Origin of the sequence: Phyllobacterium chamaecytisi, assembly GCF_020164455.1 — a bacterium.
GTDB classification, from domain to species: domain Bacteria; phylum Pseudomonadota; class Alphaproteobacteria; order Rhizobiales; family Rhizobiaceae; genus Phyllobacterium; species Phyllobacterium chamaecytisi.
In genome coordinates, this window is sequence record NZ_JAIQWW010000021.1 from 57,531 (window position 1) to 114,173 (window position 56,643).

55 protein-coding genes and 1 pseudogene (2 of these 56 running past the window's edge) are annotated in these 56,643 nt (G+C 57.2%); 27 read left to right on the forward strand and 29 right to left on the reverse strand.

The genetic code is table 11. The features are described from left to right. Nucleotides 1-231, reverse strand: partial view of a GntR family transcriptional regulator gene (locus tag LB462_RS25410; RefSeq protein WP_224513798.1) — the 5' end (the start) only. The gene continues 486 nt to the left of window position 1, outside the view; only the first 231 of its 717 coding nucleotides appear in the window; its start codon is at nt 229-231; the stop codon falls past the left edge of the window. A 323-nt stretch (nt 232-554) separates the two neighbouring features. Here LB462_RS25410 and LB462_RS25415 point away from each other — a divergent pair, with 323 nt between their 5' ends. Together LB462_RS25415 and LB462_RS25420 are read left to right on the forward strand one after the other, a co-directional pair. Next, a complete protein-coding gene (locus LB462_RS25415; RefSeq protein WP_224513800.1) occupies nt 555-1,400 on the forward strand; it encodes a sugar phosphate isomerase/epimerase family protein in 846 nt (281 codons plus the stop codon). 43 nt (nt 1,401-1,443) lie between these two features. Further along, nucleotides 1,444-2,625, forward strand: coding sequence for a M24 family metallopeptidase (locus tag LB462_RS25420; RefSeq protein WP_224513803.1), 1,182 nt, complete (start codon nt 1,444-1,446; stop codon nt 2,623-2,625). A 14-nt stretch (nt 2,626-2,639) separates the two neighbouring features. Here the strand turns inward: LB462_RS25420 and LB462_RS25425 are convergent, their stop codons facing one another. From LB462_RS25425 to LB462_RS25435, 3 genes are all read right to left on the reverse strand, one after another. After that, the gene (locus LB462_RS25425) at nt 2,640-3,353 is read right to left on the reverse strand and encodes a GntR family transcriptional regulator (RefSeq protein ID WP_224513805.1); all 714 of its coding nucleotides are present in this window, start codon (nt 3,351-3,353) and stop codon (nt 2,640-2,642) included. A 111-nt stretch (nt 3,354-3,464) separates the two neighbouring features. After that, nucleotides 3,465-4,283, reverse strand: a complete 819-nt coding sequence (locus tag LB462_RS25430; RefSeq protein WP_224513807.1) for a sugar phosphate isomerase/epimerase family protein — start codon at nt 4,281-4,283, stop codon at nt 3,465-3,467. 8 nt (nt 4,284-4,291) lie between these two features. Continuing rightward, on the reverse strand, nt 4,292-5,032 hold the full coding sequence (locus tag LB462_RS25435; protein ID WP_112531671.1) for an SDR family NAD(P)-dependent oxidoreductase: 741 nt from the start codon (nt 5,030-5,032) through the stop codon (nt 4,292-4,294). Nucleotides 5,033-5,187: 155 nt separating this feature from the next. On the opposite strand from LB462_RS25435, the gene LB462_RS25440 reads away from it, so the two are divergent. After that, complete coding sequence (locus LB462_RS25440) at nt 5,188-5,886, forward strand: hypothetical protein (RefSeq protein ID WP_224513808.1); 699 nt, start codon at nt 5,188-5,190, stop codon at nt 5,884-5,886. Next, on the forward strand, nt 5,883-6,788 hold the full coding sequence (locus LB462_RS25445; protein ID WP_224513811.1) for an NAD-dependent epimerase/dehydratase family protein: 906 nt from the start codon (nt 5,883-5,885) through the stop codon (nt 6,786-6,788). Before LB462_RS25440 ends, LB462_RS25445 begins: the two co-directional genes overlap by 4 nt. Here LB462_RS25445 and LB462_RS31610 read toward each other — a convergent pair. Beyond that, nucleotides 6,761-6,916 (reverse strand): annotated as a pseudogene (locus LB462_RS31610) (hypothetical protein); the annotation flags it as partial. The gene LB462_RS25445 and the pseudogene LB462_RS31610 overlap by 28 nt on opposite strands. A gap of 79 nt (nt 6,917-6,995) precedes the next feature. Between LB462_RS31610 and LB462_RS25455 the strand changes: the two are divergent. The 10 genes from LB462_RS25455 (at nt 6,996) to aroQ (ending at nt 16,672) form a co-directional block, all read left to right on the forward strand. Next, nucleotides 6,996-7,826, forward strand: a complete 831-nt coding sequence (locus tag LB462_RS25455) for a transporter substrate-binding domain-containing protein (protein ID WP_224513813.1) — start codon at nt 6,996-6,998, stop codon at nt 7,824-7,826. A 93-nt stretch (nt 7,827-7,919) separates the two neighbouring features. Further along, complete coding sequence (locus LB462_RS25460; protein ID WP_224513815.1) at nt 7,920-8,354, forward strand: type II 3-dehydroquinate dehydratase; 435 nt, start codon at nt 7,920-7,922, stop codon at nt 8,352-8,354. Further along, a complete protein-coding gene (locus LB462_RS25465) occupies nt 8,351-9,412 on the forward strand; it encodes a Gfo/Idh/MocA family protein (protein ID WP_224513817.1) in 1,062 nt (353 codons plus the stop codon). Before LB462_RS25460 ends, LB462_RS25465 begins: the two co-directional genes overlap by 4 nt. A gap of 106 nt (nt 9,413-9,518) precedes the next feature. Next, the gene (locus LB462_RS25470; protein WP_224513819.1) at nt 9,519-10,346 is read left to right on the forward strand and encodes an aldo/keto reductase; all 828 of its coding nucleotides are present in this window, start codon (nt 9,519-9,521) and stop codon (nt 10,344-10,346) included. A 25-nt stretch (nt 10,347-10,371) separates the two neighbouring features. After that, the gene (locus tag LB462_RS25475; RefSeq protein ID WP_112531664.1) at nt 10,372-11,034 is read left to right on the forward strand and encodes an amino acid ABC transporter permease; all 663 of its coding nucleotides are present in this window, start codon (nt 10,372-10,374) and stop codon (nt 11,032-11,034) included. Between the two features lie 12 nt (nt 11,035-11,046). Then, nucleotides 11,047-11,691 carry an amino acid ABC transporter permease gene (locus tag LB462_RS25480; RefSeq protein WP_224513821.1) on the forward strand — a complete coding sequence of 215 codons (645 nt, stop codon included), beginning with the start codon at nt 11,047-11,049 and terminating at the stop codon, nt 11,689-11,691. Nucleotides 11,692-11,768: 77 nt separating this feature from the next. Further along, nucleotides 11,769-12,491, forward strand: coding sequence for an amino acid ABC transporter ATP-binding protein (locus LB462_RS25485; RefSeq protein WP_271898304.1), 723 nt, complete (start codon nt 11,769-11,771; stop codon nt 12,489-12,491). Nucleotides 12,492-12,525: 34 nt separating this feature from the next. Further along, nucleotides 12,526-14,295, forward strand: coding sequence for an FAD-dependent oxidoreductase (locus tag LB462_RS25490; protein WP_224513823.1), 1,770 nt, complete (start codon nt 12,526-12,528; stop codon nt 14,293-14,295). 11 nt (nt 14,296-14,306) lie between these two features. After that, nucleotides 14,307-16,193 carry a bifunctional sugar phosphate isomerase/epimerase/4-hydroxyphenylpyruvate dioxygenase family protein gene (locus tag LB462_RS25495; protein ID WP_224513825.1) on the forward strand — a complete coding sequence of 629 codons (1,887 nt, stop codon included), beginning with the start codon at nt 14,307-14,309 and terminating at the stop codon, nt 16,191-16,193. A 29-nt stretch (nt 16,194-16,222) separates the two neighbouring features. Further along, entirely contained in the window at nt 16,223-16,672 is a 450-nt protein-coding gene (gene aroQ, locus LB462_RS25500) for a type II 3-dehydroquinate dehydratase (protein WP_224513827.1), read from the forward strand. Between the two features lie 37 nt (nt 16,673-16,709). Here aroQ and LB462_RS25505 read toward each other — a convergent pair whose 3' ends face one another. The 3 genes from LB462_RS25505 to LB462_RS25515 all read right to left on the reverse strand — a co-directional run bounded on the left by LB462_RS25505 (nt 16,710) and on the right by LB462_RS25515 (nt 19,899). Then, complete coding sequence (locus tag LB462_RS25505; RefSeq protein WP_224513829.1) at nt 16,710-18,173, reverse strand: MDR family MFS transporter; 1,464 nt, start codon at nt 18,171-18,173, stop codon at nt 16,710-16,712. A 122-nt stretch (nt 18,174-18,295) separates the two neighbouring features. Then, entirely contained in the window at nt 18,296-18,649 is a 354-nt protein-coding gene (locus tag LB462_RS25510) for a DUF2200 domain-containing protein (RefSeq protein WP_224513831.1), read from the reverse strand. A gap of 80 nt (nt 18,650-18,729) precedes the next feature. After that, the gene (locus tag LB462_RS25515; RefSeq protein WP_224513833.1) at nt 18,730-19,899 is read right to left on the reverse strand and encodes a pyridoxal phosphate-dependent aminotransferase; all 1,170 of its coding nucleotides are present in this window, start codon (nt 19,897-19,899) and stop codon (nt 18,730-18,732) included. Between the two features lie 93 nt (nt 19,900-19,992). Here LB462_RS25515 and LB462_RS25520 point away from each other — a divergent pair, with 93 nt between their 5' ends. Together LB462_RS25520 and LB462_RS25525 are read left to right on the forward strand one after the other, a co-directional pair. After that, entirely contained in the window at nt 19,993-20,664 is a 672-nt protein-coding gene (locus LB462_RS25520) for a GNAT family N-acetyltransferase (RefSeq protein ID WP_224513835.1), read from the forward strand. Between the two features lie 273 nt (nt 20,665-20,937). Then, nucleotides 20,938-21,144 carry a hypothetical protein gene (locus LB462_RS25525; protein WP_224513837.1) on the forward strand — a complete coding sequence of 69 codons (207 nt, stop codon included), beginning with the start codon at nt 20,938-20,940 and terminating at the stop codon, nt 21,142-21,144. A 1-nt stretch (nt 21,145) separates the two neighbouring features. Here LB462_RS25525 and LB462_RS25530 read toward each other — a convergent pair whose 3' ends face one another. The 4 genes from LB462_RS25530 to LB462_RS25545 all read right to left on the reverse strand — a co-directional run bounded on the left by LB462_RS25530 (nt 21,146) and on the right by LB462_RS25545 (nt 25,045). Then, nucleotides 21,146-22,201 carry a nickel/cobalt transporter gene (locus tag LB462_RS25530; RefSeq protein WP_224513839.1) on the reverse strand — a complete coding sequence of 352 codons (1,056 nt, stop codon included), beginning with the start codon at nt 22,199-22,201 and terminating at the stop codon, nt 21,146-21,148. Nucleotides 22,202-22,213: 12 nt separating this feature from the next. After that, the gene (locus tag LB462_RS25535; protein ID WP_224513841.1) at nt 22,214-22,873 is read right to left on the reverse strand and encodes a DUF1007 family protein; all 660 of its coding nucleotides are present in this window, start codon (nt 22,871-22,873) and stop codon (nt 22,214-22,216) included. Nucleotides 22,874-22,955: 82 nt separating this feature from the next. After that, the gene (locus tag LB462_RS25540; protein WP_224513843.1) at nt 22,956-23,855 is read right to left on the reverse strand and encodes a LysR family transcriptional regulator; all 900 of its coding nucleotides are present in this window, start codon (nt 23,853-23,855) and stop codon (nt 22,956-22,958) included. Next, complete coding sequence (locus LB462_RS25545; protein WP_224513845.1) at nt 23,855-25,045, reverse strand: amidase; 1,191 nt, start codon at nt 25,043-25,045, stop codon at nt 23,855-23,857. The genes LB462_RS25540 and LB462_RS25545 overlap by 1 nt, the downstream gene beginning before the upstream one ends. Before the next feature lie 537 nt (nt 25,046-25,582). Here LB462_RS25545 and odc2 point away from each other — a divergent pair. Together odc2 and LB462_RS25555 are read left to right on the forward strand one after the other, a co-directional pair. Further along, on the forward strand, nt 25,583-26,716 hold the full coding sequence (gene odc2, locus LB462_RS25550) for an ornithine/lysine decarboxylase (RefSeq protein ID WP_224513847.1): 1,134 nt from the start codon (nt 25,583-25,585) through the stop codon (nt 26,714-26,716). Between the two features lie 80 nt (nt 26,717-26,796). Continuing rightward, nucleotides 26,797-27,411, forward strand: coding sequence for a GNAT family N-acetyltransferase (locus tag LB462_RS25555; RefSeq protein ID WP_224513849.1), 615 nt, complete (start codon nt 26,797-26,799; stop codon nt 27,409-27,411). Nucleotides 27,412-27,614: 203 nt separating this feature from the next. Here LB462_RS25555 and LB462_RS25560 read toward each other — a convergent pair whose 3' ends face one another. The 3 genes from LB462_RS25560 to LB462_RS25570 form a co-directional block, all read right to left on the reverse strand. Then, nucleotides 27,615-28,229 carry an alpha/beta hydrolase gene (locus tag LB462_RS25560; protein ID WP_224513851.1) on the reverse strand — a complete coding sequence of 205 codons (615 nt, stop codon included), beginning with the start codon at nt 28,227-28,229 and terminating at the stop codon, nt 27,615-27,617. A 143-nt stretch (nt 28,230-28,372) separates the two neighbouring features. Next, nucleotides 28,373-29,791 (reverse strand): NADP-dependent phosphogluconate dehydrogenase, encoded by a 1,419-nt coding sequence (gene gnd / locus LB462_RS25565; RefSeq protein WP_224513852.1) that lies wholly within the window; start codon nt 29,789-29,791, stop codon nt 28,373-28,375. Between the two features lie 383 nt (nt 29,792-30,174). Beyond that, nucleotides 30,175-31,008 (reverse strand): MurR/RpiR family transcriptional regulator, encoded by an 834-nt coding sequence (locus LB462_RS25570; protein ID WP_224513854.1) that lies wholly within the window; start codon nt 31,006-31,008, stop codon nt 30,175-30,177. Nucleotides 31,009-31,132: 124 nt separating this feature from the next. On the opposite strand from LB462_RS25570, the gene LB462_RS25575 reads away from it, so the two are divergent. The 5 genes from LB462_RS25575 (at nt 31,133) to LB462_RS25595 (ending at nt 37,802) form a co-directional block, all read left to right on the forward strand. Then, nucleotides 31,133-31,957: an N-formylglutamate amidohydrolase gene (locus LB462_RS25575; protein WP_224513856.1), complete on the forward strand. Its 825-nt coding sequence runs from the start codon at nt 31,133-31,135 to the stop codon at nt 31,955-31,957. A 69-nt stretch (nt 31,958-32,026) separates the two neighbouring features. Continuing rightward, on the forward strand, nt 32,027-33,580 hold the full coding sequence (locus LB462_RS25580) for an amino acid permease (RefSeq protein ID WP_224513857.1): 1,554 nt from the start codon (nt 32,027-32,029) through the stop codon (nt 33,578-33,580). A gap of 79 nt (nt 33,581-33,659) precedes the next feature. After that, on the forward strand, nt 33,660-35,030 hold the full coding sequence (locus tag LB462_RS25585) for a glutamine synthetase family protein (RefSeq protein ID WP_224513860.1): 1,371 nt from the start codon (nt 33,660-33,662) through the stop codon (nt 35,028-35,030). Between the two features lie 34 nt (nt 35,031-35,064). Further along, nucleotides 35,065-36,450: an aldehyde dehydrogenase family protein gene (locus LB462_RS25590; RefSeq protein ID WP_224513870.1), complete on the forward strand. Its 1,386-nt coding sequence runs from the start codon at nt 35,065-35,067 to the stop codon at nt 36,448-36,450. Between the two features lie 185 nt (nt 36,451-36,635). Further along, nucleotides 36,636-37,802, forward strand: coding sequence for an iron-containing alcohol dehydrogenase (locus LB462_RS25595; RefSeq protein WP_224513872.1), 1,167 nt, complete (start codon nt 36,636-36,638; stop codon nt 37,800-37,802). A 73-nt stretch (nt 37,803-37,875) separates the two neighbouring features. Here the strand turns inward: LB462_RS25595 and LB462_RS25600 are convergent, their stop codons facing one another. From LB462_RS25600 to LB462_RS25625, 6 genes are all read right to left on the reverse strand, one after another. Beyond that, complete coding sequence (locus tag LB462_RS25600; RefSeq protein WP_224513874.1) at nt 37,876-38,943, reverse strand: ABC transporter ATP-binding protein; 1,068 nt, start codon at nt 38,941-38,943, stop codon at nt 37,876-37,878. Between the two features lie 15 nt (nt 38,944-38,958). Then, nucleotides 38,959-39,750 carry an ABC transporter permease gene (locus LB462_RS25605; protein ID WP_224513884.1) on the reverse strand — a complete coding sequence of 264 codons (792 nt, stop codon included), beginning with the start codon at nt 39,748-39,750 and terminating at the stop codon, nt 38,959-38,961. Beyond that, complete coding sequence (locus LB462_RS25610; protein WP_224513886.1) at nt 39,747-40,652, reverse strand: ABC transporter permease; 906 nt, start codon at nt 40,650-40,652, stop codon at nt 39,747-39,749. Before LB462_RS25610 ends, LB462_RS25605 begins: the two co-directional genes overlap by 4 nt. Before the next feature lie 171 nt (nt 40,653-40,823). Beyond that, the gene (locus LB462_RS25615; protein ID WP_224513887.1) at nt 40,824-41,927 is read right to left on the reverse strand and encodes an ABC transporter substrate-binding protein; all 1,104 of its coding nucleotides are present in this window, start codon (nt 41,925-41,927) and stop codon (nt 40,824-40,826) included. A 391-nt stretch (nt 41,928-42,318) separates the two neighbouring features. Then, on the reverse strand, nt 42,319-43,908 hold the full coding sequence (locus tag LB462_RS25620; RefSeq protein WP_224513889.1) for a DHA2 family efflux MFS transporter permease subunit: 1,590 nt from the start codon (nt 43,906-43,908) through the stop codon (nt 42,319-42,321). A gap of 26 nt (nt 43,909-43,934) precedes the next feature. Then, complete coding sequence (locus tag LB462_RS25625) at nt 43,935-45,128, reverse strand: HlyD family secretion protein (protein ID WP_224513929.1); 1,194 nt, start codon at nt 45,126-45,128, stop codon at nt 43,935-43,937. A gap of 145 nt (nt 45,129-45,273) precedes the next feature. On the opposite strand from LB462_RS25625, the gene LB462_RS25630 reads away from it, so the two are divergent. Further along, nucleotides 45,274-45,972 (forward strand): TetR/AcrR family transcriptional regulator, encoded by a 699-nt coding sequence (locus tag LB462_RS25630; protein ID WP_224513931.1) that lies wholly within the window; start codon nt 45,274-45,276, stop codon nt 45,970-45,972. Between the two features lie 5 nt (nt 45,973-45,977). Here LB462_RS25630 and LB462_RS25635 read toward each other — a convergent pair whose 3' ends face one another. Then, complete coding sequence (locus LB462_RS25635; protein ID WP_224513933.1) at nt 45,978-46,382, reverse strand: Fur family transcriptional regulator; 405 nt, start codon at nt 46,380-46,382, stop codon at nt 45,978-45,980. 156 nt (nt 46,383-46,538) lie between these two features. Between LB462_RS25635 and aztA the strand changes: the two genes are divergently transcribed. Genes aztA through aztC form a run of 3 tightly spaced genes read left to right on the forward strand, consistent with a single transcriptional unit; the run spans nt 46,539 to nt 49,195 of the window. Further along, nucleotides 46,539-47,378: a zinc ABC transporter ATP-binding protein AztA gene (aztA, locus tag LB462_RS25640; RefSeq protein ID WP_224513935.1), complete on the forward strand. Its 840-nt coding sequence runs from the start codon at nt 46,539-46,541 to the stop codon at nt 47,376-47,378. 3 nt (nt 47,379-47,381) lie between these two features. Beyond that, nucleotides 47,382-48,248: a zinc ABC transporter permease AztB gene (aztB, locus tag LB462_RS25645; protein ID WP_224513937.1), complete on the forward strand. Its 867-nt coding sequence runs from the start codon at nt 47,382-47,384 to the stop codon at nt 48,246-48,248. 17 nt (nt 48,249-48,265) lie between these two features. Continuing rightward, nucleotides 48,266-49,195 carry a zinc ABC transporter substrate-binding protein AztC gene (gene aztC / locus LB462_RS25650; protein WP_224513938.1) on the forward strand — a complete coding sequence of 310 codons (930 nt, stop codon included), beginning with the start codon at nt 48,266-48,268 and terminating at the stop codon, nt 49,193-49,195. Between the two features lie 93 nt (nt 49,196-49,288). On the opposite strand, the gene LB462_RS25655 is transcribed toward aztC, so the two are convergent. From LB462_RS25655 to LB462_RS25685, 7 genes are all read right to left on the reverse strand, one after another. After that, nucleotides 49,289-50,299, reverse strand: a complete 1,011-nt coding sequence (locus tag LB462_RS25655; protein WP_224513940.1) for an HlyD family secretion protein — start codon at nt 50,297-50,299, stop codon at nt 49,289-49,291. Nucleotides 50,300-50,309: 10 nt separating this feature from the next. Further along, entirely contained in the window at nt 50,310-51,608 is a 1,299-nt protein-coding gene (locus LB462_RS25660) for a glycosyltransferase family 2 protein (RefSeq protein WP_370637299.1), read from the reverse strand. After that, entirely contained in the window at nt 51,578-52,975 is a 1,398-nt protein-coding gene (locus tag LB462_RS25665) for a TackOD1 domain-containing metal-binding protein (RefSeq protein ID WP_224513944.1), read from the reverse strand. Before LB462_RS25665 ends, LB462_RS25660 begins: the two co-directional genes overlap by 31 nt. A gap of 299 nt (nt 52,976-53,274) precedes the next feature. Next, on the reverse strand, nt 53,275-54,453 hold the full coding sequence (locus LB462_RS25670; RefSeq protein WP_224513946.1) for an alpha-hydroxy acid oxidase: 1,179 nt from the start codon (nt 54,451-54,453) through the stop codon (nt 53,275-53,277). A 17-nt stretch (nt 54,454-54,470) separates the two neighbouring features. Continuing rightward, nucleotides 54,471-55,979, reverse strand: a complete 1,509-nt coding sequence (locus tag LB462_RS25675) for a tripartite tricarboxylate transporter permease (RefSeq protein WP_224513947.1) — start codon at nt 55,977-55,979, stop codon at nt 54,471-54,473. Between the two features lie 27 nt (nt 55,980-56,006). Next, nucleotides 56,007-56,468 (reverse strand): tripartite tricarboxylate transporter TctB family protein, encoded by a 462-nt coding sequence (locus tag LB462_RS25680; RefSeq protein WP_224513949.1) that lies wholly within the window; start codon nt 56,466-56,468, stop codon nt 56,007-56,009. After that, on the reverse strand, nt 56,465-56,643 hold the 3' portion of the coding sequence (locus LB462_RS25685) for a tripartite tricarboxylate transporter substrate binding protein (RefSeq protein ID WP_224513951.1). It continues 781 nt past the right edge of the window; the window shows 179 of its 960 coding nt (coding positions 782-960); the start codon falls outside the window, past its right edge — the gene reads right to left on this strand; its stop codon occupies nt 56,465-56,467. The genes LB462_RS25680 and LB462_RS25685 overlap by 4 nt, the downstream gene beginning before the upstream one ends.

Sequence of the window (56,643 nt, forward strand, 5' to 3'; positions counted from 1 at the left end):
CAATTGCAGAATCGTCAACGCTTCGCGTACAGGCGTCCGGCTGACATCCATGGCGGCGGCAATCTTTTCCTCCGAAAGGGCCTCACCGAGAGACAGTTCGCGATTGAGAATTGATGCTTTGAGCCGATCGGCGACGATAGCTGCAAGCGACTGCTGCCGGCTGATAGGGCTCTTCTTCATCGGATTGATGTTCTTGTTGGCCTTGATGCCTGCGTGTTCCTGTTCGCTCATGGTTTTGTTGTACCCTAAATACCGCGGGCGTCCAGTGGCGGCACGACGCCTTGGATTCGGAAAGAATCGTGAAGCCAGACCGTCAATTGGTCAGTATGGGTTTCGCCACATCGACCTCTCCAAGGTCGATGCCGGGGCGATAGTCCATGCTTCCCTTTCCCGGAAACACCAGCGCCTTCATTGAATTGTCCTCCAAACCTGTTGCATGGATTGCTTGTCAAATGAGGTACTGTATGTCAACAGTATCGCGAGATGCGGTGGCGTGAGGGCAGCATGTTCAACCGCTGGAACCGTTCGTAGACGGCAATCAAGGGATTAAATGCATGGGCAGGCTGTATTCGCTTTCGTACATGACGCTCGAGACCAGCCCGCCAAAGATGATCGAATTCGCTGCCAAGGCAGGATACGATCTGGCCGGCATCCGCATGATGCCTACTCTGCCGGGCGGTCAAGCCTTTCCGTTGATGAACGATCCTGCCATGCTTCGCGAAACGCTGCTGCGCATCGACGATACCGGCGTCAAGGTCCTCGATGTCGAGATTGCCCGCATTGATGGAGTGTCGGGGGTCGAGCTTTGGCTTCCCATGCTGGAAGCATCGGCAAGGGTCGGTACCCGCACAATCGTTGTGGCTGGCGACGATCCTGATGAAGCACGGATGACCGAAACTTACGGCTTGCTTTGCGACGCAGCGGCGCCATTCGGCTTGACCGTCAATCTCGAATTCACACCCTGGACGACGCTAAACAATGCGGCCACGGCGAGCCGCATCGTCACAGAGGCCGCGCGCGCAAACGGCGAGATATTGATCGACCTCATCCATGTGGCGCGGTCCAAGACAACACTCGCCGACATCCGCGCAATCGATCCTGCCCGCATGAGCTATTTCCAGATTTGTGATGCGCCACCCGGGATTCCCGCGAGCCGGGAAGAACTGCTGTTCACCGCAAGGCAGGAGCGGCTTTTGCCGGGCGAGGGCGGCGTCGATGTTGCTGGCATCATAGGCGCGCTGCCCGACAATCTGATCGTCAGTGTCGAGGTGCCGAGTCATTCCAGGCTTGCGGCCATGGGACCATCGGAGTGGAGCAGGCAGACGCTGGAAACCTGCCGGGCATACATGGACGAATTTGACGCTGCACGAACGACCCGGCCCACACGCGCTGCAGGTTGAAGCCGCCATATTGCGGGTCGCCCAGGCGGGAAGAATGGAGGGAATGATGACTGCTTCACGGGCGGCGGCGATGCCGCCTTTCGACACGGCGTTGCTTGATCGGTTGATGCAGGAGCGAGGGCTCGACCTGCTCCTGGTTTCGTCGAAGCACAATGTCCAGTATCTGCTCGGTGGCTATCGCTTTTTCATGTTCGACTACATGGATGCGACCGGCCTCAGCCGCTATCTACCAATCCTGATCTATCCCAAAGGTCGTCCCGATCTTGCCGCCTATATCGGCAATCCCAACGAAGGTTACGAGCGTGATCTCGGTCGTTTCTGGCCGGGAACCCTTGACCTGAAGGCACGGGGATCGATCGATTCGATGCAATATTGCCTCGAACGTATAGAGGCTTCCGGAATTCCGGTTTCGACTATCGGCGTGGAACTTGGTTTCCTGCCGGCTGACGCATTTCAGGTCCTTCGCTCGGGTTTGCCGCATGCTGCCATTTCGGATTGCGTCGAAACTCTGGAATCGCTGCGGGCGGTGAAGACCTCGGCGGAACTCGATGATCTCAGGCAGGCATCGGAGCGCGTGGTCGACGCCATCGTGGCGACTTTTTCCCTTATAGAGCCGGGCCAGACCAAACAGAACATCGTCGAGATTCTGCGCAGGGAGGAGGTGCAACGCGACCTGGTGTTCGAATATTGCCTGATCACCGCCGGGACGAGCCTGAATCGTGCCCCCTCGGATCAACGCTTGCAGGAAGGCGATATCATATCGCTCGATTCGGGCGGAAACTATCGCGGCTACATTGGCGATCTTTGCCGCATGGGCATCCTCGGCCGGCCTTCGCCGGAACTAGAAGATGCGCTGGCAGTCATCGAAGAAATACAGCAAGCAGCCAGACGGCCGATACGCAGTGGGGCCATCGGCCAGGATACCTTCGCGGCAACCGCGCCGCTCCTGTCAGTAAAGCGGGACGGAAGGATGAGTTTCGTTGCACATGGGATGGGGCTGGTTTCCCATGAGGCACCGCGGCTTCTCGATGACGGGCCGATCCCGTATCCAGCGACGCATCGTGGTCTGGCACTCGAGACGGGAATGGTGTTGTCGATCGAAACGACCTGGCAGCACCCACGGCTCGGTTTCATAAAGCTGGAGGACACGGTTGCGGTAACGGCGGATGGTTGCGAAGCCTTCGGCGATGCGGGGCGTGGCTGGAACCGCTGCGGCGGTCGATGAAACGTAGTGGCCGCTCAGTCGAGAAGCGGCCCGATATGGTCCAGTGTCGGGCTACGGGCAGCCCGGCTTCCCGAGCTTCGCGCAGGCTCTGTCCCTATGCCGTATCGCTTCGACATCATCAGAATATGCGTGCTGAGCAATTCGAGTGCCTTTACCATATCTCCGGCCTCCAGCATTGCGACGATGGCAAGATGTTCGCCACTCGCCTGTTTGCGCGTTGGGAGCGTCGAGCGGTGTGAGCGTAGTGCGGCTACTTTGCTCGATACGAGCCGGTAGGCATTGATGAGGTAGGGATTTCCGCAATGCTCGAGCGAAGCGTCGTGGAAGCGCCCGTCGGCGCGCGCGCTGTTCAGGTTGTCGCCGGCTTCACAGGCGGCATTCATGTCGTCCGCTGCGGTACGCATGGCCGCCAGGGTTTCGTCGCGCCGGCTCTGCATTGCAAGGCGCAGCGCCTCGATTTCAATCATCTTGCGGAATTCGCAGAGGTTCACCGTGTCCTCGTGCGTCGGCAGGAAGACGAAGCTGCCTCTTTGCGGGCGAACGTCGAGCAACCCCTCCTGTTCGAGCGTCGCAAAGGCCTCCTTGACCGGGCTCCTGCTGACGCCGAGTGTCGTAGCCAGCTTGTCTTCCGACAAAGCGTCGCCCAGTTCGATTTCACCATCGAGGATAGCCCGCCGCAATCTCTCGGTTACCCGAACGCCCAGCGAGGATCGTGGCCTTTGATCCATTCCTATGGTCCTCCTAATGGTCGCCGGTACCCATCCATCGTGCAGGGCAATGCTAGTCCTCTATGACGCAGGCTGCGACGAAAGCAATAGTCTTCAATAACTCCGTTGCCATCAGCTCTCGAGCGCGTCAAGAAAACGGCGTGTAGCCGCCATTCCCTTTTCGGCCCGCTCGGCGAAACTCAATGTCGAATCGCCCTTGTGGGGCGTCTCGACACTGATGGTAATGTCGCGCGGCAGGACGGACATCAGCTCGTTCAGCCACAGTCCGCCGTCGCCTGGAAACATTCGCTCGGTTCTTGCTTCCGCAATACAGGCGGCATTGTCCAGCGGCTGCCTCGCAGGAGCATCGCAGAGCTGAAGGTACAGAACCAGACCCGCTGGCAAAGCTGCAACATCGGCAGGACTTCCACCGGACCGCGACAGATGCAAGGCATCGAGGAGAATCCCCACATTGTCGCGTCCCGATGCTGCCACAAGGCGGCCAGCATCCTGGATCGTTGCAGTGGAGCGCCAACGCATGAATTCGATGGCCATCTTCATGCCGTGCTGTGCTGCGGCGTCGGCAATCCGGCCAAGCCTGTCGCCCGCCCGGGAAAGGTCATGGTCTTCGCAGGTGATCTGCATCACCGGCATGCCGAATTCAGCCGCCGCCTCGATCACTGGCAACCAGCTTTCGACATCGGTCTCTGGAAGCAGCGTGAACACTTCGCCGTCGTAGAAGGATATCCCGAGATCGACGGCCGTTGTTTTGATTTCCCGGATCAGGGGCGTGTTTCCGACGATAGGATGGGCGAGTTCCAGGCCATGCGGAGCGATCAAGCGCAGCCCGGCCATATCGTAGCCGGACTGGGCGGCTGCCTTCACGTGCTCGAGTGGCGGGCAGGCCTGTACGGTCAGGAAGGCGAGTGAAAGTGGATATTGCTTGTACATGTCAGGCCTCAGTAAGTTGCGCGGCCGCCGGAGACGTCGAAGACTGCCCCCGTCGAGAACGAGCATTCTTCCGAAGCCAGCCACGAGACGAGCGCTGCAACCTCATCGGCCTGGCCCAGCCGGCCGACTGGAATTTTCGCGGTCACATAGGCCCGGAACTCCGGCGTTAGCTGGTTCATCATTTCGGTTTCGATTGCCGCAGGCGTGACGCAGTTCACCCGGATCTCGGTAGTTGCGAGCTCCTTGCCGACCGATTTGGTCAGGGCGATGACGCCTCCCTTGGATGCGGAATAGGCTACCGCATTGGGATTGCCCTCCTTGCCGGCAATCGAGGCAATGTTGACGATTCGGCCATAGCCGGTCTTCAACATTTCGCGGACCGCTGCCTGACAGCAGATAAAAACCGCGTCGAGGTTGAGTGACATGACAAACCGCCAGCCGTCCAATGGGTATTTCGCGAAGCTTTCGACTGGGCCGTTATGGCCTGCACCAGTGACGAGAATGCCAAGCGGCCCCATGTCGGCCACGACTTCTTTCATTGCCGCATCGACGGCCGCTGCGTCCGTCACGTCGACGACGTAACCTTTCGCGCCCGGCAGTTTCGCCGCCGCTTCCTCGACGCTCTCGCGATTGATATCCCAGAGGGCGACCTTGTGGCCCTTGGCTGCCAGACGTGCTGCGATCGGAAATCCGAGACCGCCTGCTCCTCCCGTTACGATTGCAACGCGTGGTGTTTCTTTTTCCGTCATTTGGTCTCCCAATCTTGTCCCTGCACGTCCGTTTGCCAAAAAGTGGCGCTTGACATTTGCAACATACTAACATTCTAGTAGCCTACATGGGTCGGAAACGGCTTGCTTGTCAAGCGGGAGCAGCAACGGACAAGGCGAATGGGAGGAGAAAAAGAATGGGACTGAAGGGCTCTGCCTTTCTCGTGATGTGGCATGACATCGCCGAGGGCGCTGTCATGGACTACATTGAATGGCATACGCGCGAACATATGCCGGAACGCTTGTCCATTCCTGGTTTCACCACGGGCAAGCGCTTGCACGCGCCCAATGCGTCCCGCTACGCCTTCGGTACGATCTATGCTGGCGAAAGCCTCGAAACCTTCCGATCACCCGACTATATCGAGCGCCTCAACAACCCGACGCCCTGGACGACCGCAGTCGCGCCAAGCTTCCAGAATTTCCTGCGCGTTGCCTGCGAGACGATCGCGACAGCGGGCAATGGCGATGGTGGCAGCATGACGACGATCCGCTTCGACCTCGCAGGCGATGATGCCGAAAAGCAGTTGAGGGAAAAGGCGCAGTTGCTGGCAGAAGCCATTCTCGCCGTGCGAGGTATTTCCAGCGTTCACATCGGTGTTTCCCGCAACGAGGTTTCCAGCGTGCGCACACGCGAAACCGAGTTGCGCGAGGAAATGCGCGAGTCGGGATTCGATGTCGTGATCCTGATCGAGGGCTCGTCCAGCCCAGGTTTGCACTCCGCCTTGCCCGAGGCCGAGCGGCTGGCGCTGGCCAGCGGGGTTTTGGCCGGCCCTGTCAGCAATATCTATGAAACCGCATTTTCCCTCACGGCTGAAGACATGAGGGCTCGCTCATGACGCGGATATTGGTCACCGGCGGTGCGGGTTTCCTGAGCGGCTGGATCCTTAAAGCGCTGACCGCGCAGGGTCATGCGGTCCGCATCTTCGACCGCGCGGTCGACCGCCGGATCCTGCGGGAGATCGCCGGCGAGCAGGCGGATCGCGTCGAGTGGTTCCAGGGCGACATCACCGACGGAGATGCCCTGAACGAGGCGGCGCGTGATTGTTCGTCCATCATTCATCTGGCGGCACTGCTTACCCCGGCTTGCAAGAACGATCCCGTTCTTGGCGCCAAGGTCAATCTGATCGGGACGCTGAACGTCTTCGAAGCAGCGAAGACCAATGGAATCCGGCGTGTTGCGTATGCCAGCAGCGCGGCGGTGTTCGGTCCCGATGACGGCGCCGCGCCTTATCCAGTTACGCAATATGGAGCTTTCAAGCTCGCCTGTGAAGGCAGCGCGCGCGCCTATTGGCATGATGCCGGCATTGCTAGCATCGGTCTACGCCCTACAGTCGTTTATGGCCCCGGCCGTGAGGTTGGGCTTACAGCCGGCCCGACAATCGCCTGCCGCGAAGCAGTTGCGGGCAATGCCTATACGATCGGCTATTCGGGTCCGCAGGATCTGGTTTTTGTCGCAGACGTGGCGGCCGCCTTTGCCGCAGCGGCAACCCGGTCATTTGAAGGCGCCCACGCGGTTTCACTGGGCGGAGCTACGGAAGATGTGTCGGATGTAATCGCCGCGATCGTGGCGGAGGTTCCAGAAGCAAGGATCGATTTCGCCGGACCGGCCGTTCCGATGGCGTCAAACATCGCTCCGACCGACAATCGCACGCTGCTTGGAGCGATGCCTTTTACGCCGCTCCGCGAAGGCATTTCGCATACTGTTTCCCATTACCGGTCGATGGCAGCGAGGTCCTGATGCCCATCCGGAGCAAGAAATCGCAGTATCATTTCGGTCATCGTCTTGAGGCGGCTGGACACATAGGTGAACCCGAGGGCCGAAATAGAAATATAGAGATCGAGCGGGTCGACGCTTCGAAAGACACCTTTGGCGACGCCAAATGGCTAAAGAGGAGTTTTGCCGCTCCAAAAAATTTGACCAACGGCAACAAGAGGAGGACTTTTCATGTTGGGTAATTTTTCATTTCGGACCACAGCACTTGCGATGGTGGCAGGGGTCACCATGGCGCTCGCCGCATCCAACGCCCATGCGCAGGCGCTGGAGAAGATCAAGGAAGCCGGTGTCATCCGCGTCGGCGTCATGGGTGAACAGGCGCCCTGGGGCTCCATCGATGCCGGCGGCAAAAACATCGGCTACGATGTCGACGTGGCAAATCTCATCGGGGAAGAAATGGGCGTAAAGGTCGAATTCGTACCGAACGCCGTTGCTGCCCGTATTCCAAACCTTCTGACCGGCAAGGTCGACCTGCAGATGGCCGTCATGGGCATGTATCCCGATCGCGCCAAGGCGGTACAGTTCACAAAGCCCTATGCCGGGTTGAAGATCATTCTTTTGTCCAGTGCAAAGAACAAGATCACGACCATCGAGGACGCCAAGGACCTTCGTATAGGCGTGCCGCGCGGCGCAGCGCAGGACAAGGCGATTACAGCGGCGCTCGGTGACGTTCCGAACATCCGCCGGTTTGACGATGATAGCTCCAATATGCAGGCGCTTGTATCCGGTCAGGTCGATGCCATCGGCGGCAACACCACCTACAAGATCAACCTGGACAAAGCTGCTCCCGGCAATGATTTCGAGCAGAAGGTCGTTTTTAACGAGCAGTGGATGGGCGTCACGACAAAGCTCGGCGACAAGGAAATCAATGACTGGCTCAACCAGTTCATCGACAAGATCCGCGCTGACGGCCGCCTGAAGGCGATCAATGAGAAGTGGCTCGGTGAGGCTTTGCCGAACTTCCCTGAAAAGCTCGAGGGTGTTCCGTTCAGCGTGCAATAACGGCTGCAACGATTTTCATTGAAGCCAGGACGCAAATGGGTGCGCGGTCGCTCTACGCAGCCGCGCTCCCGATCAGCCGCAGGGAACTTTGATATGCGTAATATTTTCATTCTGAATGGGCCGAATCTCAACCTTCTCGGTGAGCGCGAGCCCGATATATATGGCCATACCACGCTGGACGATATCCGCAGCTGGTGCATGGCGGATGCGGCCGAACTCGGACTGACCATCGACTTTCGCCAGTCGAACTTTGAAGGCGAAATCATCGAGTCGATCCATTCGGCCCGTCATGAGGCCGCCGGGATCATCATCAACCCTGCCGGTTTTAGCTTTTCGTCGATTGCTATCCTCGATGCATTGAAGACCTTCACCGGTCCAAAGATCGAGCTGCATATTTCTAACATACATCAGCGCGAAACGATCTATCACAAGTCGCTCGTATCGACGACTGCGACGGCTGTGATGGCCGGCTTCGGTGCCTACGGTTACCGGCTCGCTTTGCGCGCCATAGCGGAGATGACAACATGACACGCATTGCCCTGATGGGTGCCGGCCTCATCGGCCGCGAGCATGCCGAACTGCTGGTATCGAATTCGACCGCGCAGATTGCAGCGATCTGCGATCCGTCGCCGGAAGCGGCGCAGCTGGCCGCTCGCCTGTCCGTTCCCCACTGGGTCGACTACAACACTATGCTGGACGAAGCCAAACCTGACGGCGCGATCATAGCGCTGCCGAACCACCTCCATGCGCCGGCGGCACTGGCTTGCATCGAGCGCGGAGTGCCCAGCTTGATCGAGAAGCCGATTGCGGAAAGCCTTGCGGCCGCTGCCCGCATCGTCGAGGCTTCCGAACGGTCAGGCGTCCCGGTTCTGGTTGGCCATCAGCGTCGCCACAGCCCCGACATCCGCGCCGCGAAACGCGCGATCGACGCGGGTGAACTCGGACCGCTCGTTGCCGTCAACGGCATGACGCTGTTCGACAAGCCCGACGATTATTTCAACACGGAATGGCGAAGGAAGATTGGTGGCGGAGTGCTTCTCATCAACCTGATTCACGACATCGATGTTCTGCGGTATCTCGTCGGCGAGATCGAAAGCATCCGCGCTTTCACCTCGTCCGCGCGGCGCGGCTTCGAGGTTGAGGATACCGCCAGTATCTCGATCCACTTCGTCAACGGCGTCCTTGGCACATTCCTGATTTCGGACGGTGCGGTCAGCCCCTGGGCCTGGGAATATACATCGGGCCAGGCGCTATATCATCCGACGCAGCCCGGCCCTTGCCTGTTCCTGGCAGGACGCAAGGCAGCTCTTTCGGTCTCTGACATGTATCTCTGGCGTCATGCCAACGAGAACGATCACTGGCAGCATCCGCTGGTTCGCGAACATCGCCCGGGCGATGGATCGCTGACCTATATGAACCAGCTCGACCATTTCGTCGCTGTCATTCGCGGCGAGGCGCAACCGCTTATCACCGCCCGCGATGGCATGTCGACGCTTGCCGCGACACTCGCGGTCGATGTGGCGGCACGCGAGGACCGAACGGTGACACTGTCGGAAATGCTGGCTGAGGGCAGGGCTGCGGCATGACGAGGAAGCTGTCACCAGTCGGCCGGATTGTCGCCGGCGTTTGGGCGGAACGGGCGAAGCAGGCCTCGCGGAATGACTTGAAACCCGTATTTGCCGAGAGTGCCCGATGAGCGATCTGACGACCAAAACAATTCAAGGCGAAGCGGTACCGGTGCTCGGCTTCGGCACATTCGAGCTGAAGGGCCCGGAAGGTGAGGCCGCGATCCGCACAGCGATCGAACTCGGCTATCGCCAGATCGATACAGCGATCCGCTACGGCAACGAGGTAGAAGTCGGCCGCGCCGTGCGGGCCAGTGGCGTGCCAAGAAAGGAACTCTTCGTCACGACCAAGATCTGGTTCGACGACCTGGCGCCGGAAACCGTTGCGCGTCGTGTCGATGAAAGCCTCGACAGGCTCGGCTTCGGCCAGGTCGATCTGCTTCTGATTCACTGGCCCGCCAAGGACATTCCGCTTGGCGAGACACTTGCCGCATTTGCCGACGCGAAGGCAAAAGGAAAGACCCGGCTGATCGGTGTCAGCAATTTTACCGTCGCGCTTTTGGACGAAGCACTTGACGTGCACAAGGCAGAGCTGTTCTGCAATCAGGTCGAGTATCATCCGTTTCTGTCGCAGGAGAAACTGCTCGCACGCATGCGCCGGGCCGACATGCTGCTGAATGCCTATCAGCCAATAGCCCGGGGCAAAGTCTTTGCGTCGGATCTCCTCAATGATCTTGGCCGTAGATACGGCAAGTCGGCGAGCCAGATCACGCTGCGCTGGCATATCCAGCAGAAAAATGTCGGGGCGATTCCGCGCTCTTCCAAGCTTGAGAACATTATCGCGAATCGGGACATTTTCGATTTCGAACTATCGCCGGAGGATATGGCCGCCATCCACGGCCTTGCTCGTGGTGAACGCTATACCCGCTTCGATTGGGAACCCGATTGGGACTGAGGCGCGCAACGCAGGGAGGTAGAGAATGACACTTGATTTCAGCGTGGTCACCGATGCGTGGCAAAGTTTGGCGTTCGGGGCGTTAGGAACCCTGTTCCTCGCCATTGCCGGCATGTCCATTGCTACAGTCATCGGTGTGCTGGGCGTTGCGATCCTCAGAGCCCAGATGCGTGTGCCGTCCTTTCTGGTCACGGCGTTTGTCGAGGTCATTCGCAATACCCCGTTCCTGGTCCAGATTTACTTCATCTTCTTCGCCCTGCCTCTCGCTGGCGTCAGGCTCAACCCTACCATCACCGCCATTCTCGCCCTCGGCTTGAACGGCGGTGCCTACGCCATAGAAATCATTCGTGGCGGCGTCGAAAGCATTCCCACGGGACAAACGGAAGCTGGACTTGCACTCGGCCTGCACAAACATGAAGTCTTCCGCTTCATCGTTCTGAAGCCCGCAATTCGCGCGATCTATCCGTCGCTGTCCAGCCAGTTCATCCTTCTGACGTTGACAACCTCGATTTGCACTTCGATCTCCGCCTATGAGCTGACGTCCGTCGGACAGCGTATCGAGGCGGAGACCTTCCGCAGTTTTGAAACCTATTTCACGCTGACCGGAATCTATCTGGTGATCTCGCTGGCTACGATGTGGCTACTGGCTGAAATAGGCCGCCGCGCCTTCAATTACCCGCAACGTTAAGGAGGACACGAAATGGGACCGCAAGAGTTTGCCTACCTGTTACAAGGCCTCGCCTGGACGCTCGTCCTGACAGCCATGGGATTTGTTGGCGGGATCGCATTCGGCGTCATTGTAGCACTTATGCGTGTGTCGTCGGTGACGTGGATCCGCCTGATCGCGATCGGCTGGATCGGACTTTTTCAGGGCACGCCGCTGCTGATGCAGCTGTTCGTCGCCTATTTCGGTCTGCCCTTGCTCGGCTTCAACCTCCCGGCCTGGGCCGCCGTCGGTATCGCGCTTACCGCCCATGCCTCGGCCTTCCTCGGTGATATCTGGCGCGGCGCGATACAGGCCGTTCCAAGGGGCCAGACGGAGGCAGCCATGGCACTCGGCCTTCATACCCGCAGCCTCATGATCGACGTGATCATGCCGCAGGCGTTCAAACTCTCTCTCCCGGCGACGGTCGGATTCCTGGTGCAACTCCTGAAGGGGACTTCGCTTGCGGCGATTGTCGGCTTCATCGAGTTGACCCGTGCCGGATCGATTGTCTCCAATCAGATTTACAGGCCGCTTCTCGTCTTTGGAGTTGTGGGTGCGATGTATTTCGCGATGTGCTGGCCCCTCTCGTTGTGGGGTAGAAACATCGAGCGGCGCATGTCAGCCGGCGCCTCCAGGTAGAAAGGAAAAGAACCGTGACACATCCGAACGAGACCATCACGTCCCGCCAACAGAACGACGCCCAGCCCATGGTTATGATGCGCGACGTGGAAAAATACTACGGCACTTTTCATGCGCTCAAGAACATCAATCTGACGGTTGCAAAGGGTGAAAAGATCGTGCTTTGCGGGCCATCCGGGTCAGGAAAGTCGACGTTGATCCGCTGCATCAATGCGCTGGAAGTCAGTCACGGGGGTGAGATCGTCGTGGCAGGGCACAGCCTGCATAACGATCAAAAAGCCATCGACGCCGTGCGTCGCGTGGTCGGTATGGTGTTTCAGCAATTCAACCTGTTTCCGCACAAGACGGTTTTGGAAAACTGCATTCTCGCCCCGATGCGTGTGCGCAAGTTGTCCCGTGCCGAAGCTGAAGCCACGGCCCGCAAATATCTCGAGCGGGTTCGCATCGGCGATCAGGCCGCCAAATACCCGGCGCAGCTTTCCGGCGGCCAGCAGCAGCGCGTGGCGATCGCCCGGGCACTCTGCATGGAGCCAAAGGCCATGCTTTTCGATGAGCCGACCTCGGCGCTTGATCCGGAAATGGTCAAGGAAGTTCTCGACACCATGGTATCGCTCGCCCGCGACGGAATGACGATGATCTGCGTGACCCATGAAATGGGCTTTGCGCGACAGGTCGCCGATCGTGTGATCTTCATGGCCGACGGGGAGATTGTCGAAGAGAACGATCCCGAGAACTTCTTCCGCGCTCCCAAGCATCAGCGCACACGGGCGTTTCTAGGTGAAATTCTGGCCCATCACTGAGTATCCGCCGCCTGAGAACGCGGGAGGCAATGGCATGCACCGGACATTGAGCGAATCCAGTCGGACCTATGACGTGGCTGTCCTCGGTGCGGGCGCAGGTGGGTTGTCGGCAGCGATTTTCGCGGCGCTTGAAGGCGCGCGGGTGCTCCTGGTCGAAAGGTGCGCGCATCTTGGAGGCACGTCTGCCTTTTCCGCGGGAACGACATGGATACCTCTGACACGCCATTCGCTTTCGCTCGGAGCAGACGACAGTTATGAAAAAGCGTCGCGGTTTCTGGACCGTGCCGTCGGCAGTCAAAGTTCGGCCGCGCTTCGCAATGCATTTCTTGCCGCCGGACCTGGCGTTATTGATACTCTCGAAGACAAGACGGACGTAAAGTTTCGTGCTCGCCCCTTTCACCCGGACTACATGTACGAGTTGGAAGGCGCTTCGAGTTTCGGACGGGCGCTGGAGCCATTGCCATTCGAGGCGGCATCGCTTGGCGACGACCTGAAGCTGATCCGCCCGCCGATACCGGAATTCACTGTGCTTGGCGGCATGATGGTTGATCGTGACGACATCTCCCATCTGATGAAGCTTGGGAAATCCGTAACGTCGGCCGCCTATTCGGCGAAGCTGATTGCCCGCTATTACCTCGGAAAGATGCGCCACGGTCGCGGCACCAGGCTCGTCATGGGCAATGCGTTGATCGGGCGAATGTTGATGGCGGCCCTGAAACTCGACGTGACCATCCTGACGGAAACCGAAACGACTTCGCTTGTGTTGAGTGGCACGGGTGTGACCAGTGTGAGGCTGCGCCAGAAGGGCATCGAGCGGCAGATTGACGTGACGGGCGGCGTCATTCTGGCATCCGGCGGCTTTGCCCAGCACAAGCGGCTGAGGATGGAAAAGCTACCGCATCCAGTGCCGGAATTCTCCCCATCCGCTCCTGGCAGTAACGGTGCCTTGCATGATCTGGCCTTCGCGGCCGGAGCTTTTCATGGCGAGACCGCGTCGCAGCCGTGCTTCTGGGCTCCAGTTTCGCGCCGCCGCCGCAAGGATGGTTCAATGGCTGTCTTCCCGCATTTCGTCTTCGATCGCGCAAAGCCCGGCATCATTTCGGTCGGGCGTGACGGCCGCCGGTTCGTCAATGAAAGCACGAGCTATCACCGCTTTGTCTCGGCGATGTATGCCGTCAACAGGGACGACAGCCACATGCCGGTCTATCTGGTTGCGGATGCGCGTGCGCTGAAGACATATGGATTGGGGATGATCCGGCCGGGCGGCGCAGATAAACGGCCTTTCCTGGCGGACGGATATCTCACCGAAGGAAAAACGCCGGAGGAACTGGCCGGTAAGCTGGGCATCGATGCCGAAGGTCTCAAAGACAGCCTGGCGCGTATGAGTTCCTATGGGAAAACGGGTGTCGACATCGATTTCGCGCGCGGCACGACGGTCTATGAAAGAGCCAATGGCGATCCGGCGCATGGCCCGAATCCGAGCCTTGGTTCGCTGGATACGCCTCCCTTCTACGCCATCCGGCTTTGGCCGGGCGACATCGGCTCGGCAACCGGTTTGGTGGGGGATGAGTATGGGCGTCTTCTGCGCCGAGACGGGTCGGTCATCGAAGGCCTCTATGCCTGTGGCAACGACCTGCAGTCGATCATGGGTGGCGCCTATCCCGGACCTGGGATCACCATCGGCCCGGCCATCGTGTTCGGCGCGTTGAGCGGGCGCCATTCGGCACAGCGCAAGATTGCATCAGGTGCTACCAGCCAAGGTTTTTCGCCCGAACGTAAAATCGGGGTCCGGGCACACAGATAAGGAGGTTCGTGATGAAGACATCCATTGCAACAGTGTCACTCAGCGGAGACTTGAAACAAAAGCTTGAGGCGATCGCGACCGCCGGATTCGACGGAGTGGAAATTTTCGAAAACGATTTCCTGGCATTCGATGAAAGTCCGGCCCAGGTTGGCCAGATGATCCGAGAACACGGGTTGGAAATCACCCTCTTTCAGCCATTTCGCGATTTCGAAGGCATGCCTGAACCGCTTCGGTCGCGCACATTCGATCGAGCCGAGCGCAAATTCGATGTCATGCAGGAAATGGGCACCGATCTCGTGCTTGTTTGTTCGAATGTTTCATCGGTTGCAATTGGTGGACTGGATCGCGCTGCTGCCGATTTTCATGAGTTGGGCGAGAGAGCAGCAAAACGCGGGCTGCGTGTTGGCTATGAAGCGCTTGCCTGGGGCCGCCATATCAACGATCACCGTGATGCTTGGGAAATCGTGCGCCGGACAGATCACCCAAACATCGGACTTATCCTCGACAGCTTCCATACGCTGTCACGCAAAATCGATGTCAATTCGATCCGTTCTATCCCCAAGGAGAAGATTTTCATCGTTCAGCTGGCCGATGCGCCGCTGATAGACATGGATTTGCTTTATTGGAGCCGGCATTTCCGCAATATGCCAGGCGAGGGCGATCTACCCGTGCTCGAATTCATGAAAGCAGTCGCCGCCACTGGATATGACGGGTATCTGTCGCTCGAGATTTTCAACGATCAATTTCGCGGTGGTTCTCCAAGAGCAATTGCTGTCGATGGCCGCCGGTCCCTTGTCTATCTGGAAGACCAGGTGAAACGTGCTGAACCAGAAAAGAAATCGCCCATCCCTATGATGCCACCACGTGGCGCAGTGGAACGCGTGGCCTTTGTGGAATTCACGATCGACAGTGCCGAAGCACCGCAGCTTCAGGCATTGATTGCATGTCTCGGCTTCAAGGAAGTTGCAAAACACAAGACCAAACAGGTGTCGGTTTTTCGGCAGGGGGATATCAACCTTGTCATCAACACCGAGAAGAAGGGCTTTGCCAGCTCTTCTTACGCAGTCCACGGCACATCGGCCTACGCCATGGGACTGATGGTCGACGACGCACATGCGGTTGTCGAACGTGCCGTAGCGCTGGGAGCCGAGCGATTCGAACAGCCGCTTGATACCGGCGAGATCGAGATGCCGGCCGTACGTGGAATCGGTGGTGGTATTGTGTATTTTCTCGATCACAAGTCACCGCTCGATCGCATATGGGAAATCGAGTTCAACCCGGTTGAAGGTGATCCCACCCAGTGGGCAGGCCTTCGAACTTTCGATCATATAGCGCAGACAATGAGGTATGAAGAACTGCCTACATGGCTCCTTTTCTATACGTCAATATTGCAGGCCCACAAGACGCCCATGGTCGACATTATCGATCCCGCTGGCATCGTGCGCAGCCAGGTCGTGGAAAACGATGCGGGATCTCTTCGGATCACTCTCAACGGAGCTGAGAACAAAAATACCCTGGCCGGACATTTCATAACGGAGACGTTGGGGTCCGGCATTCAGCATCTGGCTTTCACCACCGACGATATTTTTGCCACCGCGGAAGCTCTCAAGGCAAATGGCTTCGTACCACTTAGTATCTCGCCCAATTATTACGATGATCTGGAGGCGCGTTTCGGTCTCGACCCGGACATGACGGACCGGCTTAAGGGCCATAATATTCTCTATGACCGCGATGAAAATGACGAGTATTTCCAGCTCTACAGCCCGACCTATGGGGAAGGGTTCTTCTTTGAGATTGTGCAGCGAACGGGCTATCGAGGCTATGGAGCCGCAAATGCCATTTTCCGGATTGCCGCACTTCGAAAGTATTTGCGTCCGGCAGGAATGCCTCACGCATAGCCCCGATTTGTTGGCCCAAGGAGATCTCCGTGAAAACCATCTACATCATCAATGGACCTAACTTGAATTTGCTCGGAAAGCGTCAACCGGAGATTTATGGGTTCGAAACGCTTTCAGATGTTGAAACACAATGCGTGGAACTCGCTACCGAATTGGGTGGGTCAATCCGTTTTCTCCAGAGCAACCGTGAATATGAAATTATTGACTGGATTCATGAAGCGCGTGGCAAGGCAGCCGGTATTATAATCAATGCTGGAGCATTCACGCATACTTCGATCGCAATTCTGGACGCCTTGAACACCTTCGAGGGTACCGTCATGGAAGTTCACATTTCAAACATCCACAAACGCGAAAGTTTCCGGCACCATTCTTACATTTCCACGCGTGCGGATGGTGTGATCGTGGGATGTGGAACGGAAGGCTACCAGCTTGCCTTACGCAGGGTAATGTCACTGGCGAAAACAGTCCCCACGGCATAGCATGGGAACCGGAGCCCCAAGCCGCGCCGGCGGCAGTTCATGCTTCCTGGGTCTCCCGATGCACTTGGGGACGTGGCACAAGCAGGCAGGCTGGTACGATCAACAGGGCGATGAGAAGCATCGCAATGAAGGTCGCGTGCAGCGCGTGCTGCAGGGCAAGTCGGATCTCTTCTGCATCGCTGATGACGGCACTCGTGCCATTCAAAAGGCCCCGTAACTGCTCCGGCGTTATGGAATGGGCGCTGGCGGTATTGGCCAGCCCGTAAGACAGTACCGCACCAAGCAATGCTGCACCGAGCGTGCTGCCCAAATTGCGCGAAAATACATTCGAGGCGGTGGCACTGCCGCGCTCATGCGCGCTTACACTTTCCTGTGTCAGGATCAATGCGCCGATATTGAGCAGGCCCATGCCGAAGCCCATGACAAGGGAACCGGCACCGGCCAATACGGCTGAACTTGAGGGGTTAAGCAGGACGAAAAGACATGTCCCGACCGGAATGCATAGGCTGCCGGCGACCATGAGGGGCCGCAGACCGAGGCGTGCAAACTGCCGGGAGGCGATTGTCGCGCCCAGGGGCCAGCCCAACAACAGCATCGTCAAGGCGAATCCCGCAACGAGCGGCGAGCGGTTGAGGACCGTTTGTACATACATTGGCAGGAAGGTCGTCAGGCCCATTATCGACATGCTGGCGAAAAAGACCGCCAGGTTTGCGAACGCAATCGGCCGTTTCAGCCACAGGTCGGGGGCAACCATAGGTGCTTCGGCCCGCCGCTCCTGCCAGATGAAGGCCACAAGAGTGACAATGAAGACCAACAGCGCGGCGATTGCCTCACCGGATACTGCACTTTCCATTTCGGTCAAGGCAATCATCAGCGAGGAAATGGAAATGGCAAAAAGTGCTGCGCCAAGTACATCGATGGAGACGACCCGGGCCCGCCTTTCCTCGTGGAGATAAAGGATGAACCCCAGTGCTGCGAAAAGCCCAACCGGAACGTTGATCCAGAATATCCATGCCCAGGGAAGGTTGTGGATGATGATGCTGCCGAGCAGCGGTCCAACGACGGCCGACAAAGCCCATACGCTTGCCAGATAGCCCTGCACCTTGCCACGCTGGTTCCCGGGAAAAAGATCGGCAACCACTGTCATGGCGACGGGTTGAATTGCCCCAGCACCGATACCCTGCAGCAGCCTGAAAGCGATCATCGACGGCATCGACCATGCGAAACCGGCAAGCACCGAGGCGAACAAAAACAGTGCAATGCCGACGAGTATCACAGGCTTGCGACCATAAACATCAGCCAGCTTTCCGAACACCACGGTTGTCGCGGTCAGGGTCAGCAAGAACGAGGAAAAAACCCAGGAATAGAGATTGATTTGCCCCAGCTGGGCGGCGATTTGCGGCATCGCCGTTGAAACGATCGTCGCTTCGATGGCGATCATCGCCATGCTTGCCATGATCGCGACTACAACGGGCGCGCGACGGGTAGTTTGCTCTGTCATGGATGGCTTTCAGACCAAACGGCGCGACTCAAGGATCGGCGTTCGGCGCAGATGGGAATAATGATAAGGACCTATCTAATCCTCGACGCTCGCGCGTCAAGCAGCAATTTATCCCGCGGAAATCAAATCTTCGGCAGAATTCTATCCATGGCTTTTCCCCGGGCCACCTCGTCGATGAGCTTATCCAAGTAACGGATTTCTCGCATCGTCGGCTCTTCGACATCCTCCACCCGAACGCCGCAAACCACGCCTTTGATCAGGGTTCTCAAGGGGTTGAGTTTGGGAGCCTCGGCAAAAAACGTCTCAAAATCAGTTTTTTGTTCAAGCTGGGTTTGTAACCCTTTCTCATCGTAGCCTGTCAGCCAACAAATAATCTGATCGACCTCTGTTTTTGTGCGCCCCTTTTTCTCTGCTTTCGCAACGTAATGTGGATAAACGCTTGCGAAGCTGGTCGTATAGATCCTGTGTTTTGCCATAGACTTCTGCTCCTCGGCTCCTCATCTGGCGATCAATCGATCGCCTCGATGCCTTGCCTTCAGCCGCCACGTCCGGCCGACTACTTCGTCAGGAACTTACCCATGCGCTCGATGGCGCGGAGGATGTTTTCCTCTGAATTCGCGTAGGACAACCGGATATAGCCTTCGCCAAGAATGCCGAAATCGGGTCCGCCGATCAGTGCAACACCCGCTTCGTCCAGTAACGCCGTAGCGAGTTGCTTTGCCGCCCAGCCAGTCTCCTTGACGTTGGGAAAGGCATAGAACGCGCCCTTTGGCGTGGCGCAGCTGATACCGGGCAGGCTGTTGAGGCCATCGACGACGACCTTGCGGCGGTTGTCGAAAGCCTTGCACATTTTGATCACATCATCCTGCGGCCCATCGATGGCGGCGATGCCGGCAAACTGGCTCGGCGCGTTGACGCAGGACCAGCAATTGACCGCGAGCTTGCGCACCTTGTCATAGAGCTGATTTGGCCAAATCGACCAGCCCATGCGCCAGCCGGTCATCGCCCAGGTCTTCGACCAACCGTTGAGGATGATCAACCGGTCGCGAATTTCCGGGAAGGTGAGCAGCGAGCAATGCTCTTCGCCATCATAGGTCATGACGTCGTATATCTCGTCGGACATGATCGCCACATGCGGATGGGCTTCGAGACCTTTCACCAGCTTCTCGACCTCGGATTTCGGCGTGACGCCGCCGGTCGGATTGGCCGGCGAATTGAGGATCAGAAGCCGTGTCTGAGGCGTGATCAACGCAAGGGTCTCTTCGGCCGAAAATGCAAAGCCATTTTCTTCCCGGATGGGTACAGGGATTGGCTTGGCACCCGTAAATTCGATCATCGAGCGGTAGATCGGAAAGCCGGGATCCGGATAGAGGATTTCGGCGCCCGGTTCACCGAAGATCAGGATCGCGGCGAACATCGTGACCTTGCCGCCGGGAACGATCATGATGTTTTCCGGTGAGACCTCGACGCCTGTCGTCGTGAGTGTGCGGCGCGCCACAGCCTCGCGGGCGGCAAGCAGACCGTTGGCCGGCGTATAGCCATGATGGCCGTCCTTAAGGGCCTTGATGGCCGCCTCGACGATGTGGCCGGGTGTTTTGAAATCCGGCTGGCCGATGCCGAGATTGATGATGTCCTTGCCCTCGGCGGCGAGAGCGGTAGCCCGGGCGAGGACGGCAAAGGCATTTTCTTCGCCGATACGGTCGAAACCAGCAATGGTACGCAGCATTTTCTTGTCTCACATACAATTTTCAACTTCTGCTTTGTGTGCGGAGTGGCATAACAAGTCAAATACTCTCAATTTCAGCGAGCAGATTTCACCATGACCGATCTGAAAGACTGGACGCCACGCCCACTCCCGGCCCGCGAACCGCTCGAGGGCCGCTACGTGCGGCTGGAGCCACTCGATGCCGCGAAACATGGCGACGGGCTCTACGAGGCATCGTCGGTTGCAGACGCGGGCGACCGGTTCAGGTTCCTGTTTGAAAATCCGGCGGAGGACCGCGAAGCATTCGGGGCGTGGCTGGAAAAGGTCGAAGCGAGCAAGGACCCGCTGTTCTTCGCCGTGATCGACAAGGCGAGCGGCAAGGTGGCGGGACGTCAGACATTGATGCGTATCGACCCGGCATTCGGCGTGATCGAGATCGGCAATATCTATTGGGGACCGCTGATTTCGCGAAAAGCAGCAGCGACGGAAGCGCAGTTCCTGTTCATGAAATATGCCTTTGAGCTCGGATACCGGCGCTACGAATGGAAATGCAACAATGCCAACGAGCCGTCGAAACGGGCGGCGGAGCGGTTCGGCTTCAAGTTCGAGGGCGTATTCCGCCAGCACATGGTGCAGAAGGGCAAGAACCGCGACACGGCGTGGTATTCGGTCATCGACAGTGAATGGCCGGCGCTGAAGGCTGCTTACGAAGCCTGGCTTTCGCCGGATAATTTCGATGCCAATGGCAAGCAGATCAAGCGGCTGGAAGAGTTTCGTATTGGGTGATGTTTTGGCGGCGCGGGTGATCTCTCCCCTTGTGGGAGAGAAAGCGATTTCAGCATCTTAGCCCTTGCTAAGTGCTAGAAATCGCAAGAGAGGGGATTTTGCTTTGCGTGCTCCAAATCCCCTCTCTTGGGTTTTCCAAGGATTTAGCGAAGAGGCTAAATCCAAGAAAACCCTTTCTCCCCCACAAGGGGGGAGATAAACGTGGTGCACTTGCATAAAACCGCCACGCGGCTACAACGTGCTGAGATGCATTGAACACAAGGCCAATCAAGCGTGACCGATCCGAAAACCCGTAATGCGGCCATTGCCGCCGCTTGTATCATGCTTGGCTTTGGCTTCGTCGCCTATTGGATGCCGACGCTGATGTTGGCGCTCGGCGAGCGATCGACACTCGCGGCAGGGATTTTTGCCGTGGTCTTTGTCGCGGGATTCTTTTTCGTCTTCTGGTTGCGTGCCAGAAAACAGCATGAAAATGATTGAACTAATATTGCAGCGAGGCGGTCAGCAGCAGGACGCCGAAAAGCACGATGAACAGTGCGCCGCCAATCTCGATGATGTTTTGAACGCGGCCTGAAAGCGCGGACGCGCCGGAAACGCGCAGTGCGACATTCTTTGCGGTCACAGCCAGCGTTGCCAGTATGGCGACGGTAATGAACGTGCCGAGCGCCATGGCGAAGACCGAGAGAACGCCGCCGAGGACGAGGCCATTCAGTAGCGAGAAGGTCAGGACGATCAGTGCGCCGGAGCAGGGGCGAAGGCCAACGGCGATGATTGCCGACCATGCGGTTTTCCAGTTGAAATCACCGGCGATCATCGCAGGATCCGGCGCATGCGAATGGCCGCAGGTTTCGCAGACCTCACCCGCCGCGTGATTGTGATGATGGCCGTGATCATGGCTGTGGGCGCCGTGCGAATGACCGTGATCGTGATGGTCGTGGTCGTGGTCATGATGGTGATCGTGACCCGCCACAATCTTTTCGGGCATCAGGTGCGCGACACGCGGGCGGAAAAGCACCGGCACCTTGCGCCATAGCAGCGACAGGCCAAAGGCGATGATCAGAATGAAGCTCGCCATTTCCATATAATGCGTGGCATCGTCCATCGATACAGTCGTGCCGCGTAGCACGAGGAATGTGAGGCCGATGACGAAGATCGCGGTGAAAGCCTGCAGCATCGACGAGGCGAAAGAGAGGACGATGCCGCGCTTCAGCGTCGTTTCATTGGCCAGCATGTAGGACGAAATCACCGCCTTGCCGTGGCCGGGGCCGACAGCATGCAGAATACCGTAAAGGAATGACAGGCCAACGAGGATCGACGCCTGCCATGGGTCTTCGCGCATGCCTTTGAGTGCATGCGTCATGGCAAGATAGAAACTGCGCTGCTGCATGTTGATCCAGAGGATGATTTCCGCGAACGGGCCCGTCGGTTGCATGGCAACCTCGTTCATACCGATGCCAAGCGAAGTTTTCTGCGCCAGCGCATGGCCACTGAAAAACAATGCGAGGGCGAGTGCGCCGAACAGGGTTCTTTTCCGCATGTTGTCTTCGTCCTAACTCTTCGCCGGGCATTCGATTTCAAGCCGCGTCGCGAATATCTTCGACATGTTGGTGCCGGTGGGATCATTGAAAAAACTATCGGTCAGTGTTGCCTGGTTTTGGGCTATCGCCTGATCTGGATCGGGGCGCACAACCTTCTGGGTGCAGCCTTCCGGGACGCCGGTAACGTGGATGTCGCTATCATTCACATAATCGATGGCGGTGTAGAATGTCGGGTCATAGACGCCGAAACTTGTCTTCTTGCCGAGCTTCAGCGGCTGTTTCGGCGTGCTTTCGAAGATGATCAGCAATTGGTTGTTCTGGAAATCGGCGATCAGACGATCGGGCGCTGCCATGACGATCGTCTTGCCATTGAGCTGCACGGTCTGGAAATAATCGAACTCGGAAACGGATTCGTTGATGGTGCTGGCCAGATCGGCGAGTTCCTTGTCATCCAGTTTCAGATCGCCGTTCTTGTCGAATTCGACGAGGACAGTGCTGGAGAACAAATCGTCGAACCGCCAGACATGACCGAGCTTCTCGACGGTGCCGTCCGGCTTGATGGTGATATCCAGACGAGCTTCGGCAAAGACATGCGGGTGCACGTAGGCCGGCGTAGCGAAGGTCAATCCCGCCGCCAGTGCGCCGATGAAAACCCCGAATCGTTGGTGCATGGATTTGCCCTTAATGGTTAGTGCAGAGGACTATGCGAAATTGGCAAAATTGGGACGATATAATATTACAGTATGATTGCGCTTAGACGCGGCGGTTGTCCTTGAACCATTTTGTAAGGTAATCGACCAGAACCCTTACCTTTGCCGGCAGGTAACGACGGTGGGGATAGACCGCATAAATTCCGGCGTCATGCATGACAAATTCTTCAAGAACCGCGACAAGTCTGCCGCTTTCAATATCCGGTTGGGCGATGAAATCGGGCAGCAGGGTAAAGCCCAATCCGGCGAGCGCCGCGCGCCGGGTTGCGAGTGGGCTGTTGATTTCCAATGGACCGGATAGCTGAACGGAAATCGGCGGCCCATTCTCTTTCTGGAAATGCCAGGTATTGCGGGAGCGATTGTTGGTATCCACGATACACGGCAGGGAGGACAACTGCTCTGGCCGTTCAGGTTTTCCAACGCGTTCGATCAATTCGCGCGTGCCGCAGGCGATGACCCGGAAGGGGGCGAGGCGCTTGGCAATGAGGGACGAGTCCTGCATGCGGGTGATGCGTATGGCGAGATCGAAACCTTCCTCGACAAGATCGACAAAGCGGTCGTCCAGCCGCACATCGAGAATGATATCGGGCTGCTCGGCGCAGAAATCGATGAGGCATTGGCCGATGTCCGCATCGGCAAAGGATCGCGAGGCCGAGATCTTGATGCGGCCTTTGATATCGCTGCTCGATTCGCGCACCGTTTCCTGCAGGCTCTCGACCTCGCGCAGGATTTCACTGGCGCGCTGATAGTAGGTGTGGCCCGCCTCGGTCAGAGAAAACTGCCTCGTGGTGCGGTTGAGGAGCAACGCACCGAGTTCATCTTCCAGTTCGCGTACATATTTGGACAGGAGAGCCTTGGACCGCCCGATCTTCCGCGCTGCCGCGGAAAATCCTTCCGCTTCCACGACGTCGATAAAAGCGCGCATACGGGTGAGCGTGTCCATCAGGTTCTTTCTGTCGACCCGAGAATGGTCTTGCCAAGCCGGATCAGTGCGCGGTCACTGCCTTTCGGCCCAATCAACGAAATGCCGAAGGGTGCGCCATGTACTTCGCCCAGCGGCAGGGTGATCTGGGGAAAACCGGAAAGGCCGGAAAGACAGAACAGCCGCACGCAGCGCTCACGATAGGCCTGGCTATCTTCGAACGACGTGCTGACGAGCGGCGCTGCACCCGGGACCGTCGGCAGGACCATGATGCCGTCGTCCTTCAAGAGGTCGGCCAACTCACTGCGGAACAGATCGCGGCGCGTCATTTGCCGCTGGTAGGTTTCAAGATCGATGGTCGAGCCATAGTCGAAACGTTCCTTGACCGCAGGACCGAGATTGCGCTCTTTCGCCGAAATCCATGCGCCATGTTCGCTCCATGCTTCAAACGCCTGGACCTGGCGCAAACATAAATAGAGATCGTCCATGGATGCTGTCGGCTGACGCGCCGAGCGGGCATGGCCGAGATGGCCGCTGACGATCGCATACATGTTCCGGTAGGCCGTATCTTCCGCTTCGCCAAGCAGGAGGTGTTCTAGCAGGGGAAAGAAGATCAGACGATTGAGTTTGAATTCAGAAGTGTCCGGGCCAAGCAGAACGGCGCCGACTTTTTCATAGAGCGCAATGTCCTTGGCGAACCAGCCGAACGTATCCAGCGAATGGGCGAGCGGCATGGTTCCTTCGAGGGAGATGCGTCCGTGGGTCGTGCGAAACCCTACCAGGCCGCAGAAGCTCGCCGGAGCACGGATCGATCCGCCCGTGTCGGAACCCACCGCAATGGTGGCAAGACCGCCCGCTACCGCCGAGACGGAACCCGAAGACGAGCCACCTGTCACGCGGTCAGGAGCCTTCGGGTTCACGGGGAAGGGGAAATGGCTGTTCTGGCCCATCATCGAGAAGGCAAGCTCGTCGGTCTGGGTCTTGCCGATGAAGCGGGCACCAGCATCGAACAGGCTTTGAACTGCAGGGGCGGTCCGGCTTGCAGGCAGTGATTCGTCATATTTCTGCGGATTTCCACAACCGGTGCGCATGCCGGTAACGTCAAATATGTCTTTGACGCCGAGTGTTTCGCCGTTCAGCGGGCCATCGCCCGACGAAAGGTTAACCAAGGGTAAATCAAGTAGGGCATTTAGCGGGGGAATTGTGCTCATCGTTCAATGATTCTAGGGCATTTATCCCCCGTTGTTCAATGAATAAAAAATTTTGCCCTGCCGCATTATTTTCATTGATTGGACACATCTTTCCTCTTATATGCCCCTTGCCCAAAGTCGCACGTGCCCATGGGTGTCCGCCGATCTTCATTATGGTGAGGAAACGGTATGGTACCTGGAACTAACCCCTCCAGTCAGTTTGTCGGCCTACTGCCAAGCTGAGGACATCTGAAGCAACGACGGTGCGGGCCTTTCTGGTGTCTTTCGGCTGTCCATAAGCCGGAATTACTGAAGAGGCACACCTTCATTGCCGGTAGTGCGGATGGGTTCATCCAAGCCAAGGCAGACAAAGCGGACTGACGCTGACTTAGCGTTGATCCATCGCCGCATGACCATTCGCGTGTTCCAGCATCTCCAAAGGCTGGCTTCACGAGGGACGGATTCATGCACTTTGTCCTTGCGATTTTTCAGGGTGCGTCCCGTGAAATCGCGATTGCTTGAGCGGCCATACCAGCCGCTATGGAATTGGAGTTTAACATGGCTACGCAGCGCATTCTCGACTTCATCAACACCCGACGTCCGAACGGCCCTTGCATGGTGCTCGATCTGGAAGTGGTGCGCGAGAACTATCATAATTTCGAGATGGCTTTGCCGGAATCGAAGATTTTCTATGCGGTGAAGGCCAATCCTGCGCCGGAAATCCTGCGCCTGCTCGCATCGCTCGGCTCCAATTTCGACACGGCCTCCGTCGCCGAAGCCGAAATGGCGCTTGACGCCGGCGCGACGGCTGACCGCATCTCTTTCGGCAATACGATCAAGAAGGAGCGTGATATTGCGCGCGCTTTCGAGCTCGGTATTCGCCTGTTCGCTGTGGATTGCATCGAGGAAGTCGAGAAAGTAGCCCGCGCTGCTCCTGGTTCCCGTGTATTCTGCCGTGTGCTGACCGATGGTGCCGGTGCCGAATGGCCGCTGTCGCGCAAGTTCGGCTGCGTGCCTGCGATGGCCGTGGATGTTCTTCTTGCTGCGCAGAAGCTTGGCCTCGACAGCTACGGCGTGTCGTTCCACGTTGGGTCGCAGCAGACGGACCTCGCTGCCTGGGACCGCGCGCTCGGCGATGCGAAGTACGTCTTCGACAAGCTCGCCATGGAAGGCATCACGTTGAAGATGGTCAATATGGGCGGCGGTTTCCCGACCCGTTACCTCAAGGACGTGCCAACCGCCCAGGCCTATGGTCAGGCGATCTTCCAGGCATTGAGCAAGCATTTCGGCAATCGTCTGCCCGAGACCATCATCGAGCCGGGCCGCGGCATGGTCGGTAATGCCGGCGTTATCAAGGCTGAAGTCGTGCTCGTTTCGAAGAAGGCCGCCAATGACAATGTTCGCTGGGTCTATCTCGACATCGGCAAGTTCGGCGGTCTTGCCGAGACGATGGACGAGGCGATCCGCTACCAGATCACCACGCCGCGCGATGGCGACCTCGCCGAGCCTTGCGTTCTTGCAGGCCCGACCTGCGACAGCGCCGACGTGATGTACGAAAAGAACCCCTATCCGCTGCCGATCTCGCTGACCATTGGCGACGAGGTGCTGATCGAGGGAACAGGTGCTTATACCACTACGTATTCTGCCGTCGCTTTCAACGGGTTTGAACCGCTCCGATCATACGTCATCTAACCGGGCTTTCCCCGGTTGTGGACTGCTGTCCGGCTCGCCGGACAGCGATGACGCACCCTTATGATTGATTGGTCAAGACAATGAGCGCAGTAGAATTCATAGAACAAAATCTGCATCCGGACGGATCGCAGGCCTTTATCATACGCAATGAGACAGCGCTGGACGAACGTGCCCGCGAAGCTTTGCTAGACCGCGCCATGGGCGAGGGACGCCGCCGCAAATCGTCGGAAAAACTGCGCCGCGGCCGGCTGCCCTCCGAGGGACTGGCATTCGTCGCACGCGGGATCAATGGAGCGCTGCTCGGCACGGTGCGGCTGTGGGACATCCAGGCTGGACATGACGCGGCAGGCAAGCCCGTGCGGGCGCTGCTGCTTGGACCGCTGGCGGTCGAACCCTCGCTGAAGGGCAAGGGCATCGGTGTGGCATTGATGCGGCACGCAACGGCGGAGGCTGCCCGGCTCGGCCATGGCGCTGTCATTCTGGTGGGCGATCCGGAATATTACGAACGCTTCGGCTTCAGCGGTGCGAAGACAGCAGACCTTGCCATGCCGGGCCCGGTCGAACGCCGGCGCTTTCTGGCGCTGGAACTGAAGGCCGGCCATCTTGAGGGGTGTCATGGGTTGCTGACCCCAAGGGGTCGCCGAGCATCGCATGCGATGAGAGTCTTGCCGGTGTCGCTGCGGTTCTCGCGATAGGACAAAACCCGACGCCGACTATCTCTCCCCTTGTGGGAGAGAAAGCGATTTCAGCATCTTAGCTCTTGCTAAGTGCTAGAAATCGCAAGTGAGGGGATTTGCATCACTCGACTACCCCCTCTCTTGGATTTTCTAAGAATTTAGCAAGGGCCAAATTCAAGAAAATCCTTTCTCCCCCACAAGGGGGGAGATAACCACACAGTTTACGCCGTAGCGCGAATGAAACGTTCTATGGCGGTGACTTCGCTTTGCTGGATTTCGTGGCCGCCGGAATGCCAGACGAGATCAGTCTCAACCCCTTGCTCAATCAGATAATCTGCGAAGGTCTGCGTCAGAACCGGCGGACAGATGGTGTCCAACCTTCCTGCTGTGATCAGAGCGCGCTTGCCGGCAAGGCCGATTTGCGGCTCAGGCGTCCACGGAACAAGCGGGTGCATCAGAACGGTCTCATCGAAAAGCGCGGGATGGGACAGCATCACGGAAGCAATCATATTCGCTCCGTTGGAATAACCAAGTGCCACCGTTTTCGATGGCTTCGCCTTGTCTTTGTGCGCGCGAATAAACGTCGCCATGGCGCTCGTACGCGCGGCAAGGTCGTCCATGTCATAGACGCCTTCGCGCGTTCGGCGGAAGAAGCGTGCGGCGCCATGCTCAGAGACATCACCGCGGGGTGAAACAATTCCAGCTTCCGGCAGCAATTGCCTGCCAAAATCGAAGAACTGATTTTCGTCACCGCCGGTGCCATGGAACACGAAAAGCAACGGACTTCCCGGCCGTTCAGCGGAATATACACGATGTTGGTAAGTGTTGGTCGACATGTCTAACCTTTCAGTGCGGCGTCTTCGTCCGCTTGGCTATTTGGTTGGGTTTGCATGCCCCACAGATGTGGAGGGAGCCAGGGTGGTTAAACCGGCTCCCGCTTGATGCACTGTCGCTGTCTCATAGACAATCCGATCGACGATTAATTTGCTTCCGACCAGGGACCATGAAAATCGCCTTCCTCGCCGATCCGTTTGAAGCCATGCGCACCGAAGAAATCGCGCTGAGCCTGGATGAGGTTAGCTGTGCCGCGCGCCTGCCGGAAGCTATCAAAATAGCTTAGCGCGGCCGCCAGCGCCGGCGTCGGCAGGCCTGCGAGAGCGGCTTCAGCGACGATCTTGCGCAACGATTGCGATCCGGTTTTCATCCGCTCGACGAAGGCCGGCGCGAGCAGCAGATTTTTACCTTCGCTGCCTTCAAAGGCGGCAGCGATCTGGTCGAGGAATTGCGAGCGGATGATGCAGCCGGCGCGCCAGATACGGGCGGTGGTCGCCAGCGGTACATTCCAGCCATGTTCCTTCGATGCGCCTGCCATGACATCGAAGCCTTGGGCGTAGGCTGCGATCTTGCCAGCCAGAAGCCCTTCTTCCAGCGCGTCGACGAATGCTTGACCGCCATCCGCGAGCTTGGCGGTGCCGAGATCGCCATAGGCTTTTGACGCTTCGCTCCGTTCCTTGACCAGCGACGAGATCGATCGCGCGGCCACGGCTGCTTCAATGCCGGTTGCCGGGATGCCGAGCATCTGCGCCTCGATGGCAGCCCAGCGCCCGGTTCCCTTTTGGCCCGCGCTATCGAGAATGACGTCGACTGCGGGTTTTCCAGTCTTCTTGTCGGTTGCAGCCAAGACCTTGGCAGTGATCTCGATGAGGTAGGAATTCAGCGGGCCGGCATTCCATTTTTCGAAAATCTTGCCGATGGCATTAGGAGCAAGGCCGAGGCCGTCGCGCAGCACGCCATAGACCTCTGCAATCATCTGCATGTCGGCATATTCGATGCCGTTGTGGATGGTCTTGACGAAATGGCCGGCACCATCAGGACCGAGCAGGGCGGAGCAGGATTCACCCTGGTACTTCGCGGAAATTGCCGTCAGCACCGGCTCGATGCGGGCGTAGGATTCAGGTGTGCCGCCGACCATGATCGACGGGCCATGCCGCGCGCCTTCTTCGCCGCCGGAAACGCCCATTCCGACAAAAGTCGGATCGTTGGGCCCGAGTTCGGCAAGACGGCGTACCGTATCGTGGAAATTGGCATTGCCGGCATCGATGATGATGTCTTCCTTTGCAAGGAACGGCTTCAGCGCGGCAATCTGCTCGTCAACCGCTTCTCCGGCCTTGACCATTAGGATGATCGGGCGCGGTGCGCGGATATTCTTCGCGAGATCTTCCAATGTTTCGCAAGGAATAATCTGGCCTTTCAGGCTACCAGCCTCTTCGTAGAACTCGCGAGTCTTTGCCACTGTCCTGTTGAAAACCGCGACTCGATAACCGTTTTCAGCGATATTGAGCGCCAGATTGGCGCCCATGACGCCGAGGCCGATCAATCCGATGTCAGCTTGCTGCATGATTTTGGTCCTTGCTTATTTCGATGCTCAGGGTTCGAGGGACGGCTTCGGTCCGGATGAGCATTTGTATATCAACGAGCACCGGCGGCAATGGCTAGAGCAAATTTTGTCTATTCAGAGCCATTCTGCCGGAGGGAATTTGGTTTAAGGCCGAGGGGTTTGGCGAGGCCGATGTTTATCCATCGGACGAAGCCGAAGCCCGAAGGATTTGGGCCAAATTCACCCGGCCCTTTGGGTTTCCGGCTAGCGGACGCCCACTTTGTCAGGCGGCTTCGTCCGATGGGTAAACATCGGCCTCGCCACCTTCCGCGTGGATTGTCTCGCCATCCGGGAAACAGAACTGGCTTTGAATAAACAAAACTTGCTCTAGTTGTGTTCACATTCTAATTATCACGGAGCTTTTCCATATCACGGATGCGATCGGCGCTGCTCTTTTCCAGCTTGCGGGTCACTTCTGCGATCAAGGTCTCTGCTACCAGGAAAAGCGTCGCAGACGAATCCCAGGGCGAAGGCACGGCGGTGCGACCGGCGATGACATGACGGGCAAACCGAGCGATGGGCGAAAGCCATTGATCGGTTATCAGGACAATCTCTACCCCGCGTGTCTGTGCCTTTTCGGCGAAGCGGATCAGGCTCTGCTGGTAGCGGCGGATATCGAAGATGACGAGGACATCCTTCTTTCCCATGTCGATGAGGTGGTCGCGCCAGTGGCTCTCCTGGCCAGTGAGGTGAGTCACGCCCGGTCGAGTGATTTTGAGATGCGCGGCCATGTATCTGGCAATCGGATCGGTAAAGCGGCCACCCAGAAGGTAGATGCGGGCGCGGTTGCGGCTGATGGCGTCGGTGACATCATCCAATTGTTGTGCCGAGAGATGCTGGAAGGTCTCGCGAATATTCTCGATTGCGGCTTCCATGAGAGGGAAAACCGGGCCGTCTTTCGCGGTCTGGATCGTGCTCGCGCGGTTCCATGGCGATTGCACCTGGGCGGCCAGTTCCTCCTGCAGCGCTCCCTGGAAATCCGGGTAGCTCTGGAAGCCAAGACGGGAAACAAAACGCAGAATCGTTGGCGAACTGACGCCGGCCTGAGTCGAAAACTCGGCCACAGTGCGCAAGCCTATCAATGGATAATTGGCGATCAGTGTCTGCGCAGCTTTGCGCTCCGAAGCTGGCATCGCGTCGATTTTCTCGGCTATCAGCTCGGAAATGCTGGTCGTCATCGATGTTTCCCCACGAAATCCGGTTTTCGGATTTGACAATCTTGCCTGTTCTGTATCAAATCATACGAGAGTGGAAATAAAAACAGAAAATGTAACGTAAGATACAGTTGCCGAAGAGGGCAAGATGGGCCAACGCCTCTCTCAAAGGACGCCGCAGGCAGTGGCGCATGACTGGAATCCAGTCCGGGTATCGAACCCCGACGGGCGCTCGCAGTTTGTCATCCTTTGCGACCATGCCTCCAACTATATCCCTGATGGCTTCGGCACGCTTGGCCTCGATCCGGACGACTTGCGGAAGCATATCGCCTGGGATCCCGGCGCACTGGGCGTCAGCCAGACAATGAGCCGCGATCTCGACGCGCCGCTGGTTGAATCCTGCGTGTCGCGCCTCATCATCGATTGCAACCGCCCACTCAACGCGCCGGACCTGGTGCCCTCGTTAAGTGAAGTGACGACGATTCCCGGCAATGTGGATCTGGATGAAGCAGCTAAATCGCAGCGGATAGCGCTTTCGCACAAGCCATATCACGCGGCCATCGAGAAACTGGCGCACGAGCGGGCGACCAAAGGCCTGCCTGATCCGATCTACGTGGCGGTGCACTCCTACACGCCGGTCTATCGCGGAGTTGAGCGCCCCTGGCACATCGGCATCATCCATGATGACGATGACAGGGTTGCCGCGCCATTGATTGCCGGGCTGCAGGCGTTGAGTGAGTTCAATGTCGGCATCAACGAACCTTATTCACCGGCAGACCGTGTCTACTACACGCTGGAGCGACACGCTTCTGCCTTTGGATTGCCGGCTGTGATGATCGAGATTCGAAACGATCTGATCACCACACCATCAGAAGAACAGGCGTGGGGCGTCATGCTTTCCAGGCTGCTGAGGGAGAACGTGGAACCCATCGCGTTCGAAAGCAATGGGTTCGCCAAGAAGGGGACTGCATAAACAAAACTACGGAGTAACGCTCTCGCGAGTATCTGACGTTGCAACTTACCAGAATAATAGGGGAACGTGATGACACAGCAAGACTATACTGAGACAGACAAATCGGAGGACATAAAGGTCCTCCACAGCATGGGTTATGCCCAGGAACTGGAGCGGCGGCTCAGCCGCTTTTCGAACTTCGCCGTTTCTTTCTCGATCATCTGCATCCTTTCCGGCGGCATCAACTCGCTGGCGCAGGCGACCTCCGGCGCCGGCGGTGCCGGCATCGGCATCGGCTGGCTGGTAGGGTGTTTCGTCTCGCTGACCTTCGCGGTCGCCATGTCGCAGATCAGTTCGGCCTATCCGACTGCTGGCGGCCTTTATCACTGGGGATCGATCCTCGGTAATCGCGGCACCGGCTGGGTCACGGCCTGGCTCAATCTGCTCGGCCTCATTACCGTGCTTGGTGCCATCAATGTCGGCACGTGGACGTTTTTTGTCGGCGCGTTTGGTGCAACGCTCGGCATTGAGAACACGATCACGACCCAGACGATCTTTTTGATCATCATCACCGGCGCTCAGGCACTGATCAACCATCTCGGGATAAAGCTGACCGCCAAGCTCACGGACTTTTCCGGTTACCTGATCTTCTTCGGGTCGATCCTGATTGCAGTTGTCTGCCTGTTCGCGGCAGAGACCTGGGATTTCGGCCGGCTCTTCACCTTCCAGAACTATTCCGGCGAGGCGGGTGGCAATGTCTGGCCGGCCGTTTCGAACTGGTGGGTGTTCGCACTTGGCCTGTTGCTGCCGATCTATACGATCACCGGCTATGACGCTTCAGCCCATACGTCGGAAGAAACCATCAAGGCGGCTCATTCTGTGCCGCGCGCCATGGTCATGTCGGTCGTGTGGTCCGCAATCTTCGGTTACCTGTTCCTTGCATCATTCGTTCTGATGATCCCGAACATGGACGAAGCCGCCAAGCAGGGCTGGAACGTGTTCTTCTGGGCATTCGATCAGCGGGTCGGGACTGGCCTCAAGGAATTCGTCTATCTCGTCGTTTTCCTTGCGCAGCTGCTCTGCGGTCTCGCAACGGTGACATCAGCCTCGCGCATGATCTTCGCCTTCTCGCGCGACGGCGGATTGCCCGGTTCCTCGGCCCTCGCCAAGGTCAGCCCTACATACCGTACGCCGGTGGCCGCGATCTGGACATCGGCAGTGCTTTCGGTGCTGTTTGTCTGGGGTTCGTCGCTGGTGTCAGTGGCAGGCACCTCGGCCTATACGATCGTCGTTTCCTGCACGGTCATCTTCCTGTTCCTCTCGTTCACAGTGCCGATCGTCCTTGGCCTGCTTGCTTGGGGAACGCCGAAATGGGACAAGATGGGGCCATGGAACATGGGACGCGGCATCTTCACGCTGTTCGCGATCCTTTCGATCCTTTCGATGATCCTGATCTTCATCATCGGCATCCAGCCTCCTAACGACTGGGCGCTCTACATCACCGTCGGCTTCTTCATCCTGACTGCGATCATCTGGTTCGGTTTCGAAAAGCGCCGCTTCCAGGGGCCGCCGCTCGGCGACATCATCGCCAAGCGCCAAGCTGTGATCAAGGCTGCCGAGCAGGCTGTCGGCGAACGAACCTGATTTCAAGCAAAGGGGCGACCGGTTTGGCGCCGGTCGCCCCTTTTATTTTGACCCGCAGTGATATTTCAAAGGAAAAAATATGCCCGGACACTGGAGTTTCGACGACCTAAAGCGCCGTGTGAACAATGGCGAGATTGATACGGTTCTTGCCTGTTTCGTCGACATGCAGGGCCGGCTGATCGGCAAGCGGTTCCACGCTACCTATTTCGTCGAGTCCGCCCACGACGAAACTCATGGCTGCAACTACCTGCTCGCCAACGACATCGATATGGAGCCTGTGCCGGGCTACAAGGCTGCGAGCTGGAAACAGGGCTATGGCGATTTCGTCATCAAGCCGGATCTTTCCACGATCCGCCATATTCCATGGCTGGAGAAATGCGCGCTGGTGCTGTGCGATATTCTCGACCACCATCACCATGAGGACCTTGCGCATTCGCCACGCAGCATCCTAAAGCGTCAGCTGGCCCGGCTGAAGGAACGCGGTTATCTCGCTTATTTTGCCTCGGAGCTTGAATTCTATCTCTTCGACGAGACCTATGAGACCGCCCGTGGCAAGCACTGGAAGGGCATGAATACGGCGTCGCCTTATATCCAGGATTATGTGATCCAGATGACCACCAAGGAAGACGCGGTGATGCGTGCCATCCGCAACGGGCTGTTCGATGCCGGTATTCCCGTCGAGAATTCCAAGGGCGAATGGGGCCCCGGGCAAGAAGAGATCAATGTGCGCTATGCGGAGGCGCTGGAAATGGCGGACCGCCATGTCGTCATGAAGAACGGCTGCAAGGAGATCGCCACCCAGATGGGCAAGGCGATCACCTTCATGGCAAAGTACGATTATTCACTGGCAGGAAGCTCCAGCCATGTCCACAACTCCCTATGGAGCGCCGATGGCAAGACGCCGCTGTTCTATGACAAGAAGGCGGAACACACGATGTCGCCACTGATGCGGCAATGGGTGGCCGGGCAGCTGAAATATGCCGATGACTTCACCTATTTCCTCGCGCCCTACATCAACTCCTACAAGCGCTTCCAGGCGGGCACCTTCGCTCCGACCAAGAGTGTCTGGAGTCTGGACAATCGCACCGCCGGTTTCCGTCTCTGCGGCGAAGGCACGAAAGGCATCCGTATCGAATGCCGCATCGGCGGCGCCGATCTCAACCCCTATCTGGCCTTCGCCGGCCTGATCGCTTCAGGTCTTGCCGGTATCGACGAGAAGCTGGAATTGGGCAAGCCATTCCAGGGCGATGCCTATGGCGGGGCGCGCCTGAGGGAAATCCCGAAGACGCTGCGCGAGGCAACAGATACGCTCGGTCGCTCGAAAATGCTGAAAGAAGCGCTCGGTGAAGACGTAGTTGAGCACTACGTGCACACCGCCAAATGGGAGCAGTTCGAATATGACCGCCGCGTGACCGACTGGGAGTTGCATCGCGGCTTCGAACGGTATTGAAGACCCTTAAGATCAAGAACGCAGAGGTTTTGCCATGACCGAGACGGTCAAACTGATTACCCCGATCGACGGCTCCGTCTATGCCGAACGTCCTATAGCGACCGACAAGGCTATAGACGCGGCCGTAGAATCCGCAAAACAGGCGCAGGCGGACTGGGCCCAGACCAGTATCGCCGAACGGGGCCGTTTATGCCTGGCGGCGCTCGACGCATTGCTCGCCATGAATGACGAGATTGTGCCGGAGATCGCCTGGCAGATGGGCCGTCCGGTACGCTATGGCGGCGAAAAGGGCGGCGTGGAAGAACGCACGCGCTACATGGTCAAGATTGCTGAAACGGCGCTGGCTCCAGTCGTAGAAAACGACAGGCCGGGGTTCCGTCGCTACATCAAGCACGTGCCTCTTGGCGTCGTCATGGTCATCGCGCCGTGGAACTATCCCTATCTCACTGCGGTCAACACAATCATTCCTGCATTGATGGCGGGCAACAGCGTGATCCTCAAGCACGCGGCGCAGACGCTGCTCGTCGGCGAGCGCTTTGCCCAGGCTTTTGCCAAGGCGGGCCTCCCGAAGGGCGTCTTCCAGAACATCGTTCTCAATCACGCACAAACGGAAAAGCTGCTGGCTTCGGGGAAGATCGATCACGTGAATTTCACGGGTTCTGTCGGCGGCGGGCGCGCTATCGAAAAAGCCGCGGCCGGGACATTCATGACGCTGGGCCTTGAGCTGGGCGGCAAGGACCCGGCCTATGTACTGCCGGACGTCAATCTCGACCATGCCGTTGCCAATCTCGTCGACGGCGCCTTTTTCAATTCCGGCCAGTGCTGCTGCGGCATCGAGCGCATCTATGTGCACGAGAATGTCTATGACCGGTTTGTCGATGGGTTCATCGATCTCACCAAGCAATATGTCGTCGGCAACCCGCTCGATGCAACAACGACCATGGGGCCGATGGCGCAGACGCGCTTTGCCGATCTCGTCCGCGAGCAGAAGGCGGAAGCCTTGCGCAAGGGAGCAAAGGCGCATGTGAATATGAGCGTTGGCAATGACAAGGCGGGTTCGCCCTACCTTGCGCCGGAAGTGCTGACCGGTGTTGACCACCAGATGAGTGTCATGCGCGAGGAAAGCTTTGGTCCGATCGTTGGCATCATGAAGGTACGCAACGACGAAGAGGCCGTAGCGCTGATGAATGACAGCCAGTATGGACTGACGGCCTCGCTGTGGACGACCGACACGGATCACGCGGCGGATATCGGCGACCGGATCGAGACCGGCACGGTATTCATGAACCGCTGCGACTACATCGACCCGGCGCTGGTCTGGACCGGCGTCAAGGAGACGGGCAAGGGCGCGGCGATGTCGGCTATCGGTTATGGCAATCTGACGAGGCCGAAATCTTTTCATCTACGCGAGGCGATTTAACGATCAGCATGACTGCTGTGCGTGGTTCGACAAGCTCACCATGAGGGAAGTGGTGGATTGCAAGGAGTCAAGATCTGCAACGTTGGCGATTGCCGTTGCAACACGCTACCTCCCTCATGGTGAGCTTGTCGAACCACGCACAGTAGAAGTTTTCAACCTTTCTCGAGCTTCAAAAGAGACATGACATGACCCAGCTTTTTTCCAAATGGAACTATCCGACCACTGTGCGTTTTGGCGCGGGCCGCATCAAGGAATTGCCGGAAGTTCTGGAAGCGACGGGGATCAAGAACCCGCTTTTCGTCACCGATCCCGGCCTCGCCAAGCTGCCGGTAGTGGCGAGTACGTTGAAAATCCTGGACGATGCCAAAGTGCCTTACGGCGTGTTCTCTGAAGTAAAGCCCAATCCCGTCGAGTCTAACCTGACGGCTGGTATTGCGGTCTTCAAAAAGGGCAAGCATGACGGCGTCATCGCTTTCGGCGGTGGGTCGGCACTCGATCTTGGCAAGCTGATCGCGTTTCAGGCGGGCCAAACGCGCCCGGTATGGGATTTCGAGGATGTCGATGACTGGTGGACCCGCGCCAACAGTGCCGCCATCGCGCCGATCATCGCCGTGCCGACCACAGCCGGAACAGGCTCGGAAGTCGGCCGTGCCGGGGTCATCACCAATGAGGAAACCCACACGAAGAAGGTAATTTTTCATCCGAAACTCTTGCCGGCGATCGTCATCGCCGATCCGGAGCTTTCAGTCGGCATGCCAGGTTTCATAACGGCGGGTACGGGAATGGATGCGCTGGCGCATTGCCTGGAAGCCTACTGCGCGCCTGGCTATCATCCGATGGCCGACGGCATTGCCGTTGAAGGTATTCGGCTGGTGTTCGAGAACCTGCCTAAAGCCTATGCCAATGGCAAGGATCTGACGGCGCGGGCGCATATGATGAGCGCAGCTGCAATGGGTGCGACCGCGTTTCAAAAGGGTCTCGGTGCGATCCATTCCCTGTCGCATCCTATCGGCGCGATCTATGACACGCATCACGGCATGACCAATGCAGTGTTCATGCCCTATGTGCTGGCTTTCAACCGTGATGCGGTGGAGGAGCGTATCGCGAGACTTGCCAACTATATCGGCATCAAGGGCGGTTTCGACGGTTTCGCCAAAGCTGTGCTCAAGCTGCGCAAGGAGCTGAAGGTGCCGCATACGCTGCCAGGGCTGATCACCGACCTCGACATGACGAAGAAGCAGAAAGAACTGATTGCCGACATGGCTATCGTTGACCCGACGGCTGGCGGTAATCCGGTGAAGCTGACAAAGAAGGCGGCACTCAAGCTGCTGGACGAGGCAATCCAGGGGTAGTTCCTGTGCCCTGACCGAACGAAATAGGGCGCTCAACGGGCGCCCTCTTTCTTTAGATGCATGATCGCAGCGGCTAGTGTCCCAGAACCAGCAGGTCCTTGGCTGCCAGGCTAACCTTGACGTTCTCGCCCGGAGATGGCGGCGGGGCGCTCGGATTGTTGAATGTGTCGAACGACACGGTGTTCTCGCCCAACGAGGCCCGGATGCGGATGACCGAGCCGAGAAAATGTACGCTGTTGATCTTGCCGTCGAGCGTCGTCTCGCGCTTGTCGGTGGCTTCCCCAAGGCTGACAGCCTCCGGGCGAACCGCGAGCGAAATCTTGTCGCCGGTCTTGTGGCCGTTAAGGCGTGCCCGGTCGATTGCAATGTCTTTGCCATCAACAGTAATCGTGCCTGACCCTGCGTCGCGGACAACAGCGTCGAGCGTATTGAGTGTTCCTACGAATGAGGCCACGAAACGCGAAGCGGGTTGATTGTAAATCTCGAAAGGGGCCCCAACCTGCTCGGCATTGCCCTCATACATCACAACGATACGATCAGAGATCGACAGGGCCTCTTCCTGGTCATGGGTGACGAAGATCGTCGTGATGCCAAGCTTGCGCTGGATCGCCCGGATTTCTTCGCGCAACGATACGCGGATCTTCGCGTCGAGGGCAGAAAGCGGTTCATCGAGCAGCAGCACTTGCGGCTTCGTGGCGAGTGCTCGCGCGAGCGCCACGCGCTGTTGCTGACCGCCGGAGAGCTGGTATGGATAACGCGCCGCGAGATGGTCCAGTTTGATCAGTGACAGCATCTCATGCACTGTCGCGTCGATCTCGGCTTGCGGCTGCTTGGCCACCTTGAGGCCAAAGGCGACATTCTGCGCGACGGTCATGTTGGGAAACAGCGCATACGCCTGGAAAACCATGCCGATGTTGCGCTGGTTCGGCTTGAGATTAACGACGTTTTTGCCGCCGATGCTGATCACGCCGGAAGTTGGTGTTTCGAAGCCGGCAACCATGCGTAGCACAGTTGTTTTCCCGCAGCCGCTGGGTCCGAGAAAGGAGATGAACTCGCCCTTCTCGATGTTCAGGTTGAAATCATGAACGACGGTGGTGGCGCCGAAGCTCTTTTTCAAATGGCTGATCGTGAGGAATGACATGGTTGGTATCCCGAATTATCGCTTGGTCGCAGCGAGCGATTTGTTGAAGCGGGTAACGACCTGGATCAGGCCCATGCAGATCCAGGTAATGGCGAATGCGATAACGGCAAGAGCCGCAGGTTCGTAAGCGCGGTTGGCCCCGATAAGCTGCAGGAACGGACCGAACGCCGGCCTGTTGAGCAGAGCGGCCATGGTAAACTCGCCGATGACGATCGCGAATGTCAGGAATGCGCCGGAGAGCACCGCCACGAGCACATTGGGAAGGATGATGTTCGCCATGATGGTGATGCGGCTCGCACCAAGGCTCTCGGCGGCTTCTGTCAAGGTTCTGATATCGATCGAGCCCAGGCCCGTGTCCACCGCCCGGTACATGTAAGGCAGTGCCAGCATCGTATAACCGAAAGCGAGCAGGATATTCGTTCCCATGGCCGAACCGGTCAATGGCAGGATCGAAGCGGTGTTGTAGAGGCGGATATAGCCGAACACGACAACGATGGCCGGAATGACCAGCGGAAGCAGGGTGATGAATTCAAGAACGGGACGCCATGCCGGCAAGCGCAGACGCACCCAATAAGCAGTCGGTACAACAAGAACGATACCGATGATGATCGTCACGATCGCCATGACGATCGAATAACCGAACGTCTGCTGGAAACGCGGATCGCTGAGGATCACCCAATAGGCATCGAGCGAATAGGCGCCGCGCCGCATGCGCAAAGAGAATTCAAGCGTGCCGAGCAGCGGTACGACAAAATAGATGATGCCGAAGGCGAGCGCGAGCCAGGACCAGATACGGTTCGTTTTCATTTGAGCCACTTCTCGCTGCGGGCGCGCATCCAGATGTAGATTGCGTTGGAAACGCCGGTAATGACGATCATACCGAAGGCAAGTGCGTAACCAAGGTGTGGGTCTTGCAGCACATCACCACGGATTTGCGCGAAGAGCACAATGGGGACGATGCTGAGAGACGATCCTGTCAGCGCGTAGGCTGTCGCGATGGCACCGAAGGAATTTGCAAAAAGCAGAAGGATTGTTCCGAGCAAAGCCGGCCACAGGATCGGGAAGGCGACCATGCGCCAATATTGCGGGCCGGTTGCGCCGAGAATGAGCGCAGCCTCTTTCCATTCCCGCTTGAGCCCATCGAGCGCGGGCGTGATGATCAGGATCATCAAGGGAATCTGGAAGTAGAGATATGTGATGGTCAGGCCCCAAAAACTCAGAAGATTGAAGCCGTGAGCGTAAAGGTTGAAGCCGAACACATTGAACAGGAGCGAGGTGACAAGGCCGGTTCGTCCAAGGGTGGCGAGGAAGGCAAAGGCCAAAGGAACGCCGGCAAAGTTTGATGCCACGCCGGAAAACGTCATCAACGGCGAACGGATCCAAGCCGGAAGCCCACCAAGCGTGATTGCGGCCGCGATGCAAAAGCCAATCAATGCACCGAGCAGTGCCGAGGCGAGCGAAATCTTGATCGATATCCAGTAGGCCGCCATGATCGACGGCTGGAAGAGATTGGCGATATTGGCGAGGGTGAGGTTACCCTCATTGTCCTGAAACGCGCCTGCAATGAGATAGATCGTCGGCCATATCAAAAACAACACGGCGAAGATCATGAATGGCATAACGCCAAGCCAGTCGAGCGACATGCGTCTGCGCTCGGTTGCCGGGACGGGGACCGGAGGCAATGCGCCGGGTTCTGAAATCGCACTCATCGTTTTCGTTACCGCATTCTTGGGTAAGATATAGCTGCCGCCGGCAAACTGCCAGGCAATCAATCCGGAAGCGGCTTGTCACGTCACGTCGTAAATTTTATTGCGCGCAATGCGCCTTTGACTGAACCAAATCCCCGCGGCGAGTGCCGCGGGGATCCGATCGGTCAGGATTTACTTCACGTTGGCGCCAACGACCTTATCCCAATCCTTGGTGATGACTTCCTTGGCGGCAGCCTGTTCATCGAGGGTCGGGAAGATCGCCTTTTCATAGGCAGCTGCAGGAGGCAGCTTGTCGAGCAGTTCCTTCGGGATCTTGTTGTTCTTGGCAAGATCGTTGAAGCGGATCGGGTGGCAATAACCCTTGAGCCAGGTCAGCTGACCTTCATCCGAGTAGAGGTATTCCATCCAGAGCTTTGCTGCATTTGGATGCGGCGCAAAGGCGCTGATTGCCTGAACGTACACGCCGGCTACAACGCCGGATGCAGGTACGACAACCTCAACCGGAGGATTGCCCTTCAGCGTGTCGCGGCCCGAAAGTGCGTTGTAATCCCAATTGATTATGATCGGGGTTGCACCTTGGGCAAGCGTACCGGACTTGCCAATGACCGGAACGAAATTACCGGCCTTGTTCATGTCGGCGAAATACTTCAAGCCGGCAGTCCCAGCATCGGCACCGGCTTTGGCGCCAGTTGATGCACCGGCAGCTGCAACGGCAAGGATGGCCTGGTTCGAAGCGCGAGGATCACCAGCGAGAGCAACGGTGTTTGCATATTCCGGCTTGAGCAGGTCGGCCCAATCCTTTGGTACGTTCTTGACGATATCGGTGTTTACCTGGAACGACAGAACACCATAATAGTCGCCATACCAATGGCCGTCGGCATCCTTGACGTTGTCCGGGATCGAGTCCCAGGTCGATACCTTGTAAGGCATCGTCAGGCCGTCTTTCTTGGCGGATGGACCGAAAGCAAAGCCAACATCGATAACGTCAGGCGCCTGTGGGCCCTTGTTGTCCTTGTTTGCCTTGATTGCTTCGATCTCGTCGCCAGAACCGGCATCCGGATTGAGTTCGTTTACCTCAAGGCCATACTTGGCCTTGAAACCAGCTACGACATCGCCGTAAGCGCACCAGTCATGTGGCAGCGCGATCGTTGTCAGTGAGCCCTCTTTCTTTGCAGCAGCAACCAGCTCGGCCGGTGCGTCCGCGAATGAAATTGTCGTGCTCGCGAACAGCACAGCTGTCGACAGCGCAAGCAAGCGTTTTGAGTAACCAACCATTTTGAAAACCCCTATTGAGCGATACGTCATTGGCTCTGTTTCGACGTTCAGCAACCCCGATATAGGTGTCTCGTGTCAGTTGGATGACAGACACGTGACGTGCTGATGAACAGACTTTTCCTGAGCAGTAAGGGGAAGTGAACCACTTTTTTGGCGGCTTAGCAATTCAGCCAAACGGTAAATCTGCAGGCGGTGCGACTGTTGCCGCTATTAGCCCGATAACGACAAAAATAGAGTTGGCCGCGGCAGTCCGGCGGATTCTATCTGTCGCATTTTGCTAGCTGCGACATCGCTGTCTGAAAGATCGAACGTCGAGGAATATGATAGAGATTAGGGGGCTAAGCGTTTCAGGCAGAATCTTGCAATGACCACGGCGCGCGGCGTCACATCCTTAGTGACCGCCACCACCGCCTCCAGCTGGAGCGCCCGGCTTGCGCATCATCACAGCGAAGACCGCGAGCGAAGCAAACAATATGGTCAGGATGTAGAAAACATCCATGAACGAGAGTAGCGATGCCTGCAAGTGAACCATGCCGGAAATCTTGGCAAGCGCAGTCGCACTGCCGTCAAGCCCGTGGGATGCGAAATTCTTGCTCATCGACGCCATCATGTCTTCCGCTTCCGGATTGCCCCAATGCACGCTTTCAGAAAGACGGGCATAATGCATGGCGCCGCGATCCGTGAGGATTTGGTTGATCACAGCCAAGCCGACTGCACCGCCGAGGTTGCGCATCAGGTTGAACAGGCCGGAGGCATTCTTCAGCCGGGCAGGCGGAAGTGTGCCGAGCGCAAGGTTGTTGATGGGTACCATGCACAGCATCAATGACACGCCGCGCAAGATTTGCGGGATAAGCAGTTCGTTAAAATCCCAGTCCGCCGTCAGATGGGTCATGGTCCAGGTGCCGGCGCCAAAGCCAAGGAAGCCGATCATGATCATGATGCGCGGATCCATGCGGCCGGAGAGGAAGCCGGCTACCGGTGCTGTCAGGAACATGCACAGACCGCTGACGAAGAGCGCTTCGCCGATCATCAGGGCATCGTAACCCCTGACCTGGCCGAGATAGACCGGATAGACGTATGTCAGTCCGTAAAGGCCGATGCCAAGCACGAAAGAAAACGCCGAACCAAACGCAAAGTTTAGGTTCTTGAACGCAAAGAGATCAACGATCGGCTGTTCCGCAGTGAAGGCACGGTAGAAGAAGGTAATACCGCCGATGACCATGACGATGGCGCAATAGTAAACAGCGTTGTCCTGCAGCCAGTCATTTCGCGGGCCTTCTTCGAGAACGTATTCGAGCGAGCCTAGAAAGGCTGCCATGGCTGCGAGACCCCACCAGTCGAACTTGTTGAGAAGCGAGCGGTCGCCCTTGTCGAAATCGATCAACTTCCATGCGGCAATCGCCACAATGATGCCGGGAATAACATTGACGAGAAAGAGCCAGTGCCAGGAAAAGGCATTGCTCAGATAGCCGCCGACAGTCGGTCCGATGGTCGGGGCGAGCGTTGCCACGAGGCCGATCATCGGCGAGACGATCGAGCGTTTCGATGGCGGGAAGATCGTGAATGCCGCGGCGAAAACGCTCGGGATCATGCCGCCGCCGATGAAGCCTTGAATAGCGCGGTAGACGATCATCTGATCGATGTTCGTTGCCGTGGCACAAAGTACGCTGGCGGCAGTGAAACCAGCCGCCGAAACAGAAAAGAGGATGCGTGTCGAGACGAGCCGCCCCAGGAAGCCGGACAGCGGGATCATGATGACTTCGGCGATCAGATACGACGTCTGAACCCACGAAATCTCGTCGGAACTTGCGCTCAACCCTGCCTGGATCTCGGCGAGTGACGCCGAGACGATCTGGATGTCGAGAATGGCCATGAACATGCCGAACACCATCGCCAGAAAGGCGATGGCTTTCTTCGGATCGATATGTTCGTCCGGAACAGCGGGTGCCCCGGGACCTCCAATCGTTGTGGCTTTCGACATGATCTTCGACCCGTCAGGAGTTCGGATTACAGCTTGGGTGTCGTGCGGGTATCAACATCGACGACCACGCTCAGGCCGGCCTGAAGCTTGCCGCTTGCCAGGGCGTCGGCGGGCAGGGCGATACGAACCGGCACGCGCTGAACGACCTTGGTGAAGTTACCCGTAGCGTTTTCCGGCGGAAGCAGCGAGAAGACAGCGCCTGAAGCCGGAGCAATGGAGGCGACAGTGCCTTCGAACGTGTCACCGGACAGAGCGTCAACCTTGACGCGGACTTTCTGGCCAACAAAGATGTCGCGCAACTGCGTTTCCTTGTAGTTCGCGTCGATATAGAGCGCGTTTACAGGAACAAGAGCCGCGAGACGCTGGCCGGGGCTGACGAGGTCGCCTGTCTTGGCTGCGAGATTGCCGATAACCCCATCGACAGGAGCGCGGATGACGGTAAAGCCAAGATCGCGGGCAGCCTTGTCCTTGGCAAGTTCAAGCGACCGAATGGAACCTTCGGCTTCTTTATACTGGGCCTCGAGCACACCGACATTGGCATCAGCAGCAGCAATCTGTGCATCGGCGGAGGCTATATTGGCCTTCGCCTGATCGAGGGCCGCCGTAGCATCATCAAGCTGCGACTGCGATGCGAAGCTTGTCGCATGGAGTTGCTTGGCGCGCACAGACCCTGCCTGCGCATTGGTCAAGACGGCCTGCGCGTTGAGCTTGCCGGCCTGCGCCTGCTGCAGCGAAGCTTTGGCGGCAACGATCTGCGCATTGATGCGATCGAGCGACAGCTTTTCCGTCGCGATTTGAGCTTCAGCCTGCTCTTCGGCGATCGTATAGTCGCCATTATCCAGCGTTACCAGCGGATCGCCAGCTTTAACGCGCTGATTGGCAACAACATCGATCCTGTCGATATAGCCGGTGACTTTCGGAGCAATCGCCGTGATGTCACCCTGGATATATGCGTCATCGGTCGAAACCATGAAGCGGCCCGTGGTCCAGTATTCATAACCATACCAGCCGCCGGCGCCAATCGCGGCGACAATCAATACGGGCAAGACGAAGCGCTTGGCCGAACGCTTAGGTTTGACGGGCGCTTGGGCGGCAACTTCAGGCTGCGGTGCTTCTGTTACAGGAGCATCGGGCTTTGCTGGTGCTTCCGCTTTTGAAGCAGGAGCCGGGGCTGGAAACTGACGGATTTCAGCTTCATTCTTGGCGTTCGACGCAGACATATGAGGCTCTTTCTACGGATGTTCACTCTGGAAAGTGATAGAACCAATCGGTTCGATGATTGACATAGCGCAAATGAGAGCGCATATCAAGTGCATCGAACCGATTGGTTCGAAAAAGAATCGAAAATGAGGAAACGAGATTAAAATGTCATCTACGAAGGCGTCCCGCGTGTCATCGATAAAGGCGTCTGCCTTGGAAGCGGTGATACCTGTGGACGAGCGGCAGGGCCGTTTGGCAGCTGGTCAAGATCCGGCCAAGCGCCAGCAAATCCTTGAAGGCGCCGACCGCGTTTTCTCGCAGATGGGCTTCGATGCCGCGAGCATGAACGATATAACGCGTGAAGCCGGCGTGTCGAAGGGGACGATTTATGTCTATTTCGATAGCAAGGAAGAGCTCTTCATGGAGCTCTGCTTTGCCTATCGCGACAAGCTGTTCAGCGGCATTTATTCTGCGCTGGAAGACCACCATGACTTGCGTGACGCGCTTATTGCTTTTGGTACGGCATTGTCACTCAAGGTCACGTCCGATGTTGTCATTCGGGCGCAACGGGTGGTCATCAGCGTTGCCGAGCGCATGCCCTCGATGAGCCAGAGCTTTTATGAGAATGGTCCAAAGCGGGGGCAGGCTCTGTTGAGGGCGTTTCTGGACAAACATGTTGCTTCGGGCGATCTCGATATTGAAGATACCGAACTTGCTACCTATCAGCTATCCGACCTGATGGTAACGGGTATGCTGAGGCGCAGGCTGTTTGGATGCATGGATAATCCGCCATCGGAGGAGCAGATACGCAAGACTGTAACGTCCGGCGTCGATATGTTCCTCAAGGCCTACAAGAAACAGTAATCTCGTTATGCCGTGCCGCAATTGGCACAGACGCCGCGGATTTCAATCGTCGTCTTTGATTGCTTGAAACCATTGCTGTTGGTCCATTCGCGGACGCGGCCGGTGATTATATCATCCGAGAATTCCGAGACCTGACCGCATTTTTCGCAAATAGCAAAGGCGATCATCCCGTGGCCGTGGCTATGGGTGTGAGGATGCGCACAGGCGACGAATGCATTGATGCTCTCAAGCCGGTGAATCATGCCGTAGTCGAGCAACTTGTCGAGGGCGCGATAGACCTGCAGCGGGGCGCGGAAGCCATCATTTCGCAATTGGTCGAGGATCGTATAGGCGCTAAGCGGCCCATCGGCGCGAGCCAACGCGTCGAAAACCAGCGATTGGTTTTTTGTCAGCTCTTGCGTAGCAGTCATTGCCCGATTGGCTCCTTGTTGATCTATAAGACATAGGAAAGATTTGTCTTTTCCGCCAGTGGATACATTAATTTTCCCGGTTCTCAAATTCGCCGTTCTTGACAAATGTAATAACATCACATATCGAAATGCTCAACTCCAAGATGCGACTGTCCGATGACTGAACCCTGCCTGACCTTTCACGATCTGACGCTTGGCTATCACAGGCATCCCGCCGTTCATCACTTAAGCGGCGGAGTTCGCCGTGGCTCGCTGACGGCGGTCGTCGGCTCGAACGGATCGGGCAAGTCGACGCTGATGAAGGGGATTGTCGGCGTTCTCAAGCCGATGTCCGGTTCGTGCGTTGTCGAAAAAGGTGTACGGATCGCCTACCTGCCGCAACAATCCGAACTCGACCGGTCTTTCCCGGCGCGCGTGATCGACCTTGTCTCGCTCGGGCTTTGGCCGAAGCGTGGCCTGCTTGGCAGATTCACGGCGGAAGACCGCGAGAATGTCTCGAAGGCGCTGATGAGTGTTGGATTAGCAGGCTTCGAAAAACGTCCGGTTGACACGCTGTCCGGCGGGCAATTGCAGCGCGCTTTGTTTGCGCGAGTATTGGTACAGGATGCGGATCTCATTCTGCTTGATGAGCCATTCAATGCGATCGATGCCAAGACCGTTAGCGACCTGATCGATCTGATCAAGCGCTGGCACGGCGAGAACCGTACGATCATGGTCGTTGTGCACGATCTCGATCTTGTTCGCGAGCATTTCCCGGAGACGCTGCTTCTGGCGCGCAAGCCGATCGCCTGGGGTGCGTCGCGCGAGACGCTCCGCGCTGACAATTTGTTACAGGCCAGGCAATTTCACGAAGCCTGGGAAGAGGGCGCGCCCTGGTGCGAGGATGATGCTGCCCACGGTCATGCACACGATCACGCTCATCCGCATGTCCATCATTATGACGCCGGCGATCATCACAATGGGCCCCAAACTTCACTGAAGAGGGGCGCCGCTTAGACCATGTATGAGTATCTCATCGCCCCCTTTGTCGACTACAGCTTCATGCAACGTGCGCTTGTCGGCTCGCTGGCGCTGTCGCTCGGTTCCTGCCCGGTTGGCGTTTTCCTGATGCTGCGGCGCATGAGTTTGACCGGCGATGCGATGGCGCATGCCATCCTGCCGGGCGCGGCGGTGGGTTTTTTGCTTTATGGGCTGCAGATCGTGCCGATGACCATTGGCGGACTCGTCGCCGGTGTCATCGTCGCACTAGGCGCGGGTGCGGTATCGCGCTTCACGATACAGAAGGAAGATGCCTCCATGGCGGCTTTCTACCTGATATCGCTGGCGCTCGGCGTTTTAATCGTGTCGCTGCGCGGATCGAATGTCGATCTGATGCATGTGCTGTTCGGGACCGTTCTCGCGCTCAACAATGAGGCGTTGAGCCTGATCGGCATGATCTCGGCGATCAGTGTTGTCACACTCGCGATTTTCTGGCGGGGCCTTGTCGCCGAATGTCTCGACCCGTTGTTCCTGCGCTCTGTCAGCCGCATTGGCACGCCCGTGCACTTCATCTTTCTGGCGCTGGTGGTGATCAACCTCGTTGGCGGGTTCCAGGCACTCGGAACCTTGCTTGCCGTCGGGCTGATGATGCTCCCCGCTGCAGCAGCGCGTTTCTGGACGTCGCGGGTCGGGCCTATGTGCGCGCTGGCCATCGTCATCGGCTGCGTATCCTGCGTAGGCGGGCTGCTGATCTCCTACCACTATTCAGTGCCTTCCGGACCGGCCATCATCCTGTCCGCCGGGGCAATCTATCTCGGATCGATCCTCATCGGGACACGCGGCATCGTCAACAGCCGGCTGCGCCCCTATCGCCACAGAACAGCTTAGGACAGAAGGAAAACGCTATGATGAAGGCTCTTAAACTTGCTGCGGGATTAAACGTTATACTATTACTTACCGCCGGTTATTCCCCGGCTTCGGCGGAAGCTTTGAAGGTTGTCTCCAGTTTTACTGTCATTTCAGATTTTGCCAAGAACGTCGGCGGCGACAAGGTCTCAATCACCACGCTGGTCGGACCAGATGGCGACGCCCACGTCTATGAACCAAAGCCAGCCGATGCTGTCGCGGTCGCTGGGGCCGATGTGGTGCTTGTCAACGGCCTGCACTTCGAGGGGTTCCTGCCGCGCCTCGTGGAAGCGAGCGCCACCAAGGCTCCCATCGTCGAACTGACCAAGGGCGTTGAACCGATCAAGAGCGCCGAAGAAGACCACGGCGATAGCGGCGCGGCCAAGGAAGAACATGGCGCATATGATCCGCACGCCTTCCAGTCGATCCGCAATGCCAAGATCTATGTCCAGAATATCGTTGACGCCTTCTGCACAGCGGACGCAACCAACTGCGACAGTTACAAGACCAATGCAGCAGCTTACACGAAGAAGCTCGATGCCACAGAGGCGGAAGTAAAGGCAGCCATTGCCTCGATCCCGGAATCAAAGCGCCTGATCATCACGTCGCATGACGCATTCGGCTATTTCCAGCATGAATACGGTCTGAAATTCCTGGCGCCCGAGGGGATATCGACTGATTCGGAGGCATCGGCTGCAGATATCGTTGCGCTGATCAAACAGGTGAAGGAGGACAAGGCATCGGCAATCTTCGTCGAGAACATCACCAATCCGCGCCTCATCGAGCAGATTGCCAGTGAAACCAAGCTAAACGTCGGCGGTACACTGTTCTCGGATGCTCTTTCCAAGCCCGACGAAGGTGCAGCAACCTATATCGACATGATGCACCACAATATCGCGACGTTTAAAAAGGCCATTCTAGGCAGCTAACCAATGCCCGGTGGTGGCCGATACCAAACCATCGGCCTTCACTCAACCAGGTCACATTGCTAAAGCGTTTTGTAACAGGTCCTTTCAAATATGCTATCGAACCCAACACCAACCGAACACGCATCCTCTGATGACGACCTTCTGGGTTACGGCAAAGGGATGGTCTTCCGGCAGCGCAATTCGAATCAGCCGAGATCGGTCGCGTGGCCGCAGCAAATTCTGAAACTCCGCTGGTAGAGCGTCGGCGATCGGCAACACTTTTTCAACTGTTCCCGTCGCGTGCTCGCTCCCGCCGCTCACCTGAACCTTCATGCCTTTGGTAACAGGAAAAAGATACCCATCCGGCAAATAAGCAAACAGATAAGCCTTTCCCCCGTTTATTTGCAGCATTTCATCACCCAGACGTACAACTTGACCCGGAACAGGAATTTTTGAACCCACAATACCTGTGACCGCCGCAGTTACCGTACCCTCTCCATAAATTGCTTTCATTTTGTGAACCGCGTCAGCCGCAACCTGTCGCGACGCTTCTACAACTCGGAGTTCGTTTGCGGTGACTTGTGACTCGGCCCGCAACTGGGCATAGCGCTCCGCGGCCTGGTAGTTGGCCGTCAAGGCCTCGTCTCTTCGGTTTGCAAGAACAAGGCCTCGCGTCGAAACCCGGTCAAGACGCAAAATAGCACTGTTGCTTTCATTTGCTGAACGCTCTGCCAGAGGTAAGAGTGCCGTATTCGTCGCTACCTTTCCCTGCAATTCGCCCTCTCGCACCGCAAGTTCGCTTGTTCGCACAGAGAGTTCTGCGATCTCCTTCACCATATCGAACGACGTGAGCTCGAGGAGCGGCGTTCCTTGGGTGACGCTATCGCCCTCGCTGACCAGCACCTTGTCGACGGTTGCCGGATAGCCGGCGGATACGATGTATCGCTGCGCCAGTACAATGCCATCGGCTGACAGGATGAACATTCCGCCGACAAGATAGTTCGCAAGCGAAACGATCAGCGCTCCGAGTATCAAGAGATATATCGATCTGCTCAGGCGGCCGGACCCCTTTCTCTGTTGCCGGTCGAGATTATCTATGCGAGGGCGTTTGCGGATGTACTTCATTTACTTAACCTCACCACGCGCGCTCATGGCGCACTTTTTCCGGGGTATAGTTGTCGCGATGAGAACCGCGAAAAAACCACTCATCGATATAAGCCAGCAAGCGTACCAACCGCATCCCATACGACATGAAGATGGAGTAGCCAGGAACGAACAACAGATTACGCCAAAAACTGGCGCGGCCTGTTGTCCAGCAAGCCAGGGCAAGCATAAGGACATCCAGAACCAGCAACGCGATTTGCATCGCTATCAGAACCGGGATGGCAAGTGCGCCGAAGTTGATTGCGAGCCACGATATATAGATCGGGAAGATGACGGCGCCGGCAACACTGAACGCCAGAAAATCCCACTGATGAAATGCTTCCGCAGGTCTGAAGTTGCGGTCAAACGGATTGAGAAGCCGCCGGTGCTTGCGGAAGCGGATCCATACCGCGTCACGCTCCCAACGCAGCCGCTGCCTGATGTAGGCGTAAAAGGTTGTTGGTACGTCCGTGTAGCACACGGCATTCGGAACATATCCGATGCGCCAGCCCGCTCGACGCAGCCGCAGCGTTACATCGAGGTCTTCTCCACCACCGACATCAAGCCCGCCTACCTCGTCGAGAGCGGTCCGGCGAAAAGCGCTGAACGCACCGGATGCACATGTTATTTGGCCAATCGCTGCGCTGAACCGCTTACCGACGGAAATAGACTCCAGATATTCGATCTCCTGAAACTGTGAAACAAGGCTCACATCGGCGTTGCGTGGCGCGATATCCCCGCATGCTGCTCCGACGCGCCCGTCGGCAAAGGGTTCCAGGAGACGTTCAATCGCAAATCGGTCAAACGAACAATCGCAGTCAATATTAATGATGATGTCACCGCGTGCGATTTCGCACGCCAGATTAGTCCCGCTCGCCTTGCCGCCCCGAACCCCCGTAGAGAGGATACAGGATCCCAGTCCTTTTCGGACCATTTCTCTGGCAACTTTGTTCATTCCGTCCGTTGAGCCGTCGCTGACGATAACGATCTCGAAATCCAAAAAAGACTGTTCCATCAGGGAATTAACGCATGCGCCAATGGAATCGGCCTCGTTATGGCCAATAAGAACGATGCTCACGCTTGGAGATTGGGAATTGCAACGAGTGCCGTTGTCCTTCTCCATGTGTCGCAAGCTCATCGCGGCTATTACAAACGGCACGAGGTATCTTGGAACATCGAATATCAGCGTGTACCAAAAGACGGTGACTAAACTCGAGCCCGTTTGTGCCAGAAGAAATGACAGGCCGAAATCAAGGTCGTTCACAACAGCGCTTTTTCGCGTGTGCCCCACAAGACAAGCAAGGTGGGGTTCAGTTTGTCGGATAGAATAGATTCGGAACGGTGAAGAGCTTCCTGCAAGTAGGCCGTGAAGCCTGCTTCGTCGCGTCCGAGAAAGAGGACGTACTCCCGCTCAAGAGACGAATGTACGGATGCGACATCTCCAAGAATGCCCTGAAGATTATCTGCAAGTAGTTTCCGCATTGAAATGAAGTTGGCTTCACCTCGAGTTTTAAGCACTTGTTCGCGGCCACCATATTGCAACTCAACCAGGAGGAAATCGGATGCTGCCCCGATAGAGGAAGAAAGCTGAGTAATCTTCTTTTGGAGTTCTTCCGGAAGATAACGAAGTTGAGCAATCGGAAATCGATCTACGCTCGTAACATCGTTGGCGAGCAGTGTATTCGCCTGATGGGACAGGGAATAGGAGAACACGTCCGATACGCTCGCTGCGTCTCCGCCGACATGCATTCCGCAGTCCTGGCAAAGAAAACCGATGGTGGGCTCCGACGTGGTATTTTTGCACTGGGCGCACACCTGAATGCGTCCCGGCTTGTCGTAGTCCTTACCGTAGTGGCGCAGTTGCTTGCTACACTTGGGGCAAATGAGCGCCGTTCCGCGACGAAAATCCGCCTCGGGACTCAATTGCGCACAGCTGTAGTGATGGATCAGGTCTACTTCTGATAGCTGCGGCGACTGGCATGCCGGACATTCTTCTCTGACCGTCAATCGATGAGACTGGCATCCGGCACATTTATGGTACCTGTCGAAAAAACTGCGCTCGAGCCAGCCCTTATTGGCAAGGGCTTCGGCAACCATTGTCGCGGATGCTGTATTCGGAAAACCTTTGTATCCGAAATAGTATGGGGAATTCGGCTGCCTGATCGGGGTGAGATCTTCCCCGGAAACGAACAAATAAGCCATCATTCGCACGGCTGGAGAAGTAGGGGATAGAAATCTGCTCGACAACCGGCCTCGGCGCTCCCGGAATTTTCTGATGCAACTCGCGGTTTCCACCCATGATTTGGGATTCTTCAGGCTAAAATCGACATCGGCGGCCACGCTCGGCTTCCCGGAAACGTTCACAACCGGCACCAGAAACAGATCTCTTGCGCTGCGGAACTTTTCCAACCCGAATGATTGCCTTTCGTTAGTCAGTAAAACCGCATCGATGTCATCATTATCGACGACCGAGAACACTTCGCGAAGGTAACGGGAGTGAGGGATGATCGTATCGGGATAGAATGTTATCTGAGGGGTGCGCAAGTTAAACTGACGCCATATTGATTGACATTGCTCGACTACGGGATGGGGATCTGTAAATGTCCGGTTATCAATCGGAGCAGTATTTTCTAGCAGTGATACATTGCTGTTTGACACGATACACCTTTTCGGACTCTGGTGAGCCGGAGACAAGTACAAATCTAAGTTACGAAAAGCGTTTATTCTCTGTTTGTTTTGAAACAGGATAAACGCCGGGTAAAAAGCGGTGTCAAGCAACTTGTGGGTGGGTTAATATATTTGTGGATCTGTCGTAGTACTTAAGACGTAGCCGATTATCTGACTAGATATCTGGTACGTTTTCCAAAGTCGGGCACCAGCGTTATTTCACATGGCACATGGCAGGGACAGTTGGAGCTATCTGGGTAGGCGGCCAATAATATGCATGCCAGTGAGCCTTAGACTTCGGCTATAAGGTCGGACGTAATTTCCTCGATGGAATTAACACCCAATAACGCCATATTCCGGTGCAACTCGGTCTTGAGAATATCGGCAGCCATCAGAACACCCGGCTGGCCACCAACTGCAGCAGCATACAGAAACGGTCGGCCGACAAAAACAAACTTTGCCCCGAACGCGAGCGCCTTGATAATGTCCGCACCGCGGCGAATGCCGCCATCCAACATAACCACCGTTTCTGTACCCACGCGATCAGCGATCGAGGGCAGAACTTTGAGCGGTGACAATGTCCCATCAAGTTGCCGACCTCCGTGGTTAGAGACAACAATGCCGTCCGCGCCTTGCCCAACTGCAATTGCCGCATCTTCTTCATGCATGATCCCCTTGATGATCAGCCTTCCGCGCCAACGATCGCGTATTCGCTGAAAGTGGTTCCAATTGAGGTGGTCGCGTTTTCCGAAGTCGCGCATGACATTCGCTGAAACGACAGGTGCTCCGCGGGTCGCGTACGAGTTCTCAAAATGTGGTATGCCATGAAAAAGTAGAGTTCGCGCGAATGTGCCGATACTCCATGCTGGATGAGAAATTCCGTGCCAGGCTAAGCGGGCACTCGGGCGGAGCGGAGTCGAAAATCCGGTCCGAATGTTGTTTTCCCGGTTAGCGAGGGCAGCGGTATCAACGGTCAGAAGCAAAGTTTGAAACCCTGCGGCAGCGACCCGATCGACCAACGCATCGATTCTGTTTGGTTCGCCGGGAAGGTATGCCTGGAACCAGGATTGAGGCGCAACCGCAGCTACCTCCTCCAGCCGGATCAGGGATGATCCGCTCATCACCATAGGTATGCCGGTTTCCGCCGCCGCGGTCGCGAGCACGAGATCGCCGCGATAAGCCATGAGTGCACTGATGCCCATCGGTGCTATGCCAAAGGGCGCTGAATATCGCGTTCCAAACAAGGTTGTCTCGGTCGATCGCGCTGAGACGTCAGTCAGGACGCGCGGCCGAAATCCATACTTCTGAAACTCCCCAGCATTATGCCGGAGCGAGGCATTGGTCTCGCTGGCTCCGGCGATATAGCCAAAAAGCGGTTTCGGCAGGTGTCGTTTCGCGCGGATCTCGAAATCGTCGAGCGAAAGGACGCCGCGGATTCGTCGACTGACGGCGTTTCTTACTGGCGGCAACGATTTTTCTCCAACCGTTAGTCCTCACTGGCTTCGAATGCCGCTTTGCGGTTCTTCCTGATGGCAGGCAGAACAAGCATCAACAACATGAGGGCAGTGACCGCCAAAAGGATCGCACTGATCGGACGCTCAAAGAAAACGAGCCAGTCACCTTGTGACAAGAGCATTGCACGTCGGAGATTAGTCTCCAGCAACGGTCCAAGTACGAACCCCAACAACAACGGGCCTGGTTCACATTTGGCTTTCCGCAGCACGTACCCCAACACGCCGAATATGATGACCAGAGCCACATCGAAGCCACGATTGCTGACGCTAAAAACGCCGACGCAACAGAACAGCAGGATAGCCGGGTACATCAGTCGATAGGGAATCTGGAGCAACTTGACCCAAAGGCCTATCAACGGCAGGTTGATAATAAGGAGCATTGCATTGCCGAGCCACATTGACGCTACCAGACCCCAGAACAGACCGGGCTGATTCTGGATGACGGAGGGACCCGGAGTGATGCCATGAATGGTCATCGCCCCTAACATCATCGCCATGATTGAATTGGACGGAATGCCGAGCGTCAAAAGCGGAATGAAAGACGACTGCGCCCCCGCATTGTTGGCGGCCTCCGGTCCGGCGACGCCGGCGATTGCTCCATGTCCGAATTTTTCTGGAGTCCTGGATACTTTCTTTTCGACCGAGTAGGCGCTGAACGCGCTTAATGTTGCGCCGCCGCCCGGAAGGACACCGAGTACGGTACCGACCGCCGTTCCTCTGAGCACTGCCCCCCAGCTTTGCCGAAATTCGTCGCGGGTAGGCCACAAGCGCCCAATTTTGCTTTGAAGGATCCCTCGCACCTCTGTGGATTCAAGATTGGTGGCGATCTCCGCTATGCCGAACAAGCCGACCGCGATAACCACGAATTCAATTCCGTCGTAGAGATCGGTTGATTCGAAGGTAAGGCGTGCCGATCCGCTGTTGACGTCAATTCCCACGAGACCCAAGACGAGCCCAAGGCACACCATGCCAATAGCCTTGATAACGGAACCATGCGCGAGGATTGTCGCGGCAAGCAAACCGAAAATGCAGAGAGCTACGTACTCGGCGGGACCGAAGGACAAGGCGAATGAAGATAGCGTCGGACCTGCCACAGCAAGGGCAATTGTCGCAACCGTCCCGGCGAAGAATGACCCCAGCGCCGCTATCGCCAGCGCTGCACCAGCGCGACCTTTCCGTGCCATTTGGTAGCCGTCTATGGCCGTGACCACCGCGGATGCCTCGCCCGGAAGATTGACCAGAATGGCAGTTGTCGATCCCCCGTATTGAGCTCCGTAGAAAATTCCCGAAAGCATTATGAGGGCGCCGAGCGGCGGCAAGAAAAAGGTTACCGGAAGAAGTATGGCGACGGTTGCGGTCGGTCCTATGCCCGGCAGTACGCCGATAAGCGTACCCAGCAGTGCGCCGATAAAGCAAAAGAGCAAGTTTGTCGGAGTCAGAGCCTCCGAAAATCCGAGCATTAGTACATCAAGGAATGACATTGGATTTCCGATCAGAAATGAAATCGGTCAGAAGGGCCAAACAGGCATCTGAACGCCGAGTCCGTAGACGAAAAGAAGCGCGCCGAGCGATGTCAGAACCGCGGTGGAGATGAAAATTTCCTTCCATCTGGATTCTGGATCGGCAAGGCTCCCGATAATCAGCAACCATGCCGATGCGACAACGAAGCCGAAGCGTTCGGCGCTGAACGCGAAGCCTGCAATAGCCACGACAAGGGTGACCAGAGGTCGAAGATTGAGCGCACCCATCGACTCTGCGGGCTTCGACAATCCTTTGACGAGAACGAACCCGCCGATCAGTGCCATGATTGTGCATAGGGACGCTGGCAGGAAGCCGGGCCCCATCATTGCCGGATTTCCGTATGTCAGGTCGCGCCCGGCCCATAGGCCAAGCGCTCCGAGCGAGATCATCAAAGTCCCTGCAAGTACGTCGGGAAGGTCTCCTCCTCGGAAGGGAGTCCGCGGGTTCATTGCTGCACCCATGGTGTTTGGTCCCATATTTTCTGGAATCGGGCGAGGCGGGCCGGCATCGCCTTTTCCCAGTCTGGACCGCTTAAGTACGCCAAGGGCAATGCTAGTTTTTCGGCCTGTTTCTGGAACTCCGGATTGTCGATTGTTGCTTTCACGGCGGCAGCAAAGCGCTCGG

Excerpts from the sequence above, each read along its gene's own strand:
- LB462_RS25515 (WP_224513833.1), bottom strand. The coding sequence starts at position 19,899 with ATGCTGCGTACCATTGCTGGTTTCGACCGTATCGGCGAAGAAAATGCC.
- LB462_RS25475 (WP_112531664.1), top strand. The coding sequence starts at position 10,372 with ATGACACTTGATTTCAGCGTGGTCACCGATGCGTGGCAAAGTTTGGCG.
- LB462_RS25445 (WP_224513811.1), top strand. The coding sequence starts at position 5,883 with ATGACGCGGATATTGGTCACCGGCGGTGCGGGTTTCCTGAGCGGCTGG.
- LB462_RS25490 (WP_224513823.1), top strand. The coding sequence starts at position 12,526 with ATGCACCGGACATTGAGCGAATCCAGTCGGACCTATGACGTGGCTGTC.
- LB462_RS25575 (WP_224513856.1), top strand. The coding sequence starts at position 31,133 with ATGGGCCAACGCCTCTCTCAAAGGACGCCGCAGGCAGTGGCGCATGAC.
- LB462_RS25535 (WP_224513841.1), bottom strand. The coding sequence starts at position 22,873 with ATGCACCAACGATTCGGGGTTTTCATCGGCGCACTGGCGGCGGGATTG.
- LB462_RS25600 (WP_224513874.1), bottom strand. The coding sequence starts at position 38,943 with ATGTCATTCCTCACGATCAGCCATTTGAAAAAGAGCTTCGGCGCCACC.
- LB462_RS25505 (WP_224513829.1), bottom strand. The coding sequence starts at position 18,173 with ATGACAGAGCAAACTACCCGTCGCGCGCCCGTTGTAGTCGCGATCATG.
- LB462_RS25460 (WP_224513815.1), top strand. The coding sequence starts at position 7,920 with ATGCGTAATATTTTCATTCTGAATGGGCCGAATCTCAACCTTCTCGGT.
- LB462_RS25420 (WP_224513803.1), top strand. The coding sequence starts at position 1,444 with ATGATGACTGCTTCACGGGCGGCGGCGATGCCGCCTTTCGACACGGCG.
- LB462_RS25560 (WP_224513851.1), bottom strand. The coding sequence starts at position 28,229 with ATGTCGACCAACACTTACCAACATCGTGTATATTCCGCTGAACGGCCG.
- LB462_RS25605 (WP_224513884.1), bottom strand. The coding sequence starts at position 39,750 with ATGAAAACGAACCGTATCTGGTCCTGGCTCGCGCTCGCCTTCGGCATC.
- LB462_RS25675 (WP_224513947.1), bottom strand. The coding sequence starts at position 55,979 with ATGTCATTCCTTGATGTACTAATGCTCGGATTTTCGGAGGCTCTGACT.
- LB462_RS25530 (WP_224513839.1), bottom strand. The coding sequence starts at position 22,201 with ATGCGGAAAAGAACCCTGTTCGGCGCACTCGCCCTCGCATTGTTTTTC.
- LB462_RS25615 (WP_224513887.1), bottom strand. The coding sequence starts at position 41,927 with ATGGTTGGTTACTCAAAACGCTTGCTTGCGCTGTCGACAGCTGTGCTG.
- aztB (WP_224513937.1), top strand. The coding sequence starts at position 47,382 with ATGTATGAGTATCTCATCGCCCCCTTTGTCGACTACAGCTTCATGCAA.
- LB462_RS25520 (WP_224513835.1), top strand. The coding sequence starts at position 19,993 with ATGACCGATCTGAAAGACTGGACGCCACGCCCACTCCCGGCCCGCGAA.
- LB462_RS25680 (WP_224513949.1), bottom strand. The coding sequence starts at position 56,468 with ATGAACCCGCGGACTCCCTTCCGAGGAGGAGACCTTCCCGACGTACTT.
- LB462_RS25455 (WP_224513813.1), top strand. The coding sequence starts at position 6,996 with ATGTTGGGTAATTTTTCATTTCGGACCACAGCACTTGCGATGGTGGCA.
- LB462_RS25635 (WP_224513933.1), bottom strand. The coding sequence starts at position 46,382 with ATGACTGCTACGCAAGAGCTGACAAAAAACCAATCGCTGGTTTTCGAC.
- gnd (WP_224513852.1), bottom strand. The coding sequence starts at position 29,791 with ATGCAGCAAGCTGACATCGGATTGATCGGCCTCGGCGTCATGGGCGCC.
- LB462_RS25485 (WP_271898304.1), top strand. The coding sequence starts at position 11,769 with ATGCGCGACGTGGAAAAATACTACGGCACTTTTCATGCGCTCAAGAAC.
- LB462_RS25425 (WP_224513805.1), bottom strand. The coding sequence starts at position 3,353 with ATGGATCAAAGGCCACGATCCTCGCTGGGCGTTCGGGTAACCGAGAGA.
- LB462_RS25610 (WP_224513886.1), bottom strand. The coding sequence starts at position 40,652 with ATGAGTGCGATTTCAGAACCCGGCGCATTGCCTCCGGTCCCCGTCCCG.
- LB462_RS25585 (WP_224513860.1), top strand. The coding sequence starts at position 33,660 with ATGCCCGGACACTGGAGTTTCGACGACCTAAAGCGCCGTGTGAACAAT.
- LB462_RS25625 (WP_224513929.1), bottom strand. The coding sequence starts at position 45,128 with ATGTCTGCGTCGAACGCCAAGAATGAAGCTGAAATCCGTCAGTTTCCA.
- LB462_RS25540 (WP_224513843.1), bottom strand. The coding sequence starts at position 23,855 with ATGGACACGCTCACCCGTATGCGCGCTTTTATCGACGTCGTGGAAGCG.
- odc2 (WP_224513847.1), top strand. The coding sequence starts at position 25,583 with ATGGCTACGCAGCGCATTCTCGACTTCATCAACACCCGACGTCCGAAC.
- LB462_RS25545 (WP_224513845.1), bottom strand. The coding sequence starts at position 25,045 with ATGAGCACAATTCCCCCGCTAAATGCCCTACTTGATTTACCCTTGGTT.
- LB462_RS25465 (WP_224513817.1), top strand. The coding sequence starts at position 8,351 with ATGACACGCATTGCCCTGATGGGTGCCGGCCTCATCGGCCGCGAGCAT.
- LB462_RS25630 (WP_224513931.1), top strand. The coding sequence starts at position 45,274 with ATGTCATCTACGAAGGCGTCCCGCGTGTCATCGATAAAGGCGTCTGCC.
- LB462_RS25510 (WP_224513831.1), bottom strand. The coding sequence starts at position 18,649 with ATGGCAAAACACAGGATCTATACGACCAGCTTCGCAAGCGTTTATCCA.
- LB462_RS25620 (WP_224513889.1), bottom strand. The coding sequence starts at position 43,908 with ATGTCGAAAGCCACAACGATTGGAGGTCCCGGGGCACCCGCTGTTCCG.
- LB462_RS25655 (WP_224513940.1), bottom strand. The coding sequence starts at position 50,299 with ATGAAGTACATCCGCAAACGCCCTCGCATAGATAATCTCGACCGGCAA.
- LB462_RS25555 (WP_224513849.1), top strand. The coding sequence starts at position 26,797 with ATGAGCGCAGTAGAATTCATAGAACAAAATCTGCATCCGGACGGATCG.
- LB462_RS25415 (WP_224513800.1), top strand. The coding sequence starts at position 555 with ATGGGCAGGCTGTATTCGCTTTCGTACATGACGCTCGAGACCAGCCCG.
- LB462_RS25470 (WP_224513819.1), top strand. The coding sequence starts at position 9,519 with ATGAGCGATCTGACGACCAAAACAATTCAAGGCGAAGCGGTACCGGTG.
- LB462_RS25480 (WP_224513821.1), top strand. The coding sequence starts at position 11,047 with ATGGGACCGCAAGAGTTTGCCTACCTGTTACAAGGCCTCGCCTGGACG.
- aztC (WP_224513938.1), top strand. The coding sequence starts at position 48,266 with ATGATGAAGGCTCTTAAACTTGCTGCGGGATTAAACGTTATACTATTA.
- LB462_RS25430 (WP_224513807.1), bottom strand. The coding sequence starts at position 4,283 with ATGTACAAGCAATATCCACTTTCACTCGCCTTCCTGACCGTACAGGCC.
- aztA (WP_224513935.1), top strand. The coding sequence starts at position 46,539 with ATGACTGAACCCTGCCTGACCTTTCACGATCTGACGCTTGGCTATCAC.
- LB462_RS25435 (WP_112531671.1), bottom strand. The coding sequence starts at position 5,032 with ATGACGGAAAAAGAAACACCACGCGTTGCAATCGTAACGGGAGGAGCA.
- LB462_RS25570 (WP_224513854.1), bottom strand. The coding sequence starts at position 31,008 with ATGACGACCAGCATTTCCGAGCTGATAGCCGAGAAAATCGACGCGATG.
- LB462_RS25440 (WP_224513808.1), top strand. The coding sequence starts at position 5,188 with ATGGGACTGAAGGGCTCTGCCTTTCTCGTGATGTGGCATGACATCGCC.
- LB462_RS25590 (WP_224513870.1), top strand. The coding sequence starts at position 35,065 with ATGACCGAGACGGTCAAACTGATTACCCCGATCGACGGCTCCGTCTAT.
- LB462_RS25595 (WP_224513872.1), top strand. The coding sequence starts at position 36,636 with ATGACCCAGCTTTTTTCCAAATGGAACTATCCGACCACTGTGCGTTTT.
- LB462_RS25495 (WP_224513825.1), top strand. The coding sequence starts at position 14,307 with ATGAAGACATCCATTGCAACAGTGTCACTCAGCGGAGACTTGAAACAA.
- LB462_RS25580 (WP_224513857.1), top strand. The coding sequence starts at position 32,027 with ATGACACAGCAAGACTATACTGAGACAGACAAATCGGAGGACATAAAG.